We start from the raw sequence: 54,340 nt of genomic DNA, 5'->3' as shown, positions 1-54,340 counted from the left end.
GATTTACCCACATTCATGGCCTGAGCAGCTTCAGTTACTGAATAGTTTTGATCGATAACTAATTGTGCTGCCTCTAATTTAAATTCAGCACTAAATAATCGTCTTGTTCGTTTTGTCATGATGTCACTTATCCATGTTAAGAGGTGATGATATCACCTCTGAGTAGGTGGCCAAATTTAATGTACCACTACAATGCAACCCTTTTAATACAGTGTTCGGGAAAGAAGAGATGGCTTGTTTGGGGGAGGGCTTTTGACGACACTCAAGAGTCTCTATTAGAATCTTTAGATTTAGACAAGAGAGTTAATGAGATAGCTAAAGGTCAACCTATTATTGATGAATTTGTTCATGAAGGTGATATTCTTTATATTCCTAAAGGTTATGTCCATACCCCATTTACTTCTGATACACACTCATTGCACTTAACTCTAGGTATTCAGACCAACTCCGAGAGTTCTTTGGCTTATACAGGAAAAAGTATACCAAATGACAATAATGTTAGCTATTCGTGCAAAGACTATATGCTCGCGCCATATTTTTTGCCTGAATGATTCACAAGCTAACAAGATACATTTAAATTATGTTGCGCCTTGTTCATAAACTTGGCTTTAATATCACGGAATAATATTCCTTCTAGCGTCACCTATAGACATTTTTAAAAAGCCAATCAAGACAGGAGTGGTAACTCTAATGCTGTTCACTTAAGGTGAGCGGCATTGTTTTTGCTAGAGTAGCGGCTTGGTTTCTTCTTCGCTACTATTTCTCGTCTATGTGTGGCGAACCGAGAACATTGAAGTAATCGCCATACAACCAAATCAGTTCACTTGCTTAAGAGTCGAATAAAACAATAACTAAAAAGTGAGGATAATAATATTGAATACTATAGATACGCGCAGAGAACCAGAACCTAACAAAACTTGTGAAAATAAAGGCAAGAAGGAATATAGCTCCGACAGTTTATTACTATCTTGCTTATAATTAATGGATTTTGGACTTTAACAATTGAAGAGTTTACACTTCAAAATAAAACGCTACTTTACTCCGTAAATATCGGTTTGGGTATGATACTTGTTGGGCTGTTGCTTTCTCGCTTGGTGTCATTTAATCGTGCTGCTTTGAACACGATAAAGCTAGATGAGAGTGACAAAGATAGCTTAGCTGCCAAACGTAGAAAATCAGGTTGGTCTGGCGAATATCGCTCAAAAATGATCTTTGGTTGATATTTAGCCAAAGTTGAATCCCGCCCTGTGGTAGGTATAACTACATGGACAAAGCGTTTAGCACGCTGTTTTTTACCGCGGGTATTGGGGCACTTCAGTTTCCAAAGCTACTGATGAAATCGCTACGATCTCACTTCTTTCTTACCTAATACTAGCTTTTAGTTTGGCTAAGAGTCGACATATTGAAAGACTGGAACGCTATAAAGGACGTATATATATGTCTTTATTGTATGGTTAAAAACTCCTGTGTTTCTGACTATCGCAGTGTTTTTAGTGTTAATTGCTACAGGCATGTTAACCCCAAACACGCTTGATGGTTTTTCATTAAAAGATCTGTTGGGCTTTTAGCACACACATAACAAGTAAGGATTAAGTGTTGCGTAGCCAACGTTAAATCCCAAGTGTTGAACAAGCCCGAGCCTCTGTATAAGTAAATTGTGCGATATGCTCTAGAGGGGTGGCAGCCTTGATGCTTTTCTCAAGGCGAGTTCGGTGTTCGTAAGGCAGAGGGGGCGCTACATCATCTGGTGTGTCATGCATGCCATTTTTGCTATTTGCCATACCTATAGTTATTCATGACATTGCTAATGTAAGTTTTCGCGAAACTCATTTCTGTCCACAAACGAGCTAGCTTTCATAGCTAGCTCATTGTGATCACCGAACGACTCTGTCGCATCTTAACTACCCAACAGAAACGTAGCGATAAAACCCATTGTTATGATTAATAGTTAAGGCATCAAGCAACCCAATCGGGGGAACAATTGGGTTGCTTGATATTAGGCGTTTAACACCTTCTGATTGCTTGAGTGCCAATCAAAATAGGAGTTGTTAGAACCATAGTTTCTTGCTGAGCCTTTTACAATTTTGAACGCATTATCTGAAGACTCAGAAAACGTAAATGGCTTGGTTGATTCACTATACCAATGTTTATCACCTTGTTGAAAAGTAAGGCGAAAGTTCACAATTTGTAATGCATCGTTAATTTGATAAAAGCCCTGATCTTCAGTGGTGACTGAGGTCTGTATTTTGCTTGCTTTAACGTTATAAACAAAATCTGTGGTATGAATCTCGTAATGGTTACCTGTTCGCATAATGTTGAGTTTTCCATTTATTGCGATTTCAGCAGTATTGATATCAATCGGGCAATGAAAGTTTTTTCTTGTTGGTGTTTTATTAATACACTTTTTTGCCTGCTCTAGAATGGTTTGGTTTATATCAAGTTCTAAATTTGATTGCTGTGTTTTTTCTTGCTTAGAAAAATGCGCAATATTAGCCGTCGGTTGTTCGGTTTTATTGTAATAAAAGCAGCAAATCGTAATTAGTGCTACTGCGCCTATAAGTCCATATTTCTTCATAATTATGTAATTGACTGTTGTTTTATTGCAGACGATAAACGAGGTGTCGAGGGCTGTAAATAGACTTGAACAAGGGCAAAGCGAGTATCACAAAGAAATGACAAACGTGAATCGAATATGAAGACGAAGATAGTCATTGTTAAGTTTTTGGCGAGGGGAAGAGAAACTAAGGCGGCGTAATTAACACGGAGATTAATATCCTTATACTGATAAAAAAACAATATACAGTAACCGATAATAGAATTAGCGTTCTGTGAATAACTTGTGGTATTCAATGTTTTAATAATAGTGGTTTTTTGGTTATTTATTTCTTATGGTATGTGAGTATTTTACAAATTAAGTACGGCTTTTAAATAATTACCTTTAACAAGCTACGCTTAAATTTGAGGGTTATATTTATTTGAGTGTGGGGTGAATATGGGGCTGTGGTTATACCTACAACGGATCACGGTAAAATATTTCTCTCAACTAACTGGGCGAAATATTGCAGTTATCACGGGTTTATACATCGCAATAAGTTGGTTGCTACTATTCCTTATGGGTGAAAAACAATTAAGTCGTTCTTTCTCCACTTTCTTTTATTACTTAGTCGTAACCGCTTCTACTGTGGGCTACGGCGATCATTCTCCTGAAACCGCACTCGGTAAATGGGTGGCTGCGCTATTTATTATTCCGGGTGGTTTAGGGCTATTTGCGATTGTTGTTGGCCGGATAGCAACCTTGTTCGTGAGTGTTTGGCGACGTGGCATGTTAGGAAAAAGGAGTCTTGAAATGGAGCAGCATATTTTACTGTTGGGGTGGAATGAAAATCGAACGCTTAGCATGTTACGAATGTTACTACATGAAGAAGCAGGGCGTCGGACGATTGTGTTATGTACGCGTTCTGAAATCGAAAACCCTATGCCTGATAAGATAGAATTTGTCCGTGTCACTAGCTATACCAATGCCGAGGAAATGGCGCGTGCCAGTATAGATAAAGCCAGTTGTATTATTGTTGATGCGCTACATGATGACGTAACCTTAACTGCAGCATTATTTGCCGCAGGTCGTAATCCAAGTGCACATTTACTGGCTTATTTTGATGACGAGGGGCTGAGCGATTTATTAAAGCTTCATTGTCCTAATGCGGAATGTATTCCTTCGGTTGCGATTGAAATGATTGCTAAATCAGCGGTTGATCCGGGGTCGAGTGTGCTTCATCAAGAGCTATTAAGTACGGATAAAGGGATGACTCAATATGCGATTGATTACCCTTCAACACAACAACCAGCGACCTTTGCGTTATTGTTTGAGCATTTTAAATATCAGCACGATGCTATCCTTATTGCCTATGACGATGGTAAGGGGATTCAAGTCAATCCACCATTAAACCAATCTATTACTCCTGCTACTCGTCTATTTTATATTGCGGATGAACGTGTTGATGATATGACGTGGCCAGAGCCAGCATCTTGATGACTCATTGTTGTGCAACGACGCATTATGTTGGTGCTGTGGGTGATTACGGTAGAAATTAAAAAGTAAAGGGGTGGCAATTAACTCACTGTTATCTAATAGTAATTTCTTGTTTTTTTAGGTTGGCATACTCACTGCATTAATCTTATTGCACATTCACTATTTCGTTAAGCATTGGCGCTTATCTCTTCTCGGGATAAGCGTTTTTTTTATTTCAGTGGCAGTGCGATATTGTTAAGGGGAAGGGATGATTAGCCAAGGAATTAAATCAGCATGTCCATATTGCGGTGTTGGCTGTGGCGTTGTAACAAAGCAGTCTGAGATTATTGGTGATGTATCTCACCCAACAAATCGTGGTGCACTTTGTGTAAAAGGTTCGTCACTCGTAGCCAGTATGAGCCAACCTAATCGCTTGTTATATCCTCAAATTAAAGGAAAGGTTGTCGAGTGGGATCAGGCAACCAGTCAAATAGCTGAAACCATTAGCCGTGTGATAGCAGAATCCGGTCCTGAAGCCATTGGTATGTACTTATCTGGTCAGTTATTGACGGAAGATTATTATGTTGCCAACAAATTAATGAAAGGCTTTATTGGTAGTAGCCATGTCGATACAAACTCTCGGTTATGTATGGCTTCTGCTGTTGCTGCACATAACCGAGCATTCGGTGAAGATATTGTTGCTACCAATTATAGCGATTTAGACAACACCGACTTAATTGTGCTGGTGGGTTCTAATTTAGCGTGGACTCACCCCATTGTTTTTAAACGTATCCAACAAGCAAAAAAACAAAATCCATTATTAAAAATAGTGGTGATAGATCCACGTAAAACGGTAACAGCAGAGCAGGCGGATTTACATTTAGCGTTGGCCAATGATACTGATATTGATATTTACAATGGATTAATTCGTTACCTTATAGAAAACAACGCTATTGATCGTGATTTTATTGCTCAGGTAACTGAAGGTTTTGATGCATTACAGCAAGAGGTAATGAAAGATAAATATTCATTGCTTGAAGTAAGTAAAAGTAGTGGCATTGCGATTGAGCAACTAGCAACATTTTACCAATGGATGAAGGAAGCGCCGCGTGCTGTAACTGTATTTTGCCAAGGGGTGAATCAAGCAAGTTGTGGCACAGATAAAGCCAATAGTATTATTAATAGTCATTTAGTTAGTGGAAAAATGGCCAAACAAGGTTGTGGTCCTTTTTCTATAACAGGCCAGCCTAATGCGATGGGAGGAAGAGAAGTTGGCGGGCTTGCTAATCAACTCGCCGTTCATCGTGGCTTTGATGATATTTCAATTTCGCAAGTTAAAGCGTTTTGGCAAGCGCCTAATATCGCAACAACGGCAGGGCATAAAGCGGTCGATTTATTTAAAAGCGTAGAAAACGGTGATATCCGCGTGTTGTGGATCATGGCAACTAACCCCGTGATATCAATGCCAGATAACGAGCAAGTACGCCGAGCATTAGAAAAGTGTGAATATGTGATTGTCTCTGATATTACACCTGAATCAGATACAGCAGCGTATGCAGATTGCTTATTACCAGCAGCGGCATGGGGTGAAAAATCAGGCATGGTAACAAACTCAGAGCGTATGATGAGTCGACAGCGGGCATTTACCGCAATGCCAGGTGAGGTTAAAGCCGATTGGCAAATGATTTGTGATGTGGCGAAGCAGTTAGGTTTTAGTAAAGCGTTTGATTATCAATCAGAAGCTGATATTTTTCGTGAACATGCCGCCTTGAGTGGTATTAACAATAGCACTGACTTGTTATTTGATATTTCATGTTTAGCATTGATTAGCGATGATGATTATCAAACGTGGCAGCCGCAGCAATGGCCTCTCAATGCGACCAGTAATGGCGTATTTGAACAACACAATGACCTTCCTTTATTTTCGACTCCAACCAGAAAAGCCCAATTAGTCGTCACGCCTTCAGCAAGTGAAAACCCGTCGTCAAATGTGATGTTAGCGCAAGATGCCTCTCAATCGATCTTCTGGCTTAACACTGGTCGACAACGTGATCAATGGCATACCATGACACGAACTGGGCATGTTCCAGTATTGGCACAGTCTGAAGTCGAGCCGAGTCTTTATATTCATCCAACCAGTGCTAAACATGTTGGGTTAGTGGATGGTGACTTCGTTTGTATTGAATCGCTTGAGAGCTATCAAGATTTGAATAAACACCTTGCTCGGGTTGTTTTTGATTCGACACTTAGCCAGCAGCAAGTGTTTATGTCTATGCACTGGGCTGGGAAATACGGTGCAAAATCGGCTATCAATCAAAGTGTGATTGTGGCTTGTGATCCTATATCCGGTCAGCCTAGTTTTAAGTCCGCACAAGTAAAACTAACACCGATCTCAATGGAATTTCATGGCGTGTCATTAGGGGATATTCCGGCACAATTGGACTATGAATATGCCAGTTTCCAAACGTATCAGAATGAACATTATCAGCAGAAAGGGATCTGGCGATATGCAGGTAAGACTTGCTTAGACAAAACGGCGCTATTGCGATCTTTAGCTGGATCTAAACAGCAGTATTTATTAGTAGAACAAAAGTGGGGATTTGCCTTAGTGCAGTTAGCCAAGGTAATTAACCCTGATATTAAATTGAATACTACGGCGATCCATCTTTTTAGTGATCAGCCAATTAATGTTGATATGACGACACTGATTAACTGTGTTAATCAACCCTTTGTGATGACGGATGTGCTAGAAGCCTTAGGTTGTCAGCATAGTAAGCAAACGCTTGTCTGTAGTTGTTTCCAAATTACGGATCTGATGATTGAACAAGCCATTGTTACCAATAACATCACATCATTATCCGATCTTACTAAGCAATTAAAATGCGGTACTAATTGTGGTACTTGCCTACCTCAAGTTGAACGACATTTTTCAGAAAGTCAGCAACTTATTCCAACTGTTCAATTATAAATGAAGGATGAAATCATGGATGATTTTTCAACAATCAAACGAACCGCTAAACAAGTCTTAAAAAGTCGATTTCAGTCTCATGATGATCAGGGGTACAAAAAGGTACTGAGGCCACTTTCATCTGCAAGTCGTAAGCATGATAGCGGGTTTGTAAGTTTAGTGGGAGCTGGCCCGAGCGACCCTGATTTATTAACGATAAAAGCATTGCGCGCACTTGAGCATGCCGATGTTGTCGTTTATGACCGTTTAGTCAGCCAAGATATTATTGCGTTAGCCAACCCTGAAGCTATTCATATTTATGTAGGTAAGCGTTGTGGTAAACCGAGTTTATCGCAAGAGGAAATTAATCAGATATTGATATCAGAAGCACATAAAGGGCAGTACGTGGTGAGAATTAAAGGGGGCGATCCTTTGATCTTTGGGCGAGGGGGAGAGGAAGCGTTAGCCTTGGTGGATGCAAATATTAATTATGAGTTCATTCCAGGTATTACTGCCGCGATTGGTTGCGCGGCTTCTGCTGGTATTCCTCTTACTCATCGTGAAGTTTCGCGTTCCGTTACCTTAGTCACAGGACATGTAGCAACAGGGGCTTTTAATGCGTGGTCGCAACTTGTCGCGAATGGGCAAACCTTAGTGTTTTATATGGGACTAGAGAAGGCACAACAGATACAAAACCAATTGATTGAGGCCAAGTTAAATGAAGAGACGCCTGTTGCCGTGATCTGTCATGGTTGCTCTGTTAATCAAGCTGTCTATATTGAACAACTTAAAGGACTCGCGTCATTAGCAGAGGATCTTAAAGGCGAATCCCCCGCCTTGATCATCATCGGTGATGTGGTAGCACTACGTGAGCAATTACAGCGCACAGCAAGGCAATTAACTGAGCAAGTGTGTTTGCTTTAAGGGGCTGATTTTAATAAATAGGTTTATTTATAGTTTTGTTTTTAGAGTTGGCAGTCTAATTGCAGTGTACGTAATAGGAAAATAACCACTTGTATAGAAAGATGTTGTTATCAAGGAAAGATTATGCCAGTTATCCCTATTATTATTTGCAGCGACAGCCAAGAAGAACAAAGCAAAATAGCGCAGCGTGTTGCCATTGATCTCCGCGTTGTTATCGAGGTTAAGTTTAATCAATTAGCTGGGATGTTATCGCAATATCCTGACGCTACTATTGTGACTTCATGGCTACAGCCTTGTGCTGAATTAAAAGAGATCATTAAACTCACTTCTTTAAATAGTACGCCGCTTATTGTTTTTATTCGTAAATTTAATATTAATACTTTCAATATATTACCAGATCCTGAAGGGTATTTATTACTGCCATCAACGGTTGACTGCGAGTTTGAAACGTGGATTGGGCGAGCAAAACAAGTGCGTGATAAGCAAATAAAACTGACGCAGGAAATTGCAGATTTAGAGCAAAAAATCATGGATAAAAAATGGATCGATAAAGCGAAAGGCTTACTCCAAAAGCACCATGGTCTTAATGAAAATCAAGCTCATGACGCACTACGAAAAGCGGCGATGGATAATGGTTTGCCGATGGTGAAAATAGCGAGAAACTTAATCTCAACATTACAGAAAACCGAACAATATTAGCTTTATTTACTTTGTTATCTGTTACTTATCTGGTGCGACCTGCACCATATTAAGGCAAATATAAATAAAACAAATAATCGAAATATCGTAACTAGCTGTTTTTAATGTTTTTTACGATTTTAAAAAAATTGGCATAAATGATGGATTAATTAATGTGTAAGTTGTGCAAGCGCATCACTTACACAAAATTTTTGGTCGCACTTGAATAACCGACGAGAGCGATAAAAATCCATAGCTACCATGAAGGTACTTGGGATGGCACCGAAGCCACTGTTTCTTAACCGAAGCAGTGGCTTTTATTTTTTAAGTTGGGTAGGAAATATTATGGCTATAAAAGGACTCATGCAGCTCATCAAAAAATCGTACGGCGTCAGTTTATCTGCTTTGCTGTTTGGAGCGCTAACGGTCAATGCATCGCCATTGGTGTTAGGCGAGCCTGAGAAAGAAGAACTAAAACTAGGCTTTATTAAACTTACGGATATGGCACCGCTAGCTATTGCTTATGAGAAGGGCTATTTCGAAGACGAAGGCTTGTATGTCTCACTGGAAGCGCAAGCAAATTGGAAGGTGCTACTGGATCGCGTGATTGATGGTGAGTTAGATGGCGCGCATATGCTGGCTGGTCAACCTCTCGGTGCAACAATCGGTATTGGTACCAAAGCACCGATTATTACGGCATTTAGCATGGATCTAAATGGTAATGCGATCACTGTTTCCAATGAAGTATGGCAACAAATTAAGCCACAATTACCGGTTGATGAGAATGGAAAAGTTATCCATCCGATTAAAGCTGAAGCGTTAAAGCCTGTATTGGAACATTACAAAGATACCGGAAAGCCATTTCAAATGGGTATGGTTTTCCCGGTATCAACCCATAACTACGAATTACGTTATTGGTTAGCAGCCGCTGGGATCAATCCTGGGTTTTATGCCCCTGAAAAAGGCGATAACAGTGGGCAACGTGAGGCTGAAATCTTACTGAATGTCACGCCACCACCGCAAATGCCAGCCACGATGGAAGCAGGAACAATTCAAGGATATAGCGTTGGTGAACCTTGGAACCAACAAGCGGTAGCGAAAAAAATTGGGGTACCGATCATTGCAGATAATGATATTTGGAAGAATAACCCAGAGAAAGTCTTTGGTGTAACGGAATCATGGGCGAAAGAAAACCCTAATACGCATATTCGATTAGTTAAAGCCTTAATTCGTGCGGCAGCGTGGCTTGATCATAATGGCAATGAGAATCGTGCCGAGGCTTCAAAGATACTTGCTCGTAGTGAATATGTAGGGGCTGATGAAAAGGTAATAGCGAATAGCATGACAGGGAGCTTTGAATATGAGGCTGGTGATATTAGACCTGCACCCGATTTCAACGTGTTCTTTCGTTATAACGCGACTTACCCTTACTACAGTGATGCTGTTTGGTCATTAACCCAAATGCGTCGCTGGGGACAAATACCACAAGCAAAACCTGATAGCTGGTATATCGATATCGCCAAACAAGTTTATCGTCCTGATATTTATCGATTAGCAGTTAATGCCCTGATTTCAGATGGCCTTATGAAGCAATCAGATTTTTCAGACGTCGATAATGAAACGGGTTTCCGCCCTCCACATAATCATTTCATTGACAATATTACCTATGACGGACGTAGCCCGAATGCGTATCTCGAGCAATTTTCGATTGGCTTAAAAGGCGATCAGCAGATCTAAGGAGAGATCATGTCAGCAACGATTAGTTTTCTTAAACAATTACCCGAGCAAAAAGTCATGTTAAAACGCTCATCCGAATGGTTACTACCAGTATTAGGCGTCTTGTTTTTTGTTGTGATTTGGCACTTTTCGGCACTACAAGTGAAAACATCACTTGGTTCATTACCGGGACCGGTTCAAACCGCTGAACAATTTGTGTTACTGGTTGAAGATCATCTGCAAGAGGGAGAAAAAGAACAGGCTTTCTATGAGCGTCAGGAAGTACGTAATGCTAAAAAATTAGCCGCTGATCCTGATGCCAATATCAAAGTGCGTGCTTACACGGGTAAAGCGACATTCTTTGATCAAATAGTTACCAGTTTAGTGACCGTTGCTTGTGGCTTTATTTTAGCATCCGTTATTGCGATCCCATTGGGGTTAGTGCTGGGACTCAATCACAAGTTATACATGGCGTTTAACCCTATTATTCAATTATTAAAACCTGTTTCACCATTGGCATGGTTGCCGTTAGTGACCATGGTAGTAAGTGCAAGTTACGTAACGAAAGATCCGTTAGTCGCAAAATCCTTTCTTAATTCAATGCTTACCGTCACCTTATGCAGTTTATGGCCAACCTTAATTAATACGGCCGTTGGCGTAACGAATGTTGATAAAGATTTAGTCAATGTGAGTCGAGTATTGCGTTTATCTTATTGGCAGCATATTAGAACGATTGTTTTGCCCTCTGCCATTCCGATGATTTTTACCGGCTTAAGATTATCAATTGGTATCGCATGGATGGTACTTATTGCCGCAGAAATGCTCGCGCAAAATCCGGGATTAGGCAAGTTTGTATGGGACGAGTTTCAAAATGGCAGTGCAGCATCGTTAAGCCGAATCATGGTTGCGGTGGTGATGATTGGTTTTATTGGCTTAATGCTCGATAGATTAATGCTCATGATCCAAAAGCGTGTTTCATGGGATAAGCAGCAAGTGTTGCGATAAGGCGAAAAAGGAGAAGTAAGATGCAAAAACCATTACTTGAGTTAACTCAATTAGGGATGCGTTACCCTGTCGCAACGGGCGAATTTGTTGCTTTGAAAGACGTTAATCTAACCGTCAATAAAGGAGAGTTTATCTCCTTAATTGGACATTCTGGTTGTGGTAAATCAACCGTGCTTGATTTAATCGCAGGTCTTCAGATGCCAACTGATGGTGGGGTTATTGTCAGTAATAAAGAAGTTGCAGGGCCGGGGCCAGATAGGGCGGTCGTCTTTCAGCATCACGCTTTATTACCGTGGTTAACGGTTTATCAAAATGTTGAGTTAGCGCTTAAACAGGTCGCGATACATCAAAAACAGAAAGTGAGTAAGACTTTGCTTAATCAGCAAGTGATGCACTATTTAGAGTTGGTGCAAATGACCCATGCCAGTGACAAAAAGCCTGATGAAATTTCTGGTGGTATGAAACAGCGGGTAGGGATTGCTCGTGCTTTAGCAATGCAGCCCAATGTTTTACTGATGGATGAGCCATTTGGTGCTTTAGATGCACTGACAAGAGCACATCTGCAAGATGCCTTAATGGCAATTCAAGCTGAGCTTAATAATACCATTATTATGATCACCCACGATGTCGATGAAGCCGTGCTGTTATCTGATCGTATTGTGATGATGTCAAATGGTCCTGCAGCCACAATCGGTCAAGTATTAGCAGTTGATCTACCTCGTCCTAGAAATCGTGTTTCTCTCGCAAATAACGAACGGTATCAATATCTACGTCAGCAAGTTTTACAGTTTTTATATGAGAAGCACTGCAAAGTTAAGCCAATGACTCAGCCAAGAACGCAAGAAGTCGCGTAAGGAGGCAATATGAACAACGGAATGGATAAACAACATCTTATTGTAATTGGTAACGGCATGGTGGGGCATCACTTTATCGATCAATTAGTCGATAAAGGCGGTTTAGCACACTATTGCATTACGGTTATTGGCGAAGAGTCGGTAGCGGCTTACGATCGGGTGCAATTATCAGCGATGTTTGCTGATAAATCTCAACAAGATCTTATGTTGGGTGATGTGTCGTGGTATCAAAACCAAGGTATAGATTTACGGTTAGGGCAACAAGTTGTTGAGATCAATCGCGCGCAGCAAACGGTAAATATTCGTGATGTGGTTACCTCTGAGCTGATTTGCTTAGATTATGACAAATTAGTGTTAGCGACAGGCTCAACACCATTTGTTCCGCCGATTAAAGGCAACGATCGTCAGAATTGCTTTGTTTATCGCACAATTGATGATCTTGCGGCGATAAAGAATGCCTGTTCACAAGCCAAAACTGGCGCTGTTATTGGCGGTGGGTTACTTGGGCTTGAAGCGGCAAATGCCTTACGTTTATTAGGGTTAGAAACCCATGTCGTTGAGTTTGCTCCTCGGCTAATGCCTGTTCAGTTAGATGATTTAGCCGGTGATTTACTGGCAAAGAAAATCACTGAATTAGGTGTTCATATCCACACCGATATGCGTACAGAAAAAATTACTGATGGGGAAACCGCGACTCATCGTTTATGGTTTGAAAATGATACGCCATTAGATGTCGATGTGATTGTTTTTTCAGCAGGGATAAGACCGCAAGACACCCTTGCTCGCCAATGTGAATTAGAAATTGGCGAACGTGGCGGTATTGTGATTGACGATACCTGCTTGACCAGTGATGCGAATATTTACGCGATTGGTGAATGTGCGTTATGGCAAGCTCGAATTTTTGGTCTTGTTGCACCAGGTTATAGCATGGCGCGTACTGTTGCTTCGCAATTAGTTAGCGAGACAGAGGCCAAGTTTGTTGGTGCGGATATGAGCACCAAATTGAAACTACTAGGCGTTGAAGTGGCTTCTATCGGTGATGCACAGATGCGCACTGAAGGAGCCAAGGAAGTTGTATTGCAAGACAGTGCTGGTGGACGTTATAAGAAGCTCGTTGTGAATGCTGACAGCACGAAAATTCTTGGCGCTATTTTAGTGGGTGATAGCAGCGATTATGACGCCTTATTACAATGTTATTTAAATCAAACAGTATTAACCGAGCACCCCGCACAACTGTTATTTGATACCTCAATGTTAGCGCCATCCACTGATGAAAATAGTGTGGTTTGTTCATGTCATAACGTTACTCGAGGCGCATTAATCAGCCAAGTACAGCAGGGTTGTCACGAACTTGGTGAAATTAAACAAGTGACGAAAGCGGGTACAGGGTGTGGCGGCTGCAGCTCCATGGTTAAACAGATTGTTGATGAACAATTAGCAAGCATGGGAATGGAAGTAAACAACCATGTTTGCCAGCACTTTTCTTATACTCGCCAAGAGCTTTTCCATTTATGCCAAGTGGAAAAAATTCAAGATTTTGAAACCTTACTCGCTACTCATGGGAAAGGGTTAGGCTGTGATATTTGTAAGCCAACAGCAGCATCAATCTTTGCTTCATTATGGAATGAGCATGTTCTCGAATCACCTTATCAACCACTGCAAGATTCTAACGATGCCTTTCTTGCAAATATTCAAAAGGATGGCAGCTATTCAGTTGTGCCTCGGGTCCCCGGTGGTGAAATTACCCCCGATAAATTAATCACCCTTGGTGAAGTGGCCAAAAAATACGATTTATATACCAAAATCACAGGTGGACAACGGGTTGATTTGTTTGGTGCACAACTATCACAATTGCCTGATATATGGGCTGAGTTGATTGAGGCTGGATTTGAAACGGGTCATGCCTATGGCAAATCATTACGAACCGTTAAATCTTGCGTGGGGTCAACGTGGTGCCGCTATGGGGTTGATGATTCAATGGCACTCTCGATTGAATTAGAAAATCGTTATAAAGGGTTACGCTCACCGCATAAATTGAAATTTGCTGTCTCAGGTTGTACCCGAGAATGTGCAGAAGCACAAAGTAAAGACATTGGTATTATTGCAACAGAGCAGGGCTGGAACCTTTATGTTGGCGGTAATGGTGGTATGCGTCCACGTCATGGTGATCTATTTGCTGTTGATTTAGATAAACCCACCTTGATTGCTTATATCGATAGAATTTTAATGTTTTATGTAAAAACAGCTGATCGTCTACAACGAACATCAGTATGGCTAGAAAATTTAGAAGGTGGGCTCGATTATCTTAAACAAGTGGTTATTGAAGATAAACTTGCCATCAACATCTCATTAGAAAAGCAAATGGAACATGTGATTAATAGTTATCAATGTGAATGGAAAACAACCTTATCATCAGAGCAAAAACTGCATCGTTTTCGTCAGTTTATTAATCTCAAAGATGAAGAGATCTCCTTACCATATCAACGTATTCGAGGTCAGCGTATCCCTATTAAGGAGGAATTATGAGTGATGTGACGGAAATACCTCAATCAATAAAATCAGATCTTCGTTGGGTTAAGATCTGCCATAAAGATGATTTAGTTCCTGACTCAGGTATTGCTGCCTTAGTTAATCAACAACAAATTGCGCTGTATTACTTACCTAAACAAAATAATGCAGTCTATGCCGTTGATAATTGGGATCCTATTGCAAAAGCTTATGTCATGAGTCGCGGTATTGTTGGTGATCAAGATGGTGTGTTATGTGTCGCCTCACCATTATTGAAACAACATTATGATCTGGCGACAGGAAAGTGCTTAGAAGTGCCAGAGCATATCCTTGGTACATGGAAAACCCGTTGGAACAATAACGAGTTATGGCTTTATACAGGCTAGTGAGCCTATCGTTATTGCAGTACGCTTTTGTCTAAATATAAAAATGCCGTTAGTAGGTAAACTATTAACGGCATTTTTGATCTAGAAGTTAACGCACGGTTATTTATTCAATTGTGCTTTTGCTTCTTCAACTTTTGAAAAGTCTAAACCAAGCTCTTCTACTGCTTCTTTGATTAATGCTGGATTCTGCATTACCTGCGCCATCAATTGTTGCAGCTTATCTTGTGGTAAGCCTAACTGACTAATTGTTGTCATTGCTGCAAGAGGGTTTTGCGTCAATGTCTGAAAAATCTCATTAATTTGGGAATCGCTGATATTGTTCTCTTTCAACAGGGCAATAATTGGGTTCATCACATGACCTTTTAGGACTAAATACAATAGACAATTAGTTTAACACTAGCTTTTCGTTGTGAGTACTGAGAAATGATGCTTACTTGGAGGGGAAGAAGTATTGTTAATTACCCATAAAGAATAAGTGATTAAATTTGTTACTTATATATCTATGGGTTATAACTTTTACATAACCTTTACATACGGATTATCAAATAGTTATATGATAGCGTAAAATTGCTCTGATGCTTATAAATAGGATTAATGATGTTTGTACCGAAAATCGCTATTCGACACTGTATTTTATTATTTGTTTGTTTATTAACACTAGGAGGGTGTGCAAACTCAGGTAATACGACATCAACAAAACCTGTTTTGAGCTATAAGCACCATAGTGAATACGGTAAAGCATCGTATTACGCAAATAAATATCAAGGGCGCAAGACAGCAAGCGGGCAGCACTTTGATCAAAATAAACCAACAGCAGCACATAGAACATTACCTTTTGGTACCAAAGTTAAAGTAACTAATTTAGCAAATAGTAAAAGTGTTGTTGTGACAGTAAATGATCGCGGCCCATTCACAAAAGGGCGAGTAATAGATTTATCCCGTTCAGCTTTTAGTGCGATCGGAAATACAGCGTCAGGTGTACTTAAGGTAAAAGTTGAGACATTAAATTAACCTGTATTAGTTTATCGCCATGACGATGATTGAAAGGATATTAGATGATTTTAGAAACACTTCACCAGTCGGTACAAACCGTCTTTGCTAATAAAATACGGTTAGTAAAGGCATTACTCATTCCATTTATAGTGACGTATTTATTACGTTCATTAAAAGTATCAATGGCAGGTATTGAGATATATGAGGAAGCGATTATATTTGTCCTAAATATAGCAATTTTCCTAGTTTCTTCCATTATCTGTCTACGAACTCAGCAAATACTAGACAGCCATGGTACAGATGATACCCGCTTTTCTAATTGGAGAGGTATCAGTTTTGATGTCCAGCAGCGTCACTATACGGCTTATTTATTCCTACTATTTGGATTGTTATATGCTATCTGGGCTGTTTTTAAAGTAGATTATGATTGGGTAAATAACGGCGTACTGTATTGTATATTGTTACTATTAGGCTGTGCAGGTTGGGTGATTTTTTCTCGTCTATCTTTTGTTTTACCTGCTATTGCTGCGGGGAAAAAAGCGTCTTTTAAAGATGCACTAGAGCTGACTAAGCATAAAAGGTTATATGCCTTTGTGATTGCCGGACTGCTACCTGTAGCATTTTATATGTTGTTTATCGGTCTACCCATTTTCTTATTATTTGCTAACCCTAACTTTGCGATGAGCCTAAAATTTATTAATGTGTTTATCTGGGGAGTTATTGTTATTGCAATTCCATTTATTATTGCGGCAGTTGAAGCTACGGCTTATCGTGCTTTAATGGATAATTCAGAAGCAACCGAAATTTCTAGCGTAGAATAAATGCAAATCTTAGAGATATAAAAAGAGCGCTGATGCGCTCTTTTTTATTTTTGTAATCGATTAGAGGTCGTCGTCGAAATCGCCAAAGCCACTGTCGTCGCCAAAGCCACTGTCGCCACCACCAAAACCATTGTTAGCGAATGTATCATCGTCACCAAAGCCGCTGTCATCACCGCCAAAACCTGAATCGCCAAAACCTTGGTTATCATCAAAGCCTGAGTTACCAAATCCACCAGTGTAATCAGAGCTAAAGTTATTAGCTGTGTCGTCTAAGAAGCTGCTACCGCCTTGGTCGTCAAACGCTGGGTTTGCAACATCCGCCTCTGGTACAGCCTGATCTGCAGATGCTGTATCAGGTGCCGCATCTTGGGTTGTATCAGTTGCATCGGCTGCTGGCGCTGGATCGGCTGCTGCTGTATCTGCTGGCTGATCGTGATCAAATAGCATGTTACTAATTACGCTACCTGCAACCATACCTGCAGCAACACCTGCCGCTGTTTGCATAAACCCACCAAATGCACTTGGTTGGCGAGCAGGTGGTTGTGGTGGCTGAGGAGCAGGACGAGAGCCACCAAACATACGACTTAACGAGCCACGGTTTGATTCTTCTTTATAGTACTCAGCATTCTTTTCTAAATAGTCGTTCTTTTCTTTTAGCTGCTTTAATGCCATTTCTTGTACTAGAACAGCTTGAGTAAGTTTGTAAATAGCATCGGGCTGAGATGCTATTTCATCGGCAATGAATTTTTCAGCATCTGCATCTTTTTTGCTTTCTGGGCTTTGTTTGAGCTTAGTAGCAACACTTTGAATAAGATCTTTTTCTTGTGGAGTCATGGTTTTTACCTTCTCAATACCCTATGTGCAGGGATAGCTTAGTTGCATAGCTGACTCTGAAATAAAAAGAATCAACCTTGCTTTATAGGTTAGTTCGTTACTGCATTATTCACATTATTAACTTGAACAGTAGCTGAACATACTAGTACAAGTCTTAAATCTAAATAAAATGCCCAGATAATGTATTACGAAAGTTGTAACACATCTACTCTTCGCCACAAAAATAGGGACGATTATTGTTACTATCTGTAAATGAGGGCTGCAATGTGAAATATCAATACAGTTATAGTTTAGAACAGCATAAAATCAAAACTATGCTGTTGGTATGATGTGTATGTCTGTTGTTAGCGTAAGATATTATTATCGTGTCGCCAGTCCATAATTGTCCATTCATTCATTTGTGCGTGAAGCGCAAGAGAAGGATCCGGGTTAACAGCAAAAGGCTTTTGAACGAATTTAAGTAAAGGTAAGTCGTTGATGGAGTCACTATAGCCGTAATAGTGACGATAATATTGTGATTGTTCTGCTAGCCATGATTCAAGACGTGTAATTTTACCTTCGCGATAGCTGAGAACACCACATGTTTTCCCTGTATATACACCGTTAATCGTTTCTAAATTAATAGCGATGCAATGAGAGACGCCGAGTTTCTCCGCAATTGGTTTTACGAGATGTTCAGATGAAGCAGAGACAATTATGATTTCATCTCCGCGCTTTTTATGCCATTCAATTCGCTTAATGGCATCAGAATAAACGGCAGGTGAAATGTATTCTTCAATAAAACGTGTAACGAGAGCAGATATTTCTTGTTCTGTTTTTCCTACTAAAGGAGCCAATGTTTTATCCATATAGCTCTCCATATCAAGCTTACCTTTTTGGTAAGCTTGCATCATTTCAGCTTCTTGTTGCTCTAACGATGATGAAGCAAGTTGGTTGTTAACGAGAAATGTTGTCCAAAGGCTAGCTGAATCTGCTGCGATAAGTGTTTCATCAAGATCAAAAATGGCCAAACAAGGGCGAATGTTGCGCTCAAGATTAAGTGACAAATCTCATTCCTTACTAGTTAGTTATCACGATAAATTGCTGACTGAGGGTAGGGAGCTAGCGTGACATTTTTGTGTCGTAATCATGTAATTTTTACTAATTCATGATCACGACAGCTAAATGTAAACGGAAAGTATTGAGAGAGCAGATAAGATTAAGCGATGCTTTCTTGAATGAGCTGTTCATTTAGGTATTTACAACTGTGATGTTTGGTTGTTTGATCATCAAACTCTTTCGTGATGTTAAAAGGCGTTCCTTTTGCAAAGTGCCAAAAGTACTTTTCGAGCTCTTTATTAAACTGGCTCTCAGTACAACCGGTGACAGGTGAAAAAAAAGTAAAGGTTGTTATGTCGTCTTGGCCTGAATTAACAAAACTTCGCTCAAAGCCATTATACCCAAATGCTTTAACATTAGGGGTGGGTAAACCACCGGGTACTAAGTGCGCTGGAACTGTGATTGTTACGCTAGTCATGCTCATCATGTCATCTCCATTGCGTCTTGATGATAATTATACTCTACAGAAAAAGATTGTATTTCACTATAAAAATTACATTACTCAATTATTCCCATAACGTATTGATATATATAGTGATGATGGGACAGTACTTTTTTTGTGACTAATATATCTATTTTTAATAAAGGAACAGTAATTACGGTTAAATTGTTTAAGTTAGATCTAGATAATTACACTAAATAAAGGGATTTATGAAATATTCAACACTTTCTTCTTCACTAATGCTGCTACTCGCATCTACATCATTTAGCGCTCATGCAAATGAAAATAAAGAATCTCAAACCACCATTTTCTATGGTGGTCCGGTTATCACTATGGAAAAGTCGCAACCAAGAGCAGAAGCGGTTGTGACGAGTAAGTATGGCAAGATTGTTTATGTTGGATCTGAACAAGAAGCATTGAAACAGTATCCAAACTCTAAAAAAGTAGATTTGGACGATAAAGTGTTAATGCCCGGATTTATTGAACAACACTTACATCCTTTCTTAGCGGCGTTAACATTAAATATGCCAGTTATTGCGCCAGAAGAATGGCAGCTGCCTTCAAAAACATGGCCAGCAGTAACAAACCATGATGATTATATTGCAGCTTTAACATTACAAGAAAAAGCGTTAAAAGATCCGAATGAAGTGCTATGGACATGGGGATTTAACAATTTTTTCCATGGTGAAATATCTCGTCAAGAGTTAGATAAAATTTCTAAAACACGTCCAATTGGTGTGTGGCATCGTTCAGCACATGAGTTTTATGTTAATTCTGCATTTATCGAGAAATTTGGTCTTAATCAAACGGATATTGATAAGCTAGGTAAAGAAGTGGCTGATCAGGCGAATCTAGATGAAGGTCACTTTTTAGAAGGTGGGGCACTCATTTATTTATTGCCACGAATTGCATCTGAATTAGGTAATAAAGAGCGCTTTTCTGCCGGTTTAAAGCAAATGGTGACGATGCTGCATCAAAAAGGGGTTACCGCTTACAACGAGCCTGGTGCATTTATCCCTGATTATATGATCGATACATATCTTGAGATCCTTGGTGGTGAATCTACACCTATGTATTCATTCTTTACGCCAGAAAGTAAAACGCCATATTTTGCAAAGGGTAAAGAAGGTGTATTGAAAGAGGTTGAACGCATAACGACAATATTACCTGAAGATGGCAAAGTTCGTTTCTTTGATAAACAAGTTAAGTTGTTGTTTGATGGTGCGATTATCTCTCAGTTGATGAAGATGAAAGATGGCTATACCGATGGACATCATGGGGAATGGATTCAAACACCTGAAGATGTTGAAGCGATCACTAAAATCTTCTGGGAAAATGATTATCAAATCTTGGTGCATGTAAATGGCGATCTTGGCGTTGAGAAGCTAATTAAGATTTTAGAAAAGCGCCAGGCTGAATACCCACGTGAAGATCATCGTTTTACCATTATCCACTTTGCAAACTCTACAGATGAGCAAGTCGAGAAGCTAAAATCACTCGGGGCTATTATTAGTGTAAACCCTTATTATGTTACTGGTTTTAGCGAAAAGTTCGGAGAGGTTGGTTTAGGCGAAGAGCGTGCTCACTCAATGGTTCGCTTGGCAACGATAGAAAAACAAGAGATTCCGGTATCGCTTCACTCTGATGCACCAATGGCTCCTTCTGATCCGCTGTTATTAGCTTGGAGTGCTGCAACACGTATAAGTAATGAAGGTAATGTTATTCGTCCAGACTTAGCACTATCTCGAGATGCTGCTTTGCGTGGTATAACAATTGAAGCGGCTTATTCTTGGGGTCAAGAAGAGACACTAGGCAGTATTAGAACAGGAAAAATAGCTAACTTTACTATTTTAGAGCAAGACCCGTATAAAGTGGAAATTAAGACTCTTAAAGATATCCCAATTTACGGTACGGTATTTGAGGGTAAACTGTTTCCAATTGATAAATAGTCGATTATAAACATGCAAAAAACGCCTATTAAAAGTGGTTCACTGGTAATAGGCGTTTTTGTTTATTGATTAAACTAGTCTTTAACCCACTGGTCATTGACTTTTTTCAACGAAACTTGTTCGGAGATCGTATCAACAACTTGGCCTGCTTTGAAATCGCCGTATTTCGCGCCGTAAGCAACAACCATCACTTCTGAAGATAGATTTTTCTTAAGGCTAGTTAATGCCGAACCTAAATCGTTTTTGGTTTGATCTGTGGCATTATTTTCTTTTGCTGGTTGCTCTGCAACTTTACGCATTGATTCTTTAAATTGCTCAAGACTCTTTGTTGCAACAAGGTCGTAAGTTACTTTTGCTTTGTAATCAGTTTTTGTATCAAGTAATACTTTATCAATCTTTAGGTTTTTAACTTCAAACGGAGTCGTGTCAGCTGTTATACCAAGATTTGGTTGCTCGTATTGGCTTGATTGTACAACATTACTGATTGTTGATTCGTCAACTTTTTCACTGCATCCGGTTAGTAATATTGATGATGCAATCGCTGCCGCTAAAACAAACTTTTTCATTGATAACGCTCTTTAAACGATAAAATATACTTTATTTTATACCCTTTGAATGAGTAAGGAGCAAGTCTGTACTAGCAAATCTTTCCTAATGCTAACAATTGTATGCGAAATTGATGGGTGTTTTTTTACATTGCAATATACATAAAAATATTTTTAATAAAGAATAAGATAGAAGTGATGTAAGAATGCAACATATGTACAAATAGAAGTAAGTCTAGCTTTTGTTGATTAAGATAAAGGACATTGACATTGCCTTACTCCATTACATAATTCTCTAAATCGAGAGTCTTATTGTTGATTAATTCGTTACACTGAAATTAAAACAGGCCAAGGAAGAGATAAAAATTATAGATGTAGGAAAATAGCATGGGAACCGTGGTGGTAGTGATACCTAATTTTATTTTGGTTAATCATAGCTTGTGTTGTTTAAAGCTATTGATAAATACTGCAGCTCAGATGGATGAAAAAGATGAAATTTAAGCTATTTGTACTATCAGTCAGTACTATGGGGTTGTTTTTTATATCAGCAGCTCATGCCGATCCGATAGAAAAGGCTTTAGACGTAATTAGTATCCCTAAGGCAATGCAAATTCTTGAAAAAGATGGCTATTATGATTTTCGAAAAATTAAGGTAGTTCGAGAATATAATGAGATAGAAGTCGATGCATTAAATAAAGACGGCCATCGTGTTGAGATAGAAATGGATCTCTATACCGGTAATATCATGCAAGCGCAGCTGGATTAGGCATTATAATAAAAACGGCGATGATTGATCATCGCCTGATATTAAATGACGACTTCTTTAGTCGTGATCATCATAATAAAAACGTCCCTCTAGCGAGTAAGGGTCATTTTGATCATATAAATTATGGTGTCCCCGCATTTTCTTTAATTGCTTCTCTAGGGCTCTGGCCTGATCAAAATGACCTTCTTGATAGGCAATAGATATTTTTTGTTCGATATCTTCAATTCTATCTTGGTTATTCATGTTCAGTCCTCCATCTATATCATTATCATATGCCGCGCTGAATAATTGCCAATTGTGATTGACCTTATAATTTTATACTAAAAATATATAACAATGGCTTAACAACCGGGTTTTTTGCAGTAATAAAATGAATCAAAGAGGTATAATGTTCATAAAAACAGTCATTTTATATCAATAAACGAGCTATTATTCTGTTTAGTTAAATAAAGTGGTCGATTGTAAAATTTGTGTGATATGTTTGATTTGTTGATAGTTTTATAAAGATAAAAACAAGCAGATTGTGAATAATCTGAGGCTATGAATAAAAAAGAGTCTGTGGATGTTCTCCAAAAATAGTATTGAATAAAGTTTGGCCGCTGATTATCAATACTGGTTGGTTGTTCTTTAGCTATATGAGTGCAAGTTTATAATGTATTAAGCCCGATGCATATCGGGCTTGTTTTTATATTACTAGCATGATGATATTATTTTAGCTACTGTGTACATTGCACACGATTCCTTCCAGCCTCTTTCGCTTTATATAATGCGTTATCAGCTTGTTTTAAAACATCTTCTGGTTCTTGTTCTAAATAGTTTTCTGCAACGCCAATACTGACTGTTACTTTGACTGATTTTGATGTTTTCTCTTGTCCACGAGCTTTAGATCCTGACCGATTGCTAGTAGGACGCTTGTCATGATCACGAATAATCATTTTATATTTTTCAATTTTTTCTCTTAATTCTTCAAGAAATGGCAAACATTCATCGATACTTTTTCCTTTGAATAAAATCGTGAACTCTTCCCCACCATAACGGTAGGCATTGCCACCACCATCAATGTCTTTCATAAGAGTAGCAACTAACTTGAGTACGTCGTCACCAGTATCATGGCCATATTTGTCATTAAATTTCTTAAAATGGTCAACATCGATCATCGCTAAGGTATAGGTTCTTCCTAAATGCTTAAGCTCATTATCTAACGCTCGACGCCCCGGGATTTCTGTCAGCTGGTCAATGAAGGCTAATTCATGGCTACAACTGATGATGTTAATAAGTAGTAATATCGCGACAATACTGAAGGCAACACTAGAGATGAAAGAGTATTGGAAAAAGGTAAACGTAACAAAACTAAACAGCAAACAGATGAAGACGGCTTGATCTGAACTATGGTTTCGTTTCAAAAGTGTTGATGCGCTACTACATACCAAGGCGAGATTTAATAACAATATAACCAATGGTAATAGCGACAAGTTTCGATAAGTAAAAAGGTATGTATCCCACCAAGATGTAAGATCTGTAGCGTTAAAGTGTTTATATACTAAAGCAGCCCATCCTACTTGTAAGAGTAAAAATACAGAAAATAGTGCGCCAAATCGAGAAAATAAGCGCTTATCAGGCATGATATGTACTTGCAGAAGATTAAAGGGGAGTAAACCTGCAAGTAAGCTAAAAATGAGTTTAACGTTATCGTTTGTTAAAGGCGTTTGCAGGTAATGAATGATGATTAGATATGCAACTAACATAATTAGTGCAACATAACCGGTTCTGCCTTGATTAAATGGTTGGCTCAGAAAAATAACTATCGTAAATAAAATGTAGGGAATATTGACAAGAAGATCTTGATAGTTAGCCAAAGATACTGCGGAAAAAGGTAATGCTATCAACATTAAGATTGCTATCGTTAACGGGATTATTAACCGCATGCCTGCTGAACGAAAGTGTGAAAAAAGGAGCATTAATCTCAACCTTAAATAAATACGTTTGTTTATGAGCGAATACGAGCCTAATAATTATTCGTATTTATCATCTTCCATGAATATGTTAGCCATAGCGACTATTTTAGCTATATCGGCTAACACATCAATAACTTAAATTATCTATTTACTTTTTTAGGTAGGGAAAAAGTTGTTTAATTTGCTCTGGCGTTAAATTTTCAACACAGTCAATATTTCGTTCAGGGATCGCCTCAGGATCAGGGTAGTGCTTGAGTACCTTCTCCATACTTTCTTCACGGATCAAATGAAAAATAGGATAGGGCGAACGGTTTGTTAGGTTTTCAGCATCTTCAGGTTCTGTACCATAAAAGCAGTAATCTGGATGAAAACTAGCGATTTGATATATCCCACTTTTACCTAGTTGAACGATAAGCCCTTCGACTAAATCAAGGAATTGATTGTAGTCCTCAAAATCTTCAAGTAAATAAGGTGCGACAACAAGTGTCGTTTCTAATTCTTGTGGTGGCGTTTCGTCGAGCTCTTTAAGTTGTAAATAAATGGACTCAAGTAGGTCGTTTTCAGACTTGTCACTGCATACATGAATTTTAATTTGCTTGTTGCGTTGAGGTTTAGCAGCAAAAGGACAAAGGTTTAAACCAATCACAACATCATTAAGCCATTGCTGAACACTTTGCTCAATATCATTAAGCGCTTGAACATTTTCGGCGATTGTTGACTTCATAGACTGACTTTCCAATAATTTTAGTTATAAAAAAGGCCAGCAAAGGCTGACCTTTTAAAGTGATAAAAGAAGATTTACGCTTTAACTTCTTCTTTATTCTCTTCAGCGATTGCTGACTCAGTATTCTCTGGCTTTTCGGGCGCAGGGAATTGTTTTACTGGTTTAGCAATAAGTTGACGAGTTGCGCTACGTATCTCAGCAAGTGTAACTTCAAAGCTATCGCCCAATTGATATTCTTTCACGCCATCAATGGTAATAATACCAAGTTCACCGCTACAGCTAATACGTTCTTTATTATCTAGAATTAATGAACTAGGAATAAATGCGGCAGCGCCATTTTCTAATAGGCGTACACGCATTCCAGCGCGATTAATATCGAATACTTCAGCATTAAAGACGGTAGCATTTTTAACGGCGTCTTTTAGCAGACGAACATATAGCCAATCTGAAACATCACGCTCTGCCATGCGGTGGCGACGACGATGTAAGGCAATTTCATCACCAACATTATCATCAGGGGTTTGGCTTGGCTCATTACCTGTGATTAGCGCTTTTAATAGGCGGTGGTTAATCATATCGCCATACTTACGGATAGGTGATGTCCAAGTTGCGTAGACATCTAAGCCCATTGCGTAGTGAGGAGCTGGCGTATTTGCCACTTCACTGTATGCTTGGAATTTACGTAAGCGATTATCTAAGTAAGTGCTATCAAGTGTATTTAACCAACGACGTAAAGCGCTAAACCCATTTAATTCAAGTAATTGCTCTTTTTCAAAAGGTGCATCAGCATTGGTTAAAAACTCCATTGCAGCATCTAACTTTTCAGGGTTAAAACCGCTATGAACGTTAAATACACCAGTGCCGAATTTTTCTTGTAGCGCACGACCAGCACAAATATTAGCTGTGATCATTGCCTCTTCAATCATACGATTTGCTGTACGACGCGCATCGGTATGAATAGCAATAACATCGTTATCTTCACTTAATTCAAAACGGTAATCTGGACGATCTGGGAATACAACAGCGTTCTCTTTACGCCATTTAGTACGTGCGTCAGCAAACGCTTGTAATGCACGAACTTGTTGTTCGATCTCAGCGTTTGGTGTCCAATTTTCACAATTACCATTTTCTAGGTAATCAGAAACGTTATCGTAAGATAGACGGCTTTGCGATTTTATCCATGCTGCGAAGAAAGTAATATTATCTTGGATAACACCATCTTTATCGACAGTTACTCGGCAACAGAGAGTGGGACGCTGCTCATTTTCAATTAATGAACAAAGCTCATCACTTAATTCACGAGGAAGCATTGGGATATTGCGACCCGGTAAATAAATAGTAAAACCACGCTCACGTGCTTCATCATCCATCTTATCGCCAACAGCGATGTAAGAGGTTGGATCTGCGATCGCAATAGTAATATCAAAGCTACCATCAGCATTTGCAACTGTGTAGATGGCATCATCCATATCTTTAGTTGATTCACCATCAATAGTAATGAAAGGTAAATCAGTAAGATCTTGGCGTTCAAGTGCTTCATCTAGCATAGTCCAGCTTTCTTGTGGTGCTGGTTCTGCATTGGGTAGTTCATGGCGTGCTAATGTAACCCACCATGGTGCAATTTTGTCATTACTGTCTGTGATTTTCTCTTTAATATCACAGAAGAATGTTTTGTTTTTGTCTGTAAGAGGGTGGCGGGTTAGCGTCGCTACAACCCAATCGCCTTCTTTAAGCGTTTCAGGGTTCAAACCTTTAACTGCTTTGGCTTTAATGGCATCTTTAAGCTGAGGATGATCAGGCACAACGTGCAAGCGATCACGAATTAGCTTCACTCGACCAATAAAGCGTGTCATTGATTGTTCAATTAACTCTTGTGGTTCAGCTACTTCACGTTCCTTTTCTGTTCGAATAACAGCCATAACACGATCACCGTGCATAACGTTTTTCATATACAGAGGCGGAATAAAAAAGCTTTCTTTGTTATCGGTTTCTAGAAAGCCAAAGCCACGGTCAGTTGCTTTGATATAACCTTCCTTTTTAGGAAGTGTTTCTTGAATTTGCTTTTTAAGCTGTGCTAACAGCGGATTATCTTGAAACATTATACCTGGTCTCAGATTATTGACGTTGACACTATACTTTTTTGGGTTGATAAAACCAATATTTGAGCAGGATATTTTCATTAAATGTGCTTTTCATTAGTTGGGTTTAATAAAAGCGATGCATATTTTGCATAACAACGAAAAAATTTCAGGGAAAGGTTAATATTGGAAATGTAAAGGTATTAAAAATAAAGCACTGAGACTATAAAGGGGGGCTAATACGACCTTTATAATGTTTGAACTAATGATTGATACATAAGTCTTGAATTAATTGAAGAAGCAATGCGGATATAACATTATTTATCAATGTATTATGTCTTTTGTTTTTAGAATGAAGTTAGTGCGCATTGATGAGTGTTAATTCATCATCTTTCAAATAAGAAAGATAAAAGAAAGCAATTTGAAACTCTATTTATAAGATAAGAATGTGTTGGCTATAAAGTGAGAGGTGATTAACCACTAAGGTTACTTTGCTCAGTATATTTAATGTATTAACAGTAAGATAGATTAAATAATAACTGGCTTATGAATATTTATGTTTATCTGATGTGCTAATTGTTCAAGAAATAGTAACTTGAGACTTATTCTGTGACATTCCTCAATTTTTTCTGGCTTTTTATCAAGTATTGCCTCACAATACGCCCCCTATTAGTCGAGGCCCGTGCTTGAGGTTGCTGTTGCAGAACCCGTATGTAGCAAAGGGGCCCCGTTTTTAAGTCGTTCATATATTGGGATCCCAATGCAAGAAACTGTAACAGAATTTCGCCAACTAGACTTGGCCGACACACTTCTATCTGCACTAGACAACATGGGCTTTGTAGCGCCAACGCCGATTCAGGCAGCGTCTATACCTCTACTACTAACTGGTACTGATGCCCTTGGTAAAGCGCAGACAGGTACTGGTAAAACAGCAGCATTCTCACTGCCTGTACTAAACAAAGTTGACTTATCTCAGCACAAACCACAAGCAATTGTTATGGCTCCAACGCGTGAGCTTGCAATTCAGGTTGCTGCAGAAATTAAAGTACTTGGTCAAAATATCAAAGGCCTAAAGGTTCTTGAAATTTACGGCGGTGCTTCAATCGTTGATCAAATGCGTGCACTTAAAAATGGTGCTCACATTATTGTTGGTACACCTGGTCGTGTTAAAGACCTTATCTCACGTAAGCAACTTCAACTAGACGAAGTACATACTTTTGTTCTTGATGAAGCTGATGAAATGTTGAAGATGGGCTTCGTTGACGATGTAACTTGGATCATGGAACAAGCACCAGAAACAGCACAGCGTGTGCTTTTCTCTGCAACTATGCCTCCAATCGTTAAAGAAATCGTTGATCGTTTCCTACGTAACCCTGCACGCATTGACGTTGCTGGTGAAAACCGTACTGTTGCGAAAGTAGAGCAGCAGTTTTGGGTTGTTAAAGGCGTAGAGAAAGACGAAGCAATGAGTCGTCTACTTGAAACTGAAGATACTGATGCATCAATCGTATTCGTTCGTACTCGTCAAGATACTGAACGTCTAGCAGATTGGTTATCTTCTCGTGGCTTTAAAGCTGCGGCACTTCACGGTGATATTCCACAGTCGCTACGTGAGCGTACTGTTGATCACATCAAACGTGGTGTTATCGATATTCTAGTTGCAACTGACGTTGTAGCACGTGGTCTTGATGTTCCACGTATTACTCACGTATTTAACTACGATATCCCGTTCGATGTTGAATCTTATATTCACCGTATCGGTCGTACAGGTCGTGCAGGACGTACTGGTAAAGCGATTCTACTCGTTCGCACAAACCAAATTCGTATGCTTCGTACTATCGAGCGTGTTACTAAGTCTCGCATGGAAGAGATTCAACTTCCTCTACGTGATTTAGTTGCTGCATCTCGTTTAAACCGTTTAGGCGAAGAACTAGCAGCACAAAAAGAACAAACAAGTGTAGAAGCGTTTGTTGAACTTGTAGAAAAACTACAAGAATCAATCGATGTTGATGCAGCAACACTAGCAGCAATGCTTCTTCAGCGTCAGCAAGGTAACCGTCCTTTATTCTATAAAGGTCCAGACCCAATGATCGCTGCTATCGAGCGTGAATCACAACGCCGTGAGCGTCGTGGTAACGATCGTGACCGCGGTGAGCGTGGCGAGCGTGGCGACCGTCGTGAGCGCGGTGAACGTCGTTCATACAACAATGCTGATTGGGATACTTACCAGTTACAAGTTGGTCGTGAGCAAGGTGTTCAAGTTAAAGACATCGTTGGCGCAATCGCAAACGAACTAGGCCTAAGCAAAGAGTTCATTGGTGCAATCAAACTTGCTCCAACGCATACTTTTGTTCAGCTTCCTAAGAAGATGACAGCAGAAGTAGCTTCTCAGCTTAAGAAACTACGCATTCGTCAAAATGATGTTAAAGCTGTAGTTGTTGAAGGCGAAGTTCTTCGTGAACACCGTCCTCGTAGCGGCAACCGTGATGGTAATCGTGACGGCAACCGTGGTGGCTACCGTGGTAACCGTGACGGTAATCGTGGTGGTGAACGTGGTGGTGAGCGTCGCTTTGACCGTAATCGTGGTAATGACACACGTGGTGGTTACCGTGGTAACCGTGATGGTGCACCTCGCACAGATCGCAAGCCTCGCACAGAAGCATAATTTATTCATTAAATTAGATTGCTAAATAAAAGCCGAGTTATTTAACTCGGCTTTTTTGTGTTTATCAATGTATGTTTGGATGAGATATATTGCCTTGCAGTTAATGTTATCTTGATGTGGTATACATTTATATATATTAAGAACTTTCAGTCTTTAGTTTTAAAATTACCTAAGCGTTATAAGCTTTAGCTCTTACCATTTTTCGGTATTGATTCGGAGTAACATCGAATTCTTTTTTAAAGATGGTTGAGAAATGATAGGAATCTTTATAACCCACTTGTTCTGAAACATCATTGATTGTCATTCCAAAATCGCGCAGAAGTTCTTTCGCGGTAACCATTCGGATCTTTTGAAGATATTGGTGAGGAGCAAGTCCTACCTGATCTTTGAATTTACGATTAAAAGTGCGTAAAGGTAATTGGCAATGTTCTGCCATATTTTTTGCGGTGATCGACTTGCTCATATTGAGTCTGATCCAGTCTTGCGCTAAAGCAATTGATTCATCAAATTGTACCTGCCCTCCAATTTCATAAAACGGTTGATGATCAGATTTACTGATCTCATGCCCGTAATGTGTCTCTATCGTTTTAGCAATTTTCTGACCAAAATTATTTGTTATAAAGTACAGCACCATTTCTGTTTGTGAGTTAATACTTTCGGTGCAATAAAGTCCATTGGCCGAGGTGATTGATGCCTGCCTATTGAGTTTTACCTTTGGATATAATTGAGAGAATTTATCGTGAAAATACCAGTGAGTTGTGGCTGCTTGGTGGTCTAATAAACCCGTTTCAGCAAGCCAGATAGCGCCAGTTCCTGTCGCAATAATTTTGGCTCCATTCTGGTATTGCTTAATAAGCCAATATGGAATTTCAGGATGTTTGGAGAGTGAAGCTAATGGGTTCCCCCACATAGGCGGCAATATAATGACATCAAATGACTCGTCATTTGCAAAGGTACAATCGGGTTGAATACGAATACCTGCAGTTAATTTGGGTGGTATTAGGCTAGGCGCTATCACTTTTATTTCAAATGGGCTCTCTTTTTGGCTTTTTCGGTCACGAAGGCTAGCAGCACTGGTGAGCATTTCAGCGCTTAGTGATATTCCTGTGATCAAAGCACGGTGATAGAGCACAAATCCAATTTTCATACTTTCCCTTGTGTGATCAGTATATTAGTTATGTTGCTTATTATTTTAATGCGTGGCACATATGGCAGTAATTTTGGCACATATATTAGGTGATAAACAATCTAATACTGTTATCCTGTTTTAAAACAGTGTTTAAATAAAAGTCAGGGATTTTAAATGGCAAAGTTACCGTTAATTGTAGGTTTAGGTGGCATCAATGCTGCTGGTCGTAGTTCAGGCTTTCATAGCTATAAATTGATGGTTGCTGATGTTCTTTCAGCTGATGTGATGGAATCAACATGGCAAGATCTTGCTTCTCGAATGGGATTGGAAGCTGATAATAAAGTGACTGCTGAAGTTATTGATGCGATTAAGGCAGGTACATTTGTTCGTCGTATCGATTCTTTTGATCCTGATAATTTACTGTATCAATACAAAGCTAATTTAAATACAGACAACGATAAGATCTGTTTTACTTTACGTAAGTCGAAGTTGCCGACCAAAATCCCTGATAATTGGGAAGTCGTAGAGGATGGGAGCAAAGTACATATCACGGTTAATGGTAACCTTGATGCATTGATTGAAGATCGTGTTGCTTTCCCTGTTACCAGTGGCGGAAATATTCCCGCGGGTTTCAATCCAGCTTCATTATACAACTCACGTTTTCATCCTCGTGGACTTAGCTTAACCATCTATGGAGCATCTGATGCATTAAATTCATTAGGCGTTGAGTGGGATGAGATTCTTAAACATATTAAACCCGATGAAGTGTCAGTTTATGCGGGTAGTGGTTTAGCGCAAATTGATGAGAATTCATTGGGTGGTATGCTTGCAGCTTCTCTCACAGGTGGGCGTGTTAGCTCTAAAATGATGGCGTTGTCATTGGCTGAAATGCCAGCTGATTTTATCAATGGTTACGTGATTAATAGTATTGGGACAACTGGTACAAACATGGGGGCTTGCGCGACGTTTTTGTATAACCTACGCCAAGGTATGTATGACATTCAGCATGGTAAATCAAAAGTAGTGATTGTCGGTAATGCTGAAGCACCGGTGATACCTGAAATTATGGAAGGGTTCCGTGTTATGGGCGCACTGGCAGAAGATGCCCAATTAAAAGCGCTTGATAGCAATGATGAGGTAGATAACCGCCGTGCATGTCGTCCATTTTCTGCCAACGCTGGCTTCACGATGGCTGAATCAGCACAATTTGTTGTGTTAATGGATGATGAATTAGCATTAAAACTTGGTGCAAACATTTACGGGTCAGTGGCTGATGTCTTCGTCAATGCTGATGCTAATAAAAAGTCGATTTCGGCACCCGGTGTAGGTAACTATGTCACGGTTGCAAAAGCTGCAGCACTAGCCAAAGCGATTTTAGGCGAAGAAGGCGTTAAGCAAACATTTGTTCAAGCGCATGGTACAGGGACGCCTCAAAACCGTGTAACAGAAAGTCATATTCTCAATGAAGTGGCTAAAACGTTTAATATTGATAATTGGCCAGTAACCGCAATCAAATCTTATGTTGGGCATTCAATGAGTGCGGCGGCTGGGGATCAGTTAGTCGCATCACTTGGTGTATGGCAACACGGCTGGATCCCGGGAATTAAAACCATTGACCATATTGCAGATGATGTTCATCACTCAAACTTGAATATATTAATGGATCATCAATTTGCTGGAGAGATGGGGCAAGATTACAAAGCGGTAATATTAAATGCTAAAGGGTTTGGTGGTAATAATGCTTCAGGTCTTGTTTTATCACCGAAGCAAACACTGACCATGTTAACGGCAAAACATGGCCAGAATGTGATGGCTCGCTATTATCAGTCTAACCAAGCTATTTCCGATGTATCTTGTAGTAATGATAAAGCCGCTTGCTATGGGCAAGAAACCATTCGTTACCACTTTGGGGAGGCGGTGATGGATGAGAATTCAATCACCATGACACAAGATAGTCTACGTTTATCTGAATTTGAGCAAGCAATTGATTTGAGCACGGGAAATCCATACTTAGATTATATCTAATAAGTATATTTTCTCGCATTTCTGAAAGGGTAAGTTATTATTTGACTTACCCTTTTTAATATATGGAACATCAGTGTGAATAAGAATAAAGCAATAGTAATAGGGCTTGTGGGTGTAGTGTTATCACTTTTTACCTTACCGGCTTTCAGTGTTGAATGTCAGCAGAATACGGCCTCGTTACCGTTATGGGCAAATAGCCAACCAAGAAGTGCACTTTTGAGTTTTGTTGAAAAAGTAACAACAGAAGGAAGTAAGGATTATGTAAAACCTATTGATCGTATTGCTGTGATTGATAATGACGGTACATTATGGTCAGAAAAGCCAATCTATACTCAGTTCTTATTTGCCTTTGATCAAATAAAAAAGAAGAGTGCTAATCACCCAGAGTGGAAAACTACCACACCTTATAGCTGGGTTTTAAATAACAATACTGATGCGATCTTTAAAAAAGGCTGGGCTGCATTGTTGCCTATTTTAGAAACTTCGCAATCAGAGATGACACCAGCGGAATATAGCAAAGATGTAATTAACTGGCTTAAAAATAATCAATCGCCACGTTTTAAACGCCCTTATACATCGTTGGTGTTTCAACCAATGATTGAACTGATTGATTACTTACAAGCTAATCAATTTGATGTCTTCATTGTAACGGGCGGAGGTAGCTCTTTCGTTAAACCATGGAGCGAAGCGATATACCATATTCCAGCACAAAATGTGATTGGTACCGCTTTTGGTTATACTTATAAAGATGGTCAATTAGAGAAAAACAGCAAGCTGATTTACATTAATGATGGCCCACAAAAAGCGATCAACATTGAAACGATTATCGGAAAACGTCCAATTTTAGCTATTGGTAATTCAACTGGTGACGAAGCAATGTTGAAATGGACGACCTCTCAAAAAGGTATAAGTCTTGGTATGCTGATCCACCACACTGATGCAAAGCGTGAGTGGAAGTATGGCGCAAACTCGTTTGAGGGTAAGTTTACACCAGCACTGATGGAAGCGGCGAAACAAAATAAATGGCAAGTCGTTGACATGAAGAATGATTGGTGTCAAATCTATCCAACGCAATCACAACAGCGTGTCTTGCCATAAATAAAAAAAGCCGAGCATAATGATATGCTCGGCTTTTTATCGTTCTATTTTGAATCAAACACTAACAAAAAACTTATTTTTTAAGTGTCGTGATCTTCGTAGCTTTGCTATTGATAGCGCGGCGTAAACGTGCACGACGTTCAGCAGCAGATTGATCTTGTGTCGGGTTATTCTTTCTCCCTTCACGTTGACTGAAAGCAGGCTTTGAGTGCATACGCTCTAGTAAGGCATCGCGGCTTTTTGGTTCATAGCCAATTAATTGAACACGGTGGATACGTTGACCGATCAAGCGCTCAATTTGCACTAGTGTTAGCTCTTCTTCACGGCTAACAAAAGAAATGGCATTACCTTTTTGTCCTGCACGGCCTGTACGACCAATACGGTGAACATAATCTTCTGCAAGGAAAGGCATGTCGTAGTTAACAACATACGGCAGGTTTTGAATATCAAGACCACGGGCAGCAACTTCTGTTGCAACCATTACACGTGCTTTGCCTTCTTTAAACTCTTCCAATGCACGACGACGCGCGCTCTGTGCTTTATCACCGTGACAAAGTACTGCTTTAATACCGTCTAGTTTAAGCTCTTTAACCAGTTGATTCGCTGTTTCTTTGTAATTGACGAAAACGAGTACTTGTTTCCAGTTCTTTTTGCCAATTAATTCAGACAGCATTTCACGCTTGCGATCTTCATCAACAGGGTAAACCACGTGAGAGACGGTATCAGCTGTACTATTCTCAGGGGTTACCGTAATACGTTGTGGTTTATGAAGAATATCAGCAGCCAGAGCATTCATTTGTGCTGAAGACGTTGCTGAGAACAACATGGTTTGAGGCTTGGTTCGGATATCATCAAGGATCACACGGATCGCACCGATGAAGCCCATATCTAACATACGGTCTGCTTCATCGAAAACAAGGAATTCAAGGTTTGCTAGTGAAACATTGTTTAGTTCCATATGCTCGATCAGACGGCCAGGTGTAGCAACAAGAATATCAACACCTTGTTCTAGGCGTTTTTCTTGTGACGACATTTTTTTACCGCCAAAAACAGCAGTACAAGTGATGCTAGTGTATTTAGTGTAGTCGCTGATGTTATTTGCAATTTGCTCTGCCAGTTCACGAGTCGGTGCCAAAATTAGAGCACGAACATTGAAGCGGCTTTTTGATTTTGGTTTTTCAATTAATTTTTGAATAATTGGCAGTGAAAAAGCGGCAGTTTTGCCTGTACCTGTTTGTGCTAGTGCAAGAATATCAGCACCGCGACGTGCTTGAGGGATAGCTTTTTGTTGCACTGGTGTGAGTTTTTCATAACCGATTTCAGTTAATGCTTTAACTAAATCTTGAGAAAAACCTTGTGATAAGAATGACATGCTTTGTTCCTAAACTGTCGGCTATAGCCGATTACATTCATAAACTCAGTTGCTTATGAATGTAATCATCTTGCCGTTAAAATGGTCGCATATTATAGTTGATTTTAGGTTAATTCGCTATCTTAACGTAATATGTTAGTGGTTTTGAGTTATGCCTTTTTCATTTGTATTATTTATCAATTGACTTGATTTAAGGTTACTATTTTAGCAAACCATTATCAGAAGATGGCTTTATTAATATGTCAGGTCTTAAAATAAGCCTAGATAATATTAAGCCCACATATAGCTTAATACGATATGTGGGCTTTTATCATTTATTGCTATTGAGATTTAAACTTATTACTTAAATTCAGCTTTGCGCATACGGTTCAGCACAGCCATTACCTCAATGACACGAGGTTTCGACATTTCGCCGTATTTAGGCATCATATCAGCCCAGTTATCATGCAGCATGTTAGCAAATGCACGCGCAGGGACTTTTTCCCAACCTTTAAGTTGTGCAAGTTGGAACCATAAGTAACCAATAGCAAGTAACTGACTAGGATGAGCCACTTGTTCTAACGCTTGCAAATCAACGTATTCACGACCAAAGCGTAACGATGTTTTATCTTTCACTTGAATACGGAATTTTCCTTCTTCAAGTAACGCTTGCAGCGCGCTACGGTTTATTTGGCGTGTACGAGGACGAACAATCACTTCTGTACCTTCAGCTTTACGTCGGGTAGGGTGAGAAGCAACAACTTCACGTGCTTTATCTGTTACATCTACTGCTTCATAGTTATGCATCTGAATAACAGTATCGGCCACATCTAAATAGTCACCAGAGCCACCCATAACAAGCATTACTGAGATATCATGCTGATCGCGAAGTAAAGCGATACGGTCAACAAGTGGCGTAATTGGCTCATCATCTTTACAAATCAGTGCCTGCATGCGCTCATCACGGATCATAAAGTTTGATGCAGAAGTATCTTCATCAATCAATAATGCTTCAGCGCCAGCTTCGATCGATTCTTGTAACCAAGAAGCTTGTGAGGTTGAACCTGATGCATTTTGGCTAGTAAAGGCTGTGGTATCTTTACCCATAGGTAAGTTGCTGATGTAAGGCGATAGATCAACATTATGAACGCAACGACCATCTTCAGCGCGTATCTTAGCTGCATTATAATTGGTTACGACGTACTCACGACCATCACCAGGGATATGATCGTAAACAGAACGCTCAATGGCACTTAATAACGTTGATTTACCATGAAAACCACCACCAACAATTAAAGTAATGCCCTCAGGAATACCCATACCACGGATTTTACCTTTGTGTGGCGCTTCAAGCTCTACTGCTAGGTTATCAGGGCTTGTAAAAGGTACAGCGTTCGGAAGTGGTAAATCACTGTTACCCGCAAGGCGAGGAAGAATACTTCCATCAGCAACAAAAGCTAAGAGTTTATGTTCTTTTAACTGTGCGCGAAGTGCTACTTGATCTTCTGCTGCTTCACAGTGGGCTTTTAACTCTTCCATTGGTAATTCGCGTGCAATCGTTGCACGGCGGATCATTTTTGGTAGGTGGAAAGTTAATAGATTCATTGTACGCTTAGCAATGATGGTACGACCGTCAGCCGGAAGGTTTACACGAAAACGTAATTCGATACCTTCGTCATCAAATACCACCGCTGTACGGTCAAGGATCACCTGTCCTGGCATATCAATAAGTACTGCATTATCTTGTTGCGATAAATCTGCAAAAAAGCGAGCAATAAAATCTCGTGCTGCACATTGATAGACTGAAGATTTTTCACGTAACCATTCTAGATCGGTGAGTGACCATGCTCGACGGGCACGTACACGAGAAGCCGGCGCAAACGGGTCCGATTGAACGGTATCAATATAAAAGTCGAAATCAACGAAGTGGTATTCACCGCGCATACTCGTATAGCTGCGGTAATTATGACGGTCAATTTTATGGAGTTTGGCTTCGAGTAATTGCATATCGCCTCGATATCGTTCGTTATGGTGCACAGCACCTAAAATCTAGTGTGTTCGGGGGCTGGATATTACACTAAAGTCTGATAGTTAGCATGTAAACTTTAAACGAGATCACAATAATTAGTGCTTTTTCATTATGGCTTTAAATATGTTTTGTCCTTAGGTTTATAGTTTAGTTAATAAGATGTGACTTATAGTGAGGACTCATTCTTCGTGCTTAATACATTATTCGTTTATGGCACTTTGGCGCCAGAACAATCTAATGCCTATGTGCTTTCTGATTTGAAAGGTTCTTGGAAAAAAGCGAGCGCAATTGGATTTATTTACCTAAACGGTAAAGGCGCGACATTAGGTTATCCTGCTTTTGTACCGCAATCAGAAGGGGAACGTGTTCAAGGCTTACTCTTTACGTCTGATGAATTGACAACGCATTGGCAGCGTATTGATGATTTCGAAGGCGAGGGGTATGACCGTGTAGTGATCACCGTTATGCTTGACGATGGCTCTGAACAATCGGCATTTGTGTATCGTTTAAGTCCAAGTGAAATGTAAGTCAGTCTGGCAAGATTATAGAGATATAAAAAACAAGATCGCTATTAATAGCGATCTTGTTTTTAAATAAATTGGCTTATCGACGACCGAGAACCTTAATGCCAGCACTGCCATCTTCAGCACGGCCATACACTTGAATATCTGTTACACAGCGCTCATAAGAGAATCGACGCCAATCTGTTTTTTCGTTTTTATCTAATTTGCGTTGAAACTGGAATACGCGCGAAGAGCCATTTTGAAATTTAAAGACGACTTTTGTTAAAAACACATCACGTTCAGCTTTGATCTGAATCGATTTAGTATTACGACACAGTGGTACAGGGATCTTAGCGTGACTATTTTTAGCTTCAAGAAGAATAGTACGACCTAATGTAAATGTATCAGCTGAAGCTGTTGTTGAAAATGCCATCGTAGAAAGCATGATTGCTGCAGCCATTGTCGCTTTTAGTTTCATAAAGAAATCTCACAAGTAAAAACTGCACTGATTATAATGAGATAAATTCGAAATGGCTAAATAATTTGTTGTAAGTATCTGTAATTTAGTAATACAGAACATATGTCAAATAGTTGGGTGTTTTTTGTTTTATTTTGGTTATGTTGTCGTCACTTGAAAATCAGTTTGAGCAATAATGCATAAGAAAAAACGTGGTGTCATCTGAAAGGAGATGACACCGTTTATTATTAATAGTTAGCCAGCTGAGCGACCACCAATACATTGGCTTAAGAAATTATCAACTTTTCTCGCAAGTTTCCTTGCTTGCCTTGGCGTTCCATAATGGTGGCCAACGTTATTCATTTCCCAGTACTGTACATTTTTTCCTGCTTTCTTTGCCGCTTCGACAAAACGACGAGATTGCTCTGGGATCACAACAGCATCACTGTCCCCTTGAATGACTAATAGAGGCGCATTCATATTGTTAACAAAGTTGATGGGTGATTGTTGTGTGCGTTGCTGCTTCATCTCTGGATCGTTGAAATCACCAATATAATTTACCCAAATATCTTCATATCGCTTCCATGGTTCAGGGAAGTTTTTTACCATTAGCTCTAGATCTGACATACCAAAAATATCAACACCGCAAGAAAATTTATCGGGAGTCAGTGTCATACCGACTAAGGTTGCGTATCCACCGTAACTAGCACCCATAATAGCGACATTGTTCGGATCTGTTATTCCTTGCTCTACTGCCCAATTTACACCATCAATTAGGTCGTTATGCATAGCTTTAGAAAACTCACCATAGCCTGAAGATGTAAACTCATAGCCGTAACCTATAGATCCCCTGAAATTAACTTGAATAACCGCATAGCCACGGTTGGCAAGTAATTGTGCTTCACTATTAAAGCCCCAGTAGTCGCGAGCATGTGGTCCACCATGAACCAGTAATACCGTTGGAAGGTTATTGGGTTTAATGCCCTTAGGTAGGGTGATATAACCGTTGAGGGTTAAACCATCTCGGCTCGTGAACTGAATGGGCTTTTGAGTGGCAAGAAACTGCGAGTAATGATGTGATTTACTTTGTGATAACAGTTCTTTCTTGTTGTTAGTTGCATCATACAGATAAATATTATATCCGTATTCATTATATTGCTTAACTGTGAATTTCTGATCTTTATTGTCAGTGCTAGAAATAAAGATTTCATTTTTGCCTTTTTGATAAAAATTAGAGACTAATTTTTTATAATTAGGATTAAAAATTTTGATTTCTTGATAATCAGGATAACTGGCTGCTAATGCTGGAGCATGATTATTGTCATAGTAATATCTGTCTACATCAACATTATCATTTGAATAAAGGGTAGTAACTTCATTGGTTGCAAGATCTAGCTCAATAAGTTGAATCTTGTCGGAATTATTGTTGGCTAAAATAGTGAGGGTATTATTGCTATGATTCAACATAGCATGTGCAACTTCACCATTTTTACCTGTATCAAATAATAATTTATCAGTGCCGAATTGATATATTTTTCTGTTATCTTTTATATAAGCGAAAATTGAACCGCCTTTAACTCTGTCGTCAATAATGAACCCATCTATTGTTAATTCTTTATCGACTTTAAATAATAATGTTTCTTTTTTTGTTTTAATATTTAAGCGGTATAAATTGAAAATTTTAGTATCACCACTGTTATGTCTAATAAGAATGTTCTCTGGGTCGTTAAATAAAAGATCGACAACATTGATCTGATTGTTTTTATCATAAAAAGGTTTAATGAATTGTGTAGGATACTCTGTATCTAAAAAGAATATTTTAGATTTCATATCGTCAAATTGAGGCACATAAATAAGGTTGCGGCTATCAGGCATCCATTCGAAAAATGAAACCCAGTAATTAAATTCACCTGTTTTACCGGTTTTTAAATTCTTAAAATGTAGCGTAGTCAATGGATTACCATTGTTGTCAAAACTGTCTTTGAGCCAAGCCAGTTTTTCACCATCAGGTGAGATTTGGTAAGAATGTGTACCGTTTGTTGCTGTAGTCAGAGCTTTAAAATCTAGCAAGATAGGTAGTTGTTGAGCTACCAAAGACTGGTGCGTTGCTTCTTTGGGCTGTGCGCAACCCGAAATTAATAAAATCAGAGCAAAGCTTTGTATTATGAAAATGAAAAGTTTCATGATGTTCTCAATATAGCCGACTAAATATAAAAAGATAATAAATGAATTATTATGCTTATATTATGAATTATGAATGTTTTACATACTGTTTATAGTAAAATTGCGATCGGAATAGTGCTTATTTAAAATGCAGTTGATAGGACTTAATATGCTTGTAATTTTGAGGTATACAGAGAAGGATCAAGAGGGTGTGAAAGCGGTGTCTTTATTTGAGGATCAAATTCTATTTGCCGCGACAGCAGATGACTTTTTAGAAAGTGAATCTGCAACAATGCATCTTTATGTGATTAAGTTGAACAGCCAAATAGTAGGTTTCTTTAAAATAGATATTGCTTACTCTCATGATGTGGATTTTTGCTCTGAAAATTGTATTGGTTTGCGAACCTTTGTTATAGACCAAAAATTACAAGGCAAGGGTATTGGTAAACAAGCATTAATGGTTTTATTTACTTATTTAGCGAAGAACTACTCAAATTATCAAAGGATTTATTTAACAGTAAATTGCAAAAATACAGTGGCAAAGCGTTGTTATGAAACGGCTGGCTTCACTTTTACAGGTGAGCGTTATCTAGGAGGTTTATTTGGGCCACAAGAAATCATGTATCATGATATTTAAGGTAGCCGAATAACGTTATTATTAATTGGTAGTATTTCACATTAGTCCTATTTGGAATAATAAGATGTAAGTCACATTCCTATATGTATTGTTTTTATTTTTGCTTATATTTTGCGAGTTGGAGCACGCTTTTTATTTATTGCTAAAAAAGAGTTTTATTCGCTAATTTTTAGCTGGTTTACGGTTGCAAAGCTCTAAATAAAATCAAATGTAACCAAAAGTGAAATATTTTAAGCTTTATTTGTCGTATCTACTGGTCATATTGGCTGTTATGTTGCATTCTTAACCCATAATAAAGATTAAATATCCAATAAAAAAAGATAATTATACTTATTTGGTATTTATTGGTTACAGTTGCTAGATAAAATCCAAGGTACAAAATATGAATAGAGCCCAGCTAAAAAATATTGCTGAAAAATCGTTTTTCGCAATGTTCCGACAAAAAGCTGATGTATGTGATATTCAGGAAACCTTTTATGGTTGGGTTGTATTTCTTGCCACAGGGAAGGCAAAGATTGTTGTTAAATTTTCACGAGAAGTAGGTCGAATAAGTAAAGAAGTTGCGTGTTTACAGAAGTTACGTTGTATTGTGAGCTGTCCTGTACCGCAGATCTATTTATTTGGTCGTGAAGAAGGGTATGACTATATCGTGCTAGATTGGCTCGAAGGTCGACCTGCGAATGAATTACCCAATAATAAATTCGCGATAGAGACATTCCGTGAAGATTACACAGATATTTTACTCGCACTACATGAGCATAATCATCCACAAGGCTTTGAATTAAATAACGGAGGCTTTGACGGTGATTTTAATAATGCGTTCGATGACTGGATGAAAGATGTATATAGATACCTTTCTTGTTCAGTATCGCCATTTAGTTCAAAGATCAAAGATCAATATACTGAGCTATGGGAACGTCGTAGAGAAATATTAGCACCGATAGCTCATGAAGCGTCTTCTTTCGTACATGATGATTGTCATTTAGCGAATGTATTGTTTGATCCTAAGACGTTTAAAGTGGCGGGATTGCTTGATCCTTGTGATAGCGGTTTTAAACACCGTGAACTCGATGTGATCCATTTATTTGATGTGCGTGGTGATACGCATATCGCCGAACGCTATATTGAAAAACGTCAATTAGATGATGGCTTTAAAGCACGACGTTATTTCTTTAGTTTGTGGGATGATGCGAAACACAGTCGAAATATGGGTTGGTATGATGAAAACTGGTTAGCGAATAAGTTTAATAAGTTTGAAGCAGCCATGAGTATGCAATGAGTTTGAGGGAAATAGTTGCCTATTTCCCTTTGTAAGTATTATGTTTTGTAAGGTAGGGGTATAAAAGAAGAACGAAAAGGTTAACTTATGATGAATAAAGTAAGTCAAGTATCTGCGTTTGTTTTACTGTTAGTTAGTTATCAATCTGTGGCTGGTAATCATGTTACATCATCTAAGTTTCCTGTTTCTTTTATCCCAGATCTTTTGAGCCAGCCCTCTGATCTTTCTCTTCGTCATGCCAGTGATACTCAATTTAATGCTTCAAGCGATTTAATCCTTGCACATAACAGTACAAAATCAGCGAATTCATCAGTAAAGAAAGAAACTCAAGATGGGTTGTTTATTTTAGGACGGCATGAGTGGATCTTACTTGCGTCATCAACACAGTATTTTTCGGCTTATATTGATCCTCTATCAGAAAATTCACGCATTGGCGTAAGTGATTTAGTTGAATTTGAGCGTAATGGAAAAGATTGGGTTACGTTTAAACTGCTTGATAAAGAGTATAAATTTGCCATTCATGAAAAAGTTAAAGTACCGGACAAAAGCGATAAATCTTTACCTGTTGTAAAGTTAAGAACCAAACTTGGCGATATTAATGAAGAAATTGAATATGTGCTAATCAATGGCGGTAGCGGTATTGTATTGGGTGAGAACTTTTTACGTGATCTTGCGGTACAAAATAGAAAATATGATTATATTCAGGGGAGAGTAAAGAAATAAAGCGAAGCTTAAACTCTCTATTCTTATCCGAGACACTTCGCTTTTATGATTAATTATGCTTCAGCAATTACTTCGTAGCTGGTGAATTTACGAATGTTGATCACGCCAGTATCAAAGATCAGATATTGACCTTTAATTCCTTGCAAAATACCTTCAACCACAGGCTCTTTATCAAAGTTGTGTGAGCTAATCTTGGTTGGGAAGGCATCAACAGGAAAATGAATATCAACAATATCGTTATCAAGATATTCAATCGCATCTTCACCATATTCTGCAGTGATTTCTGCAAGACGAGCTTTTACTTCTGGTAATAAAACCGAGGCTTTTTCTGTTAAATCTATCTCAGCATTATCACCTTTGAGCATTGCACGCCAGTTGGTTTTATCAGCGACAAGCTCTGCAATAGCCACTTCCACTAAACCTGAAATTTGACGTGTTTTTACTTTTAGTACAGCAAGTGCCTGTGTGGCACCTTGATCAATCCATCGTGTCGGTAGTTGGCTATGTCGAGTAATACCCACTTTTAAACCCGAAGTATTTGATAGGTAAACATAGTGCGGCACCATGCAATTTTCTTCACCCCATTGTGGCTCACGGCACGTACCTTTGTCGTAGTGACAAGTTTCAGGTTTCATAATGCACATATCGCATGACGCTAATTTTTTCATACAAGGGAAGCAATGACCTTGAGAGTAACTTTTCTTGGTTTTTTTGCCACACGACTGGCAAAAAATATTGCCTGTATGAGTCAATTTAAGTGACTTACCAATCAAAGGGTTTAAATGCAGTTGTTGATCGCCGACAGGGAGATGATAGTCAACAACGTCATTTAACGTTGACTTCATTTTACTTAATGTTCCTTGCATACATTGCTCAGTAGTTTGTTTTTATAGTGCGGTGATTTTAGCAGGTGAAAGAGGGAAGCGGCTATAAAAGCGCAACGGAAAAATATGAATTCCCTCTTCGACGTTTTAAATCGGAGAGACAATCAGCAAAACAATCAGTGTTTATGGGTGAAATATGTAAATGGCATAAAGTAAAAAGTGATCGTTACCTAGAGAGAAGTGATAAACACTGGTGTATTTATTTGTGTGTTCTAATGTTAGAAATAGATAGCAAGCATCATCATGGAGAGAGTTATGCTCAATCGATTTTCACAAAATATCTCTTATGCCGTAATAAAAGAATTATCTTTAGCAAGGAAAGCGAGACGTAATAATGATGTGGTATTAGAGTTCAGCCATTTAGAAAACGCTCACGTTTTGGGACAACATTCTACTTACTGGCATACTAGAATCCATTGTCATATGCTGTATTGGGCACGACGTAATGGTGATAGCCAAGAGCTAAGAGGGCAGTTATTAAGAGTCTTTGGCGCATTAACTAAAACAGCTGTGGGTCTTGTGCCTGAAGGAAATACAGGGGGAAGTAATGTAAGCCCTTTTAAACGCTTACCTATTTCAGCTTTACACCAACAAAAAATTATTCGCGCGAAACAAATGTAATACAGTTAATACGTTCAATGAGAAAAGGGCGACGCTGAACGGTGAAATGATTCTGAGATCTATTGCGAATAATGGCTATCGGATTTGATAGCCATTATTGAATATAACAGCGTAGTAGGAATTATATTAAACTTACGGGCGTTTGTTTTATGACGGCTCGCTGTTTTATTGCATGATAAACAAATACCACAATAAAGTTTATTGTCATTAATAATATAATTGTTGGTGCAGGAGCACTATCGATAAAGAAGCTAAGATAAACGCCTAAGAAGCAATTTATAATAGAAATGAATACCGATATTACCATCATGGTTTGAAAACGACGGCTAAGCATAAAGGCTGTTGCTCCTGGCGCAATCAGCATTGAAATCACGAGTATCATGCCAACGGCTTTGAGTGCGGTAACAATCGCGAATGAGAGTAGGGCAAGCAATCCGTAATGTAATACTTTGGTCGGAAGTCCAATTGCTTGTGCATGTTGATGATCGAAAATAAGTAAGAGTAAATCTTTACCTTTAATAATACACAGTGATCCAACAATGAGTGCAATTGCTCCTGCTTCTGTAATATCACGCCAACTCGCCCCAAGAGGATCACCAAATAGAATATGGTCTAAGTGAATATCTGTGTGAATTTTCGTCATCATCACAATACCGAGCGCGAACATTGCTGAAAATACAACACCCATAATTGTATCTTCTTTAATTCTGCTATTTTCTTTTAAATACCCTGTGGTTAACGCACAAAACATACCTGCGATAAAAGCGCCAATCGTAAATGGAATTGATAACACATAAGCAATAACAATCCCCGGTAAAACAGCATGGGAAATGGCATCACCCATTAAAGACCAACCCTTGAGAATTAAAAAACAAGAGAGTAATGCGGTTGGTATCGCGATAAAAAAAACAATCAGAAAAGCTTGCTGCATAAAAATAAATTCAAAAGGCGATAACAATGTCTCTATTAGATTAGCCATGTTGAACTCCTTTCGTTTGCTTAAAACGTTGTGCTTTTTTTAATGCTTGTTTGGTTTTTCTATACGTTGCTAATCGACCATATTTAGGCGCAAATATAAAAGCTAAACCAAAGAAAACAGTTTGTAATAACACGATGATCCCACCTGTTGCGCCATTGATAAAATAGCTAAGGTATGCACCAAGAAAAGCGCTGAACACACCAATAAATACACTGTAGATAATGACCATTGAGAAACGGTCAGACAGTAAATAAGCAGTTGCACCAGGTATTACAACCATAGCTATAACTAAAAAGGCGCCTACAGTTTGCAATGCGGCAACGGTTGAAGCACTTAAAATACTAAAAAATACAATTTTTAAAAATGTTGGTGATAACCCAATGGTTTTAGCATGGTTTTCATCAAAGAAAACAACCATGAAATCACGCCACTTTACACATAAAACGAAAAGAGAAAGGCAGCCAATGATGACGATTTGTAATGTATCTATAGGGGTTATTGCGAGAATATTTCCCATTACAATAGTTTGAATATTAACCGCACTAGGATAGAGCGAGACAAGAAATAAACCGAGCCCGAAGAAAGCAGTAAAAATTAAGCCAATAACAGCGTCTTCTTTTAATTTACTACGCTGGCTTAAAAATAACATACCAGCAGCCGCTAAACCGCCAGAAAAAAAGGCACCAAAAGAAAAGGGGAGGCCTATCATATAAGCGCCGGCAACACCGGGTACGATAGAATGTGATAGTGCATCACCAATAAGTGACCAGCCCTTCAGCATTAAATAACAGGAAAGAAAAGCACAAACGCCACCTATTAACGCACTAACCCACATGGCGTTGATCATATAGCTATATAAAAACGGCTCAAGTAATTGGTCCACGATTATCACTCCTTTTATTATTGACGGGAAAGGGAGCGAGATTGCTGTTCGCCATTTTCACCATACATAACAACAGGGCGTTCATGATCGGAAATAACCGATAATTTACGGCTATCGTCGTCTTCGTGAAGATCTTTCCCTGATAAAATGAAGTGGCGTAATACACCACCGAATGCGAGTTTTAAATTTTCAGGTGTGAAAATCTCGGTTGTTTCTCCTGACGCCAAAATGGTTTTGTTAATTAAAATTGTACGGTCACAAAAGTCAGGAATACTGCCAAGATTATGGGTAGAGACAAGCATGACTTTGCCTTCATTACGAAGTTCGCGTAACAATGCCATGATTTGATCTTCAGTTTGAACATCAACGCCTGTAAAGGGTTCATCGAGTAATATCACCTGACTTTCTTGCGCGAGTGCACGAGCAAGAAATACCCGTTTACGTTGCCCCCCAGAAAGTTCTCCGATTTGACGTTTACGAAAGTCAGTCATATTGACCCGCTCGAGAGCGATATTCACTTTTTCATGATCTATTTTTTTGGGGATACGCAACATATTCATATAACCATAACGCCCCATCATAACGACATCTTCAACCAGAACAGGGAAGTTCCAGTCTATATCTTCACTTTGCGGAACATAGGCTACCACATTACTTTTTAGCGCGTTTTTGACTGTCTGATTAAGGATTTTTACACTACCTTGGCTGGTGGATACAAATCCCATAATGGCTTTAAAAAGTGTGGACTTTCCGCTGCCATTCATCCCGACTAGGGCTGCGATAGAACCTTGAGGAACGCTAAATGTGGCATTGTGCAGAGCAGTATGTCCGTTACGGTATGTAACTGTAATATTGTTTATATCTAATCCTATCATTATAAACTCAGCCCTTTAGCGATGGTTTGAGAGGTCACTTTAATTAGCTCTAGATAGGTAGGAACAGGGCCGTTTTTAGCACTCAACGAGTCAACATAAAGCACGCCTGCATAGTTAGCGCCTGTTTCTCTTGCGACTTGTTGAGCCGGTTTTGCTGAAACAGTACTTTCACTGAAAACCGCATGAATTTGATGTTGACGAACAGCATCGATAAGTTGACGAACTTGTTGAGGCGTGCCTTGGGCATCAGCATTAATAGGCCATAAATACAGTTCTTTTAGTCCAAAATCACGAGCAAGATAGCTAAAAGCCCCTTCACTGGTAACAAGCCAACGCCTATCTACCGGTATGGTATTAATCTGATTACGAATAGGTGCAATTGTTTGCTTAATTTCTTGGGTATATTGTTGAGCGTTTTTATTATAAATGCCCGCATTTTTAGGATCATGCTTAACCAGTGCTTGGCGAATATTTTCAACATAAATAATACCGTTTTCAGGTGACATCCAAGCATGAGGGTTAGGTTTTCCGTTATAAGGGCCCTGAGTAATACTTAATGGCGTGATATTTTCAGTTACCGTTACAGAAGGAACATCATGGAGGTTTTGGAAAAACTTATTAAACCACAGTTCTAAATTTAAACCGTTATAAAGTATTAAATCAGCACCTTGTGCCCGTTTAAGATCGCCAGGTGTTACTTGATAATTATGAATTTCCGCATTGGGTTTAGTAATAGATTCAACAATAGCGGCGTCACCTGCGACATTTTTTGCCATGTCAGCAATGATTGTGAATGTTGTAATTACTTTAAACTTATCATTAGCATGGCTGACTGTACTCATAAACAGTCCAACAGATAGCAGTACAGCATTTGTCACGTATCGTAATCGTTGCTTTTGATGAAAGTTCATCCTTTTTATCCCTATAAAGAAAGTAATTTAAATTTTTCAAAGTTATAACAAACGCAATCTTTAAATGCAATTGATAATTATTATCAATAAGGTGTTTCTTGCTTTTGTCGGCTTTTAAGGTTGTTTGTATATATTCAATCGGTATATTGGATTGATAACTAATAGTATTTATTGTTGATGAGTAAGGGGAGACGATGAAAAAAAGCGTATTGATAACAGGAGCTAATCGGGGTATTGGCCTAGGGCTAGTGAAGCAGTATTTATCGCAAGGCTGGTTGGTTCATGCAACCTCGAGAACATTAGAAACAGCGGTAGATCTGCAAGATCTTGCTAGCCATAACGCTGATCTCATTATTCATTCATTAGACGTAACCAATTACGAGCAGCTTGATCAGCTAGCCACGCGATTACCAAGCCTCGATCTTGTGATAAATAATGCTGGTTATTATGGTCCAAAAGGCTACGGCTTTGGTCAGACTGATGTTGAAGAATGGCGTCGTGTTTTTGAAATAAATACGATTGCACCCTTAAAATTAATAGAAAGCTTGTACTCATTACTCAAAAGTGGCACTACAAAAAAAATAGCCTGCATATCTTCAAAAGTTGGCAGCATGGAAGAGAACACTTCAGGTGGTGGTTATATTTATCGTTCATCAAAAGCAGCACTTAATTCAGTAGTAAAAAGTTTAAGCAATGATCTTCGTGACGAGGGGTTTACGGTTATTGCTTTACATCCTGGTTGGGTGCAAACAGAGATGGGTGGCCCTAATGCACTTATTGATATAGAAACTTCAGCTAAAGGATTGTTTGATGTTATTGAACATACTTCAGTAAACCATTCAGGGGAGTTTATAAACTACGACGGCACACGTATCGCGTGGTAATTTAATTGAACAAAAAGGAGTGTACTAATGGAAAATATCATTATTCGACATAGCGAAGATAAAGATATTATGGGTGTTAAAGCTATTTATGAATCTGAAATTGCCTATGGCGGTACACTTCAACTCCCATTTCCTTCACTCGATCGTTGGACGTCTCGATTGTCGAATTTACCTCAAGGCTGTTATAGCTTGGTAGCGGAATATGAGGGAGAAATTGTCGGGCAACTTTTGTTGATATGGTTGCTGTTAACTAAAACTTATCAATTAATATACGATTCTTTTCTCTATCTTAAGGTTTACTTAACGCATTACATCAGGTGTTAGAAAAACAAAACCACAAACAATTAAGCTCTCTTATTAATACTCTTTATATTGAATGAATAGTGATTAAATATTCATTTTAGAGTGGATAAGAAATTTTTCCTATCGTTTATAATAGTCCGTCTTCAAATAGTCCGTCTTCAGTTCTAACTAGTTTCTGCCCCAAAATGATTTGGGGCCTGAAGATATTGAAAGCAAATCGCTTGTAATTTGTGATACTTTTCCTAATCTTTCAAATATGAAAATCGGCTTTGATATTAAGCACAATTCAGAGGGTCTCGGTTCAGCTTTCACGTAACCAGTTGGCGCACACGGAAGGCACTAGCTCGGTAGCATTGCCACGAATAAATTGGTAGTCAAATGGTTTTGTCTTTACTTCTTTTGAAATAAGGATTTTCTCTGCGTGGGCGCTGGCTTCATTAAGTAATCCCGCAGCAGGCTGAACCGACAAGGAGCTGCCAACGGCGAGTACTTTGTCAGCCTCTAACATGAGCGTTCGAGCTTCATCTAAATGCAATACAGGTTCACCAAACAACACGACGTTGGGCCGAAGTTGGCAATTAAATTCGCATCGCTGACCTATCAAAATTGGTTTCCCATGCCAAGGGTAAACTACAGATGCATCCAGGCTGCTTTGTACAAAGTTTAGCCGACCATGTAAATGGATAACGTTGGTACTTCCAGCTCTTTCGTGTAAATCATCGACGTTTTGGGTAATGACACTGACATCATAGTATTTCTCAAGTTCAGCGATTGCATGATGCGCAGCATTAGGCTGTGCAGCATTTGCCTTAGCAATGCGGTGATTATAGAAAGCTAGGACTCGCTCAGGATCGTACTCCCATGCATGCTTGGAGGCGAGATCCTCTAAACGTTGTTGCTTCCAAAGTCCTTTATTGTCTCTAAATGTAGTCAACCCACTCTCTGCACTGATGCCAGCACCAGTAAAAACCACAATTTTCTTTTTGCTTGATTCCATTTCGCATCTCTACAGTTTGTGACGATGAGCTCATTGTATATAGAGTTAACGACAGGTTCTGTCGTCAAAAGGAGGGTGATCGTATATAGTGGCTATCTCATTGTAATATAGTCGTTAAAGTTTGATGGAAAGCTTCGAAAACAAACGAGCAGTGTTCGCAAAAGTGCCAAGAAAAGGCAAAATAACGGCACAGCAAATTCGAGAACATTTGGATGCTGAAGGTCATAGGTTGTCAATACGAAGTGTGCAACGTATCCTCAAAAGCCTTGAGAGGTACGGGGTTGTGCCAGACAAGGGAAAACCGATTGGGTGGTCGCGAGAACAAGGGCTTGATTTGGGCTTACAAGGTATGGATTTAAGTAGCGCGATCACACTTAACCTTGCAGAGAAGCACCTAGAGCGAGTTCTTCCTCCGTCATTGTTCAGAAACCTTGAGTCGCATTTCAATGGTGCAAGGTATTACCTCCGCTATGAAAACAAAACATCACAAGCAACATGGCCTCAAAAAGTGTATATCCATCAAAAAGGAATGCCTTTGCTTCCATCTAAGCTTGATGCAGAAACGATAAACGTTATTTATACAGCAGTGCTTGAAGAGAAATGCATCAGGTTGGTTTATCGTTCAATCTCTTCTAATAGAGAGCAACGAATAATGTTCCATCCTTACGGTATCGTGGTGCGCGGCGAACGAAATTATCTGGTTGGTAAGTTTGATGGCTACAACGATGTACGTCAGTTGTCGTTCAATCGCATCATTGGTGCTGAATCCTCTTTATTCCCTGCAATTGTAGATGAAGGCTTCTGTCTTGAAAACTACGTTCAACAAGGTGAGATGGGGGTAACCCGTAGCTTAGATAAAATATCTATAACACTATGGACAACGCCAGTCTTCGCAAGACTCCTTGATGAAACGCCACTGTGCGATGACCAAGTCATAGAGCCGAAAGAAGACGATTTTCTCGTTCACGCAAGAGTGGATGACACCGATGAAATGCGCCATTGGCTACTGTCTGTATGTAACCATGTAACGGTATTGGAGCCAGTGGCATTACGTGAAGAAATAAAACAAACCCTTCGGGATTCGTTAAGTTATTACGAGTAGAAAGCAAATATAGTATTTAGAAAAATTAGTAGAAAAAATCGTTCGCCAAAATGAGGACAAGTTTTCAATTTTTGCGAAGCACGGTTATTCCTTTGAGGAATGGTTAAACCTTGAGCTGTGCACATCTCTTTGCACAGATCCATCCATTAATGCTGATTCAGTCCAGAATACTCCAAAATACGAGTTGAAAAATAAAAGACTGGATATTTCCTTTCAGCAAGGTGATGAGAAATACGCGCTAGAACTTAAAATCGCTCACCCTGGAATATTAGAGAAGTACAAAGATGCATGCATTGAGGATCTCACTAAACTACAAAGAGCAGACACCTATGATCACCGACTCTTCGTTCTCGTAGTGTCATCTTCTTTGTCATCAAATGATTTCATTATCGATAGCGAATGGAATACTTGGATTGGTAAAATTTTTGCTGGGCATTCTTATAGTAGTAAATCGATAAGTTATAGCGAAAACCAAGGTTCGACGTATATTTATATCAGTGATATTCCACCGCTTTAATATAAGCGACAAAAGCTGTCGCTTCCTTCCTACATACTCTCTCCAACCAACAGGAGAGAGTTTTATGACTAATAATACCTTTCGCTTAGCAGAACACTACACACCTATTCGCCAGAAAATTCTCGACAGCCATAAAGATATGGACACGTTGCATAACGAGTATGGCGAACTCGTAGATGAATGTTTATTCTTGTCCCGTTTAATTGAAAACCTCAAATTATTGTCTTGCACAGAAAAATTGCTATCAATTGCTAGTCCGTTGATTGAGTTTGAGCTACCACAATTTCGACCACATGATTTAGTGCCCATCTATGAGGGGGAGAGTTTTTTCAGGGGTGAAATTATCTATTATTCGGATAATGTTTTGGTGCTGAAAGTAACATCAAATCAATTTCCAATATGGGAGATATTATTAACAGTGGTAACGAGAGTTACCTCTACGGTTTTGCCGAATTTTGAATTGAAAACTCATTTTGAGTTCTCGGCGGTAACTTTATGAAAATATTCTTAGATGATTGCCGTTCGACACCTGATGGCTTGGTTAGAACTTATACTTCCCAAGAAACCATTGAACTACTGAAATCTAGTCAAGTAGAAGCACTGAATTTAGTTCATGATCTTGGTGATGATTAAGGTAACGGTACTGGCTATGACGTTTTATTGTGGATAGAAGAACATGTTGTACGCTACGGATTTGTTCCTGCAAAAATAATAGACGTTTATAGTTCAGCCAGAACTAAAATGCGAACAGCCATTTGTGCGATCCAAGCTTACTTGAGAACGGTGACGGATGACGATATTCAGTTTGCTCAATCAAGGATTAACAATCGTCCTAAAAAGTGTCTAGGGTTCAAGCAACCAGCCGTTATTTTCAAAGAAATGGCAATGGCCGCTTGATATTAGAGAGTGTCGCACTTCGAAGTTGAATTCTGGAATAACCAAGCGAGTTCCATAGAGTGTCATTTATTAGATTATCCAATAAACTAATCTTTTATACAGTAATAATGAGAAATGGCTCTAAAATCACTTTTTCATGCTATTAATCGTGCATACATTGAGGTTAAGATTCAATGGATTTGTTCGGATAAATTAAATACAACTTGTTAGTTGCGCTTGTTTTTCGCGATCAAAAGAGTGTAAACGCGCAGCGTTCTAATAAAATGTTATGTTATAAGGATATATATGGCAAGCGCACAGGTTTCGTTCGATGATATTATAACTAATCTTTCAAATAATACTGAAAGGTTTATCTATCAGTTTAATTTCTCTGCGTGTGAATTATGGCTATGTAATGAGATATGCCGAATATTGAATTTCGAGGAGGGTGATGGAACATCTGCTGGAAAAAATGAGTTTGCTTACAATGAAGACAACAAAAGAGATATATCAATTTATAAATCTCTTAGTTCATCAGAAAGTTCCCTATTAGAGCATATTGAAGTAAAAGTTGTTTATCCAAGTCAAAATTTGACTCGTGACGAGAATTGGCTTGATTCATTAGTATGTAAATTAGATTCAGCTAGTGGTAATAATGACTCATCAATTGGTTATCATGGCTGGGTTTTTTTTGTTTGGACATCTGATTTAAAATATTCTAAAAAATATCCTGAGCCAGAGATGTTTTTTGATAAAGATGTGGAGTTCATTCAAAATAAAATAGGTAATTGTTATGAGTCACCTTCTCGTTTTAAATCTATTGATGTTATAGATGGAAATTTTGAGTGGAGAGGGGAAGATAAATTTATTGTAGTTAAGGGCATGCAGTTTACGAAAATTGTATAACATATAAGGATAAGACCAAGCTATCTTATTTAACTAAATATTGCGAATATCATAAAGGGTGATGCGAAAAAGAAGTCGAGCGTTATCCTTACTTATCTAATACTTTCTAGCTGAAATAGAGCAATTAATCTAAGCATTTTCTGTCCATTTTCGTTTCAGTCGTTCATTCGTTTCATTCGTTCAGTGTGATTACCGAGGGAGGTTGACGGTTTAAATACCGAAGGATTCTGTCGTTGTCTTATTTATAATAGTTCACTATGGCAGAGTTACTCTTATTCGATAATTGAAGCCTTGGCACGTGCCTCCCGTAA

51 protein-coding genes and 2 pseudogenes are annotated in these 54,340 nt (G+C 38.9%); 31 read left to right on the top strand and 22 right to left on the bottom strand.

The window, feature by feature from the left end:
* Window positions 1-119 (bottom strand): transposase (locus C9J41_RS19425; protein ID WP_146144343.1); only part of this gene is annotated, 119 nt, incomplete at its 3' end.
* A 60-nt stretch (window positions 120-179) separates the two neighbouring features.
* Here C9J41_RS19425 and C9J41_RS19420 point away from each other — a divergent pair.
* Both C9J41_RS19420 and C9J41_RS19415 read left to right on the top strand, forming a co-directional pair.
* Window positions 180-551, top strand: coding sequence for a JmjC domain-containing protein (locus C9J41_RS19420; protein WP_158259686.1), 372 nt, complete (start codon window positions 180-182; stop codon window positions 549-551).
* A gap of 546 nt (window positions 552-1,097) precedes the next feature.
* Window positions 1,098-1,220: pseudogene (locus C9J41_RS19415) on the top strand (ISAs1 family transposase); the annotation flags it as partial.
* Between the two features lie 776 nt (window positions 1,221-1,996).
* On the opposite strand, the gene C9J41_RS19410 reads toward C9J41_RS19415, so the two are convergent.
* Window positions 1,997-2,575 (bottom strand): hypothetical protein, encoded by a 579-nt coding sequence (locus tag C9J41_RS19410; protein ID WP_107247247.1) that lies wholly within the window; start codon window positions 2,573-2,575, stop codon window positions 1,997-1,999.
* A gap of 417 nt (window positions 2,576-2,992) precedes the next feature.
* Between C9J41_RS19410 and C9J41_RS19405 the strand changes: the two genes are divergently transcribed.
* From C9J41_RS19405 to nirD, 9 genes are all read left to right on the top strand, one after another.
* Window positions 2,993-4,030 (top strand): potassium channel family protein, encoded by a 1,038-nt coding sequence (locus C9J41_RS19405; RefSeq protein WP_107247248.1) that lies wholly within the window; start codon window positions 2,993-2,995, stop codon window positions 4,028-4,030.
* Window positions 4,031-4,277: 247 nt separating this feature from the next.
* Window positions 4,278-6,977 carry a nitrate reductase gene (locus C9J41_RS19400; protein ID WP_107247249.1) on the top strand — a complete coding sequence of 900 codons (2,700 nt, stop codon included), beginning with the start codon at window positions 4,278-4,280 and terminating at the stop codon, window positions 6,975-6,977.
* A gap of 15 nt (window positions 6,978-6,992) precedes the next feature.
* Window positions 6,993-7,880, top strand: coding sequence for a uroporphyrinogen-III C-methyltransferase (gene cobA / locus C9J41_RS19395; protein ID WP_107247250.1), 888 nt, complete (start codon window positions 6,993-6,995; stop codon window positions 7,878-7,880).
* Window positions 7,881-8,003: 123 nt separating this feature from the next.
* Window positions 8,004-8,579, top strand: coding sequence for an ANTAR domain-containing response regulator (locus tag C9J41_RS19390; RefSeq protein ID WP_107247251.1), 576 nt, complete (start codon window positions 8,004-8,006; stop codon window positions 8,577-8,579).
* Window positions 8,580-8,834: 255 nt separating this feature from the next.
* Window positions 8,835-10,295, top strand: coding sequence for a CmpA/NrtA family ABC transporter substrate-binding protein (locus C9J41_RS19385; RefSeq protein ID WP_006644067.1), 1,461 nt, complete (start codon window positions 8,835-8,837; stop codon window positions 10,293-10,295).
* A gap of 57 nt (window positions 10,296-10,352) precedes the next feature.
* Entirely contained in the window at window positions 10,353-11,279 is a 927-nt protein-coding gene (locus C9J41_RS19380) for an ABC transporter permease (protein WP_107206973.1), read from the top strand.
* A 20-nt stretch (window positions 11,280-11,299) separates the two neighbouring features.
* Window positions 11,300-12,133, top strand: coding sequence for an ABC transporter ATP-binding protein (locus C9J41_RS19375; protein ID WP_005364475.1), 834 nt, complete (start codon window positions 11,300-11,302; stop codon window positions 12,131-12,133).
* 9 nt (window positions 12,134-12,142) lie between these two features.
* Window positions 12,143-14,659: a nitrite reductase large subunit NirB gene (gene nirB, locus C9J41_RS19370; RefSeq protein WP_107247252.1), complete on the top strand. Its 2,517-nt coding sequence runs from the start codon at window positions 12,143-12,145 to the stop codon at window positions 14,657-14,659.
* A complete protein-coding gene (gene nirD / locus C9J41_RS19365; protein WP_107206842.1) occupies window positions 14,656-15,027 on the top strand; it encodes a nitrite reductase small subunit NirD in 372 nt (123 codons plus the stop codon). Before nirB ends, nirD begins: the two co-directional genes overlap by 4 nt.
* 99 nt (window positions 15,028-15,126) lie before the next feature.
* Here nirD and C9J41_RS19360 read toward each other — a convergent pair whose 3' ends face one another.
* Window positions 15,127-15,378, bottom strand: a complete 252-nt coding sequence (locus C9J41_RS19360) for a DUF2999 family protein (RefSeq protein WP_005364493.1) — start codon at window positions 15,376-15,378, stop codon at window positions 15,127-15,129.
* Window positions 15,379-15,621: 243 nt separating this feature from the next.
* On the opposite strand from C9J41_RS19360, the gene C9J41_RS19355 reads away from it, so the two are divergent.
* Window positions 15,622-16,038 (top strand): septal ring lytic transglycosylase RlpA family protein, encoded by a 417-nt coding sequence (locus tag C9J41_RS19355; RefSeq protein ID WP_233219130.1) that lies wholly within the window; start codon window positions 15,622-15,624, stop codon window positions 16,036-16,038.
* Window positions 16,039-16,082: 44 nt separating this feature from the next.
* Window positions 16,083-16,841: a hypothetical protein gene (locus tag C9J41_RS19350; protein ID WP_107206844.1), complete on the top strand. Its 759-nt coding sequence runs from the start codon at window positions 16,083-16,085 to the stop codon at window positions 16,839-16,841.
* 60 nt (window positions 16,842-16,901) lie between these two features.
* On the opposite strand, the gene C9J41_RS19345 is transcribed toward C9J41_RS19350, so the two are convergent.
* The 3 genes from C9J41_RS19345 to C9J41_RS19335 form a co-directional block, all read right to left on the bottom strand.
* Complete coding sequence (locus C9J41_RS19345) at window positions 16,902-17,675, bottom strand: DUF2076 family protein (RefSeq protein ID WP_107206845.1); 774 nt, start codon at window positions 17,673-17,675, stop codon at window positions 16,902-16,904.
* Window positions 17,676-18,019: 344 nt separating this feature from the next.
* Complete coding sequence (locus C9J41_RS19340) at window positions 18,020-18,721, bottom strand: HAD family phosphatase (protein WP_107206846.1); 702 nt, start codon at window positions 18,719-18,721, stop codon at window positions 18,020-18,022.
* A gap of 152 nt (window positions 18,722-18,873) precedes the next feature.
* Window positions 18,874-19,200, bottom strand: coding sequence for a hypothetical protein (locus tag C9J41_RS19335; protein WP_233218490.1), 327 nt, complete (start codon window positions 19,198-19,200; stop codon window positions 18,874-18,876).
* A gap of 224 nt (window positions 19,201-19,424) precedes the next feature.
* On the opposite strand from C9J41_RS19335, the gene C9J41_RS19330 reads away from it, so the two are divergent.
* The gene (locus tag C9J41_RS19330; protein ID WP_107206847.1) at window positions 19,425-21,164 is read left to right on the top strand and encodes an amidohydrolase; all 1,740 of its coding nucleotides are present in this window, start codon (window positions 19,425-19,427) and stop codon (window positions 21,162-21,164) included.
* Between the two features lie 74 nt (window positions 21,165-21,238).
* On the opposite strand, the gene C9J41_RS19325 is transcribed toward C9J41_RS19330, so the two are convergent.
* On the bottom strand, window positions 21,239-21,730 hold the full coding sequence (locus tag C9J41_RS19325; RefSeq protein WP_107206848.1) for a hypothetical protein: 492 nt from the start codon (window positions 21,728-21,730) through the stop codon (window positions 21,239-21,241).
* Between the two features lie 469 nt (window positions 21,731-22,199).
* Here C9J41_RS19325 and C9J41_RS19320 point away from each other — a divergent pair, with 469 nt between their 5' ends.
* Window positions 22,200-22,475: a PepSY domain-containing protein gene (locus tag C9J41_RS19320; protein WP_107206849.1), complete on the top strand. Its 276-nt coding sequence runs from the start codon at window positions 22,200-22,202 to the stop codon at window positions 22,473-22,475.
* Window positions 22,476-22,532: 57 nt separating this feature from the next.
* On the opposite strand, the gene C9J41_RS19315 is transcribed toward C9J41_RS19320, so the two are convergent.
* The 4 genes from C9J41_RS19315 to C9J41_RS19300 form a co-directional block, all read right to left on the bottom strand.
* Complete coding sequence (locus tag C9J41_RS19315) at window positions 22,533-22,718, bottom strand: hypothetical protein (RefSeq protein ID WP_045147560.1); 186 nt, start codon at window positions 22,716-22,718, stop codon at window positions 22,533-22,535.
* Window positions 22,719-23,191: 473 nt separating this feature from the next.
* On the bottom strand, window positions 23,192-24,433 hold the full coding sequence (locus C9J41_RS19310) for a GGDEF domain-containing protein (protein ID WP_107206850.1): 1,242 nt from the start codon (window positions 24,431-24,433) through the stop codon (window positions 23,192-23,194).
* A gap of 145 nt (window positions 24,434-24,578) precedes the next feature.
* Window positions 24,579-25,154, bottom strand: coding sequence for a DUF1415 domain-containing protein (locus C9J41_RS19305; protein ID WP_107247254.1), 576 nt, complete (start codon window positions 25,152-25,154; stop codon window positions 24,579-24,581).
* 74 nt (window positions 25,155-25,228) lie between these two features.
* On the bottom strand, window positions 25,229-27,253 hold the full coding sequence (locus C9J41_RS19300; RefSeq protein ID WP_107247255.1) for an exoribonuclease II: 2,025 nt from the start codon (window positions 27,251-27,253) through the stop codon (window positions 25,229-25,231).
* Window positions 27,254-27,992: 739 nt separating this feature from the next.
* On the opposite strand from C9J41_RS19300, the gene C9J41_RS19295 reads away from it, so the two are divergent.
* The gene (locus C9J41_RS19295) at window positions 27,993-29,897 is read left to right on the top strand and encodes a DEAD/DEAH box helicase (RefSeq protein WP_107206853.1); all 1,905 of its coding nucleotides are present in this window, start codon (window positions 27,993-27,995) and stop codon (window positions 29,895-29,897) included.
* Window positions 29,898-30,066: 169 nt separating this feature from the next.
* Here C9J41_RS19295 and C9J41_RS19290 read toward each other — a convergent pair whose 3' ends face one another.
* Window positions 30,067-31,044 (bottom strand): GlxA family transcriptional regulator, encoded by a 978-nt coding sequence (locus C9J41_RS19290; protein WP_107206854.1) that lies wholly within the window; start codon window positions 31,042-31,044, stop codon window positions 30,067-30,069.
* A gap of 156 nt (window positions 31,045-31,200) precedes the next feature.
* Here C9J41_RS19290 and C9J41_RS19285 point away from each other — a divergent pair, with 156 nt between their 5' ends.
* The gene (locus C9J41_RS19285; protein ID WP_107294912.1) at window positions 31,201-33,051 is read left to right on the top strand and encodes a beta-ketoacyl synthase; all 1,851 of its coding nucleotides are present in this window, start codon (window positions 31,201-31,203) and stop codon (window positions 33,049-33,051) included.
* A 75-nt stretch (window positions 33,052-33,126) separates the two neighbouring features.
* Window positions 33,127-34,149 carry an HAD family phosphatase gene (locus C9J41_RS19280; RefSeq protein ID WP_233217792.1) on the top strand — a complete coding sequence of 341 codons (1,023 nt, stop codon included), beginning with the start codon at window positions 33,127-33,129 and terminating at the stop codon, window positions 34,147-34,149.
* Between the two features lie 73 nt (window positions 34,150-34,222).
* Here the strand turns inward: C9J41_RS19280 and C9J41_RS19275 are convergent, their stop codons facing one another.
* Both C9J41_RS19275 and C9J41_RS19270 read right to left on the bottom strand, forming a co-directional pair.
* Window positions 34,223-35,521: a DEAD/DEAH box helicase gene (locus C9J41_RS19275; RefSeq protein ID WP_107247257.1), complete on the bottom strand. Its 1,299-nt coding sequence runs from the start codon at window positions 35,519-35,521 to the stop codon at window positions 34,223-34,225.
* A gap of 339 nt (window positions 35,522-35,860) precedes the next feature.
* A complete protein-coding gene (locus C9J41_RS19270; RefSeq protein ID WP_045127646.1) occupies window positions 35,861-37,507 on the bottom strand; it encodes an ABC-ATPase domain-containing protein in 1,647 nt (548 codons plus the stop codon).
* Window positions 37,508-37,717: 210 nt separating this feature from the next.
* On the opposite strand from C9J41_RS19270, the gene C9J41_RS19265 reads away from it, so the two are divergent.
* Window positions 37,718-38,056, top strand: coding sequence for a gamma-glutamylcyclotransferase family protein (locus C9J41_RS19265; protein WP_107294911.1), 339 nt, complete (start codon window positions 37,718-37,720; stop codon window positions 38,054-38,056).
* Between the two features lie 76 nt (window positions 38,057-38,132).
* Here C9J41_RS19265 and C9J41_RS19260 read toward each other — a convergent pair whose 3' ends face one another.
* Together C9J41_RS19260 and C9J41_RS19255 are read right to left on the bottom strand one after the other, a co-directional pair.
* Window positions 38,133-38,510 carry a DUF2541 family protein gene (locus tag C9J41_RS19260; protein WP_107247258.1) on the bottom strand — a complete coding sequence of 126 codons (378 nt, stop codon included), beginning with the start codon at window positions 38,508-38,510 and terminating at the stop codon, window positions 38,133-38,135.
* 234 nt (window positions 38,511-38,744) lie between these two features.
* Window positions 38,745-40,673 carry a S9 family peptidase gene (locus C9J41_RS19255; RefSeq protein WP_107294910.1) on the bottom strand — a complete coding sequence of 643 codons (1,929 nt, stop codon included), beginning with the start codon at window positions 40,671-40,673 and terminating at the stop codon, window positions 38,745-38,747.
* A 148-nt stretch (window positions 40,674-40,821) separates the two neighbouring features.
* Between C9J41_RS19255 and C9J41_RS19250 the strand changes: the two genes are divergently transcribed.
* The 3 genes from C9J41_RS19250 to C9J41_RS19240 all read left to right on the top strand — a co-directional run bounded on the left by C9J41_RS19250 (window position 40,822) and on the right by C9J41_RS19240 (window position 43,291).
* The gene (locus C9J41_RS19250) at window positions 40,822-41,289 is read left to right on the top strand and encodes a GNAT family N-acetyltransferase (RefSeq protein WP_107206859.1); all 468 of its coding nucleotides are present in this window, start codon (window positions 40,822-40,824) and stop codon (window positions 41,287-41,289) included.
* A gap of 382 nt (window positions 41,290-41,671) precedes the next feature.
* Window positions 41,672-42,568, top strand: coding sequence for a phosphotransferase (locus C9J41_RS19245; protein WP_107206860.1), 897 nt, complete (start codon window positions 41,672-41,674; stop codon window positions 42,566-42,568).
* An 87-nt stretch (window positions 42,569-42,655) separates the two neighbouring features.
* A complete protein-coding gene (locus C9J41_RS19240) occupies window positions 42,656-43,291 on the top strand; it encodes a RimK/LysX family protein (protein WP_233219132.1) in 636 nt (211 codons plus the stop codon).
* Window positions 43,292-43,344: 53 nt separating this feature from the next.
* Here C9J41_RS19240 and C9J41_RS19235 read toward each other — a convergent pair whose 3' ends face one another.
* A complete protein-coding gene (locus tag C9J41_RS19235; RefSeq protein ID WP_107206861.1) occupies window positions 43,345-44,157 on the bottom strand; it encodes a DUF2797 domain-containing protein in 813 nt (270 codons plus the stop codon).
* A 273-nt stretch (window positions 44,158-44,430) separates the two neighbouring features.
* Between C9J41_RS19235 and C9J41_RS19230 the strand changes: the two genes are divergently transcribed.
* Window positions 44,431-44,796: a DUF3703 domain-containing protein gene (locus C9J41_RS19230; RefSeq protein ID WP_107247260.1), complete on the top strand. Its 366-nt coding sequence runs from the start codon at window positions 44,431-44,433 to the stop codon at window positions 44,794-44,796.
* 121 nt (window positions 44,797-44,917) lie between these two features.
* On the opposite strand, the gene C9J41_RS19225 is transcribed toward C9J41_RS19230, so the two are convergent.
* From C9J41_RS19225 to C9J41_RS19210, 4 genes are read right to left on the bottom strand one after another with little or no spacing between them, the layout of a single operon-like run.
* Entirely contained in the window at window positions 44,918-45,775 is an 858-nt protein-coding gene (locus C9J41_RS19225) for a metal ABC transporter permease (RefSeq protein ID WP_107247261.1), read from the bottom strand.
* A complete protein-coding gene (locus C9J41_RS19220; protein ID WP_107247262.1) occupies window positions 45,768-46,658 on the bottom strand; it encodes a metal ABC transporter permease in 891 nt (296 codons plus the stop codon). Before C9J41_RS19220 ends, C9J41_RS19225 begins: the two co-directional genes overlap by 8 nt.
* A gap of 17 nt (window positions 46,659-46,675) precedes the next feature.
* Window positions 46,676-47,533: a manganese/iron ABC transporter ATP-binding protein gene (locus C9J41_RS19215; RefSeq protein ID WP_107247263.1), complete on the bottom strand. Its 858-nt coding sequence runs from the start codon at window positions 47,531-47,533 to the stop codon at window positions 46,676-46,678.
* The gene (locus tag C9J41_RS19210; RefSeq protein ID WP_107247264.1) at window positions 47,533-48,444 is read right to left on the bottom strand and encodes a metal ABC transporter substrate-binding protein; all 912 of its coding nucleotides are present in this window, start codon (window positions 48,442-48,444) and stop codon (window positions 47,533-47,535) included. The genes C9J41_RS19215 and C9J41_RS19210 overlap by 1 nt, the downstream gene beginning before the upstream one ends.
* Before the next feature lie 194 nt (window positions 48,445-48,638).
* Here C9J41_RS19210 and C9J41_RS19205 point away from each other — a divergent pair, with 194 nt between their 5' ends.
* On the top strand, window positions 48,639-49,328 hold the full coding sequence (locus C9J41_RS19205) for an SDR family oxidoreductase (protein WP_107247265.1): 690 nt from the start codon (window positions 48,639-48,641) through the stop codon (window positions 49,326-49,328).
* A gap of 27 nt (window positions 49,329-49,355) precedes the next feature.
* Window positions 49,356-49,652 (top strand): hypothetical protein, encoded by a 297-nt coding sequence (locus C9J41_RS19200; protein WP_233220424.1) that lies wholly within the window; start codon window positions 49,356-49,358, stop codon window positions 49,650-49,652.
* A 280-nt stretch (window positions 49,653-49,932) separates the two neighbouring features.
* Here the strand turns inward: C9J41_RS19200 and C9J41_RS19195 are convergent, their stop codons facing one another.
* A complete protein-coding gene (locus C9J41_RS19195) occupies window positions 49,933-50,628 on the bottom strand; it encodes a Sir2 family NAD-dependent protein deacetylase (RefSeq protein ID WP_107294909.1) in 696 nt (231 codons plus the stop codon).
* Window positions 50,629-50,911: 283 nt separating this feature from the next.
* Here C9J41_RS19195 and C9J41_RS19190 point away from each other — a divergent pair, with 283 nt between their 5' ends.
* The 6 genes and pseudogenes from C9J41_RS19190 (at window position 50,912) to C9J41_RS19170 (ending at window position 54,029) form a co-directional block, all read left to right on the top strand.
* A complete protein-coding gene (locus C9J41_RS19190) occupies window positions 50,912-51,730 on the top strand; it encodes a YafY family protein (RefSeq protein ID WP_233220423.1) in 819 nt (272 codons plus the stop codon).
* A 184-nt stretch (window positions 51,731-51,914) separates the two neighbouring features.
* The gene (locus C9J41_RS19185; RefSeq protein WP_107294907.1) at window positions 51,915-52,247 is read left to right on the top strand and encodes a hypothetical protein; all 333 of its coding nucleotides are present in this window, start codon (window positions 51,915-51,917) and stop codon (window positions 52,245-52,247) included.
* 64 nt (window positions 52,248-52,311) lie between these two features.
* On the top strand, window positions 52,312-52,746 hold the full coding sequence (locus C9J41_RS19180; RefSeq protein WP_107294906.1) for a hypothetical protein: 435 nt from the start codon (window positions 52,312-52,314) through the stop codon (window positions 52,744-52,746).
* Window positions 52,743-52,880: a cyclic-phosphate processing receiver domain-containing protein gene (locus tag C9J41_RS21955; RefSeq protein WP_199194448.1), complete on the top strand. Its 138-nt coding sequence runs from the start codon at window positions 52,743-52,745 to the stop codon at window positions 52,878-52,880. Before C9J41_RS19180 ends, C9J41_RS21955 begins: the two co-directional genes overlap by 4 nt.
* A 141-nt stretch (window positions 52,881-53,021) precedes the next feature.
* Window positions 53,022-53,144, top strand: a pseudogene (locus tag C9J41_RS21950) (IS30 family transposase); the annotation flags it as partial.
* A 285-nt stretch (window positions 53,145-53,429) separates the two neighbouring features.
* Complete coding sequence (locus C9J41_RS19170; RefSeq protein ID WP_107294905.1) at window positions 53,430-54,029, top strand: hypothetical protein; 600 nt, start codon at window positions 53,430-53,432, stop codon at window positions 54,027-54,029.
* Window positions 54,030-54,340 lie beyond the last annotated feature (311 nt).

It is taken from the genome of Photobacterium sp. GB-50, from assembly GCF_003026755.1.
In the GTDB taxonomy this organism is placed as follows: domain Bacteria; phylum Pseudomonadota; class Gammaproteobacteria; order Enterobacterales; family Vibrionaceae; genus Photobacterium.
This window is presented reverse-complemented; position numbering and strand designations above follow the sequence as displayed.

What these genes read in the sequence shown, in the direction of transcription:
- nirB (WP_107247252.1), top strand. Translation starts at nt 12,143, where the DNA reads ATGAACAACGGAATGGATAAACAACATCTTATTGTAATTGGTAACGGC.
- C9J41_RS19310 (WP_107206850.1), bottom strand. Translation starts at nt 24,433, where the DNA reads ATGCTCCTTTTTTCACACTTTCGTTCAGCAGGCATGCGGTTAATAATC.
- C9J41_RS19305 (WP_107247254.1), bottom strand. Translation starts at nt 25,154, where the DNA reads ATGAAGTCAACAATCGCCGAAAATGTTCAAGCGCTTAATGATATTGAG.
- C9J41_RS19380 (WP_107206973.1), top strand. Translation starts at nt 10,353, where the DNA reads ATGTTAAAACGCTCATCCGAATGGTTACTACCAGTATTAGGCGTCTTG.
- C9J41_RS19270 (WP_045127646.1), bottom strand. Translation starts at nt 37,507, where the DNA reads ATGCAATTACTCGAAGCCAAACTCCATAAAATTGACCGTCATAATTAC.
- C9J41_RS19290 (WP_107206854.1), bottom strand. Translation starts at nt 31,044, where the DNA reads ATGAAAATTGGATTTGTGCTCTATCACCGTGCTTTGATCACAGGAATA.
- C9J41_RS19180 (WP_107294906.1), top strand. Translation starts at nt 52,312, where the DNA reads ATGACTAATAATACCTTTCGCTTAGCAGAACACTACACACCTATTCGC.
- C9J41_RS19335 (WP_233218490.1), bottom strand. Translation starts at nt 19,200, where the DNA reads ATGATGAGCATGACTAGCGTAACAATCACAGTTCCAGCGCACTTAGTA.
- C9J41_RS19405 (WP_107247248.1), top strand. Translation starts at nt 2,993, where the DNA reads ATGGGGCTGTGGTTATACCTACAACGGATCACGGTAAAATATTTCTCT.
- C9J41_RS19215 (WP_107247263.1), bottom strand. Translation starts at nt 47,533, where the DNA reads ATGATAGGATTAGATATAAACAATATTACAGTTACATACCGTAACGGA.
- C9J41_RS19330 (WP_107206847.1), top strand. Translation starts at nt 19,425, where the DNA reads ATGAAATATTCAACACTTTCTTCTTCACTAATGCTGCTACTCGCATCT.
- C9J41_RS19255 (WP_107294910.1), bottom strand. Translation starts at nt 40,673, where the DNA reads ATGAAACTTTTCATTTTCATAATACAAAGCTTTGCTCTGATTTTATTA.
- C9J41_RS19235 (WP_107206861.1), bottom strand. Translation starts at nt 44,157, where the DNA reads ATGCAAGGAACATTAAGTAAAATGAAGTCAACGTTAAATGACGTTGTT.
- C9J41_RS19210 (WP_107247264.1), bottom strand. Translation starts at nt 48,444, where the DNA reads ATGAACTTTCATCAAAAGCAACGATTACGATACGTGACAAATGCTGTA.
- cobA (WP_107247250.1), top strand. Translation starts at nt 6,993, where the DNA reads ATGGATGATTTTTCAACAATCAAACGAACCGCTAAACAAGTCTTAAAA.
- C9J41_RS19400 (WP_107247249.1), top strand. Translation starts at nt 4,278, where the DNA reads ATGATTAGCCAAGGAATTAAATCAGCATGTCCATATTGCGGTGTTGGC.
- C9J41_RS19355 (WP_233219130.1), top strand. Translation starts at nt 15,622, where the DNA reads ATGATGTTTGTACCGAAAATCGCTATTCGACACTGTATTTTATTATTT.
- C9J41_RS19240 (WP_233219132.1), top strand. Translation starts at nt 42,656, where the DNA reads ATGATGAATAAAGTAAGTCAAGTATCTGCGTTTGTTTTACTGTTAGTT.
- C9J41_RS19285 (WP_107294912.1), top strand. Translation starts at nt 31,201, where the DNA reads ATGGCAAAGTTACCGTTAATTGTAGGTTTAGGTGGCATCAATGCTGCT.
- nirD (WP_107206842.1), top strand. Translation starts at nt 14,656, where the DNA reads ATGAGTGATGTGACGGAAATACCTCAATCAATAAAATCAGATCTTCGT.
- C9J41_RS19230 (WP_107247260.1), top strand. Translation starts at nt 44,431, where the DNA reads ATGCTCAATCGATTTTCACAAAATATCTCTTATGCCGTAATAAAAGAA.
- C9J41_RS19320 (WP_107206849.1), top strand. Translation starts at nt 22,200, where the DNA reads ATGAAATTTAAGCTATTTGTACTATCAGTCAGTACTATGGGGTTGTTT.
- C9J41_RS19245 (WP_107206860.1), top strand. Translation starts at nt 41,672, where the DNA reads ATGAATAGAGCCCAGCTAAAAAATATTGCTGAAAAATCGTTTTTCGCA.
- C9J41_RS19420 (WP_158259686.1), top strand. Translation starts at nt 180, where the DNA reads ATGTACCACTACAATGCAACCCTTTTAATACAGTGTTCGGGAAAGAAG.
- C9J41_RS19170 (WP_107294905.1), top strand. Translation starts at nt 53,430, where the DNA reads ATGGCAAGCGCACAGGTTTCGTTCGATGATATTATAACTAATCTTTCA.
- C9J41_RS19275 (WP_107247257.1), bottom strand. Translation starts at nt 35,521, where the DNA reads ATGTCATTCTTATCACAAGGTTTTTCTCAAGATTTAGTTAAAGCATTA.
- C9J41_RS19195 (WP_107294909.1), bottom strand. Translation starts at nt 50,628, where the DNA reads ATGGAATCAAGCAAAAAGAAAATTGTGGTTTTTACTGGTGCTGGCATC.
- C9J41_RS21955 (WP_199194448.1), top strand. Translation starts at nt 52,743, where the DNA reads ATGAAAATATTCTTAGATGATTGCCGTTCGACACCTGATGGCTTGGTT.
- C9J41_RS19390 (WP_107247251.1), top strand. Translation starts at nt 8,004, where the DNA reads ATGCCAGTTATCCCTATTATTATTTGCAGCGACAGCCAAGAAGAACAA.
- C9J41_RS19360 (WP_005364493.1), bottom strand. Translation starts at nt 15,378, where the DNA reads ATGAACCCAATTATTGCCCTGTTGAAAGAGAACAATATCAGCGATTCC.
- C9J41_RS19250 (WP_107206859.1), top strand. Translation starts at nt 40,822, where the DNA reads ATGCTTGTAATTTTGAGGTATACAGAGAAGGATCAAGAGGGTGTGAAA.
- C9J41_RS19350 (WP_107206844.1), top strand. Translation starts at nt 16,083, where the DNA reads ATGATTTTAGAAACACTTCACCAGTCGGTACAAACCGTCTTTGCTAAT.
- C9J41_RS19325 (WP_107206848.1), bottom strand. Translation starts at nt 21,730, where the DNA reads ATGAAAAAGTTTGTTTTAGCGGCAGCGATTGCATCATCAATATTACTA.
- C9J41_RS19385 (WP_006644067.1), top strand. Translation starts at nt 8,835, where the DNA reads ATGGCACCGAAGCCACTGTTTCTTAACCGAAGCAGTGGCTTTTATTTT.
- C9J41_RS19315 (WP_045147560.1), bottom strand. Translation starts at nt 22,718, where the DNA reads ATGAATAACCAAGATAGAATTGAAGATATCGAACAAAAAATATCTATT.
- C9J41_RS19345 (WP_107206845.1), bottom strand. Translation starts at nt 17,675, where the DNA reads ATGACTCCACAAGAAAAAGATCTTATTCAAAGTGTTGCTACTAAGCTC.
- C9J41_RS19205 (WP_107247265.1), top strand. Translation starts at nt 48,639, where the DNA reads ATGAAAAAAAGCGTATTGATAACAGGAGCTAATCGGGGTATTGGCCTA.
- C9J41_RS19410 (WP_107247247.1), bottom strand. Translation starts at nt 2,575, where the DNA reads ATGAAGAAATATGGACTTATAGGCGCAGTAGCACTAATTACGATTTGC.
- C9J41_RS19225 (WP_107247261.1), bottom strand. Translation starts at nt 45,775, where the DNA reads ATGGCTAATCTAATAGAGACATTGTTATCGCCTTTTGAATTTATTTTT.
- C9J41_RS19200 (WP_233220424.1), top strand. Translation starts at nt 49,356, where the DNA reads ATGGAAAATATCATTATTCGACATAGCGAAGATAAAGATATTATGGGT.
- C9J41_RS19295 (WP_107206853.1), top strand. Translation starts at nt 27,993, where the DNA reads ATGCAAGAAACTGTAACAGAATTTCGCCAACTAGACTTGGCCGACACA.
- C9J41_RS19260 (WP_107247258.1), bottom strand. Translation starts at nt 38,510, where the DNA reads ATGAAACTAAAAGCGACAATGGCTGCAGCAATCATGCTTTCTACGATG.
- C9J41_RS19300 (WP_107247255.1), bottom strand. Translation starts at nt 27,253, where the DNA reads ATGTTTCAAGATAATCCGCTGTTAGCACAGCTTAAAAAGCAAATTCAA.
- C9J41_RS19375 (WP_005364475.1), top strand. Translation starts at nt 11,300, where the DNA reads ATGCAAAAACCATTACTTGAGTTAACTCAATTAGGGATGCGTTACCCT.